This is a genomic window from Pseudomonas sp. MWU12-2020 (assembly GCF_023100605.1).
Classification (GTDB): domain Bacteria; phylum Pseudomonadota; class Gammaproteobacteria; order Pseudomonadales; family Pseudomonadaceae; genus Aquipseudomonas; species Aquipseudomonas fluorescens_H.
The window spans coordinates 230687-288357 of sequence record NZ_JALMEX010000006.1 but is presented as its reverse complement, the minus strand read 5'-3'; the positions used below and the strand labels follow the sequence as shown (position 1 = coordinate 288357).

General features: G+C 61.1%; 46 protein-coding genes and 1 tRNA gene (2 of these 47 running past the window's edge). 34 read left to right on the top strand and 13 right to left on the bottom strand.

What is annotated here, in order from left to right; all coding sequences use genetic code 11:
- From M0814_RS16490 to M0814_RS16420, 15 genes are all read left to right on the top strand, one after another.
- On the top strand, positions 1–231 hold the final stretch of the coding sequence (locus M0814_RS16490) for a helix-turn-helix domain-containing protein (protein WP_003225022.1). 585 nt of this gene lie to the left of the window's left edge; the window shows 231 of its 816 coding nt (coding positions 586–816); its start codon lies beyond the left edge, outside the window; its stop codon occupies positions 229–231.
- Between the two features lie 52 nt (positions 232–283).
- A complete protein-coding gene (locus M0814_RS16485; protein WP_103483489.1) occupies positions 284–1690 on the top strand; it encodes an FAD-dependent oxidoreductase in 1407 nt (468 codons plus the stop codon).
- Positions 1691–1721: 31 nt separating this feature from the next.
- Positions 1722–2066 carry a cupin domain-containing protein gene (locus M0814_RS16480; RefSeq protein WP_103483488.1) on the top strand — a complete coding sequence of 115 codons (345 nt, stop codon included), beginning with the start codon at positions 1722–1724 and terminating at the stop codon, positions 2064–2066.
- A 55-nt stretch (positions 2067–2121) separates the two neighbouring features.
- On the top strand, positions 2122–3207 hold the full coding sequence (locus M0814_RS16475; RefSeq protein ID WP_103483487.1) for a polyamine ABC transporter substrate-binding protein: 1086 nt from the start codon (positions 2122–2124) through the stop codon (positions 3205–3207).
- Positions 3208–3388: 181 nt separating this feature from the next.
- Entirely contained in the window at positions 3389–3847 is a 459-nt protein-coding gene (locus tag M0814_RS16470; protein ID WP_103483486.1) for a hypothetical protein, read from the top strand.
- A 414-nt stretch (positions 3848–4261) separates the two neighbouring features.
- Positions 4262–5725, top strand: a complete 1464-nt coding sequence (locus M0814_RS16465; RefSeq protein ID WP_103483485.1) for a serralysin family metalloprotease — start codon at positions 4262–4264, stop codon at positions 5723–5725.
- Between the two features lie 93 nt (positions 5726–5818).
- Positions 5819–6247 carry an AprI/Inh family metalloprotease inhibitor gene (locus tag M0814_RS16460; RefSeq protein ID WP_158547274.1) on the top strand — a complete coding sequence of 143 codons (429 nt, stop codon included), beginning with the start codon at positions 5819–5821 and terminating at the stop codon, positions 6245–6247.
- 204 nt (positions 6248–6451) lie between these two features.
- On the top strand, positions 6452–8227 hold the full coding sequence (locus M0814_RS16455) for a type I secretion system permease/ATPase (RefSeq protein WP_003225008.1): 1776 nt from the start codon (positions 6452–6454) through the stop codon (positions 8225–8227).
- Entirely contained in the window at positions 8224–9573 is a 1350-nt protein-coding gene (locus M0814_RS16450; protein ID WP_003225006.1) for an HlyD family type I secretion periplasmic adaptor subunit, read from the top strand. The genes M0814_RS16455 and M0814_RS16450 overlap by 4 nt, the downstream gene beginning before the upstream one ends.
- Positions 9574–9575: 2 nt before the next feature.
- A complete protein-coding gene (locus M0814_RS16445) occupies positions 9576–10940 on the top strand; it encodes a TolC family outer membrane protein (protein ID WP_103483484.1) in 1365 nt (454 codons plus the stop codon).
- A 168-nt stretch (positions 10941–11108) separates the two neighbouring features.
- Complete coding sequence (locus M0814_RS16440; RefSeq protein WP_103483483.1) at positions 11109–14060, top strand: autotransporter serine protease; 2952 nt, start codon at positions 11109–11111, stop codon at positions 14058–14060.
- Positions 14061–14284: 224 nt separating this feature from the next.
- A complete protein-coding gene (locus M0814_RS16435) occupies positions 14285–17371 on the top strand; it encodes an autotransporter serine protease (protein ID WP_103483482.1) in 3087 nt (1028 codons plus the stop codon).
- A gap of 57 nt (positions 17372–17428) precedes the next feature.
- Positions 17429–19117 carry a polyurethanase gene (locus tag M0814_RS16430; protein WP_103483481.1) on the top strand — a complete coding sequence of 563 codons (1689 nt, stop codon included), beginning with the start codon at positions 17429–17431 and terminating at the stop codon, positions 19115–19117.
- Between the two features lie 203 nt (positions 19118–19320).
- The gene (locus M0814_RS16425; RefSeq protein WP_103483480.1) at positions 19321–21174 is read left to right on the top strand and encodes a polyurethanase; all 1854 of its coding nucleotides are present in this window, start codon (positions 19321–19323) and stop codon (positions 21172–21174) included.
- Between the two features lie 239 nt (positions 21175–21413).
- Positions 21414–21788, top strand: coding sequence for a hypothetical protein (locus M0814_RS16420; RefSeq protein WP_103483479.1), 375 nt, complete (start codon positions 21414–21416; stop codon positions 21786–21788).
- Positions 21789–21923: 135 nt separating this feature from the next.
- Here the strand turns inward: M0814_RS16420 and M0814_RS16415 are convergent, their stop codons facing one another.
- Complete coding sequence (locus M0814_RS16415) at positions 21924–22148, bottom strand: YgdI/YgdR family lipoprotein (protein WP_103483478.1); 225 nt, start codon at positions 22146–22148, stop codon at positions 21924–21926.
- Between the two features lie 205 nt (positions 22149–22353).
- On the opposite strand from M0814_RS16415, the gene M0814_RS16410 reads away from it, so the two are divergent.
- From M0814_RS16410 to M0814_RS16395, 4 genes are all read left to right on the top strand, one after another.
- Positions 22354–24006, top strand: a complete 1653-nt coding sequence (locus M0814_RS16410; protein WP_103483477.1) for a VRR-NUC domain-containing protein — start codon at positions 22354–22356, stop codon at positions 24004–24006.
- A complete protein-coding gene (locus tag M0814_RS16405; RefSeq protein WP_247868502.1) occupies positions 24003–26354 on the top strand; it encodes an ATP-dependent DNA helicase in 2352 nt (783 codons plus the stop codon). The genes M0814_RS16410 and M0814_RS16405 overlap by 4 nt, the downstream gene beginning before the upstream one ends.
- 5 nt (positions 26355–26359) lie before the next feature.
- Complete coding sequence (locus M0814_RS16400) at positions 26360–28282, top strand: PAS domain-containing sensor histidine kinase (protein ID WP_103483563.1); 1923 nt, start codon at positions 26360–26362, stop codon at positions 28280–28282.
- Positions 28283–28348: 66 nt separating this feature from the next.
- Positions 28349–28885, top strand: a complete 537-nt coding sequence (locus M0814_RS16395; RefSeq protein WP_103483476.1) for a hypothetical protein — start codon at positions 28349–28351, stop codon at positions 28883–28885.
- 54 nt (positions 28886–28939) lie between these two features.
- On the opposite strand, the gene M0814_RS16390 is transcribed toward M0814_RS16395, so the two are convergent.
- From M0814_RS16390 to M0814_RS16375, 4 genes are all read right to left on the bottom strand, one after another.
- Positions 28940–29236 (bottom strand): hypothetical protein, encoded by a 297-nt coding sequence (locus tag M0814_RS16390; RefSeq protein ID WP_103483562.1) that lies wholly within the window; start codon positions 29234–29236, stop codon positions 28940–28942.
- A 187-nt stretch (positions 29237–29423) separates the two neighbouring features.
- Positions 29424–30767: a cation:proton antiporter gene (locus M0814_RS16385; protein ID WP_103483475.1), complete on the bottom strand. Its 1344-nt coding sequence runs from the start codon at positions 30765–30767 to the stop codon at positions 29424–29426.
- A 5-nt stretch (positions 30768–30772) separates the two neighbouring features.
- Positions 30773–31630, bottom strand: coding sequence for a glucose 1-dehydrogenase (locus tag M0814_RS16380; protein ID WP_103483474.1), 858 nt, complete (start codon positions 31628–31630; stop codon positions 30773–30775).
- Positions 31631–31845: 215 nt separating this feature from the next.
- Positions 31846–33000, bottom strand: a complete 1155-nt coding sequence (locus tag M0814_RS16375) for a PatB family C-S lyase (RefSeq protein WP_103483473.1) — start codon at positions 32998–33000, stop codon at positions 31846–31848.
- Between the two features lie 325 nt (positions 33001–33325).
- Here M0814_RS16375 and fdnG point away from each other — a divergent pair, with 325 nt between their 5' ends.
- The 7 genes from fdnG (at position 33326) to M0814_RS16340 (ending at position 42538) form a co-directional block, all read left to right on the top strand.
- On the top strand, positions 33326–36391 hold the full coding sequence (gene fdnG, locus M0814_RS16370; RefSeq protein ID WP_146774699.1) for a formate dehydrogenase-N subunit alpha: 3066 nt from the start codon (positions 33326–33328) through the stop codon (positions 36389–36391).
- Positions 36392–37327, top strand: coding sequence for a formate dehydrogenase subunit beta (fdxH, locus tag M0814_RS16365; protein WP_003224976.1), 936 nt, complete (start codon positions 36392–36394; stop codon positions 37325–37327).
- The gene (locus M0814_RS16360; RefSeq protein ID WP_103483471.1) at positions 37324–37989 is read left to right on the top strand and encodes a formate dehydrogenase subunit gamma; all 666 of its coding nucleotides are present in this window, start codon (positions 37324–37326) and stop codon (positions 37987–37989) included. The genes fdxH and M0814_RS16360 overlap by 4 nt, the downstream gene beginning before the upstream one ends.
- Positions 37990–37992: 3 nt before the next feature.
- A complete protein-coding gene (gene fdhE / locus M0814_RS16355; protein ID WP_103483470.1) occupies positions 37993–38919 on the top strand; it encodes a formate dehydrogenase accessory protein FdhE in 927 nt (308 codons plus the stop codon).
- Positions 38920–39109: 190 nt separating this feature from the next.
- The gene (selA, locus tag M0814_RS16350) at positions 39110–40522 is read left to right on the top strand and encodes an L-seryl-tRNA(Sec) selenium transferase (protein WP_103483469.1); all 1413 of its coding nucleotides are present in this window, start codon (positions 39110–39112) and stop codon (positions 40520–40522) included.
- The gene (gene selB / locus M0814_RS16345) at positions 40519–42435 is read left to right on the top strand and encodes a selenocysteine-specific translation elongation factor (protein WP_103483468.1); all 1917 of its coding nucleotides are present in this window, start codon (positions 40519–40521) and stop codon (positions 42433–42435) included. The genes selA and selB overlap by 4 nt, the downstream gene beginning before the upstream one ends.
- A gap of 7 nt (positions 42436–42442) precedes the next feature.
- A tRNA-Sec gene (locus M0814_RS16340) sits at positions 42443–42538 on the top strand.
- 54 nt (positions 42539–42592) lie between these two features.
- On the opposite strand, the gene M0814_RS16335 is transcribed toward M0814_RS16340, so the two are convergent.
- From M0814_RS16335 to M0814_RS16315, 5 genes are all read right to left on the bottom strand, one after another.
- Complete coding sequence (locus M0814_RS16335) at positions 42593–43114, bottom strand: hypothetical protein (protein ID WP_103483467.1); 522 nt, start codon at positions 43112–43114, stop codon at positions 42593–42595.
- Positions 43111–43515, bottom strand: a complete 405-nt coding sequence (locus M0814_RS16330) for a hypothetical protein (RefSeq protein ID WP_247868501.1) — start codon at positions 43513–43515, stop codon at positions 43111–43113. The genes M0814_RS16335 and M0814_RS16330 overlap by 4 nt, the downstream gene beginning before the upstream one ends.
- Positions 43512–44267 carry a hypothetical protein gene (locus M0814_RS16325; protein ID WP_247868500.1) on the bottom strand — a complete coding sequence of 252 codons (756 nt, stop codon included), beginning with the start codon at positions 44265–44267 and terminating at the stop codon, positions 43512–43514. The genes M0814_RS16330 and M0814_RS16325 overlap by 4 nt, the downstream gene beginning before the upstream one ends.
- Positions 44268–44545: 278 nt before the next feature.
- Entirely contained in the window at positions 44546–44902 is a 357-nt protein-coding gene (locus M0814_RS16320; RefSeq protein WP_103483465.1) for a DUF6124 family protein, read from the bottom strand.
- A 438-nt stretch (positions 44903–45340) separates the two neighbouring features.
- On the bottom strand, positions 45341–46723 hold the full coding sequence (locus tag M0814_RS16315) for an aspartate aminotransferase family protein (RefSeq protein ID WP_103483464.1): 1383 nt from the start codon (positions 46721–46723) through the stop codon (positions 45341–45343).
- A gap of 159 nt (positions 46724–46882) precedes the next feature.
- On the opposite strand from M0814_RS16315, the gene M0814_RS16310 reads away from it, so the two are divergent.
- Both M0814_RS16310 and M0814_RS16305 read left to right on the top strand, forming a co-directional pair.
- Complete coding sequence (locus tag M0814_RS16310) at positions 46883–47491, top strand: TetR/AcrR family transcriptional regulator (protein ID WP_103483463.1); 609 nt, start codon at positions 46883–46885, stop codon at positions 47489–47491.
- Positions 47492–47684: 193 nt separating this feature from the next.
- Positions 47685–48014, top strand: coding sequence for an FKBP-type peptidyl-prolyl cis-trans isomerase (locus M0814_RS16305; protein WP_103483462.1), 330 nt, complete (start codon positions 47685–47687; stop codon positions 48012–48014).
- Between the two features lie 289 nt (positions 48015–48303).
- Here M0814_RS16305 and M0814_RS16300 read toward each other — a convergent pair whose 3' ends face one another.
- Together M0814_RS16300 and M0814_RS16295 are read right to left on the bottom strand one after the other, a co-directional pair.
- Positions 48304–48972 carry a DUF3313 domain-containing protein gene (locus M0814_RS16300; RefSeq protein ID WP_103483461.1) on the bottom strand — a complete coding sequence of 223 codons (669 nt, stop codon included), beginning with the start codon at positions 48970–48972 and terminating at the stop codon, positions 48304–48306.
- The gene (locus M0814_RS16295) at positions 48969–49286 is read right to left on the bottom strand and encodes a hypothetical protein (RefSeq protein ID WP_103483561.1); all 318 of its coding nucleotides are present in this window, start codon (positions 49284–49286) and stop codon (positions 48969–48971) included. Before M0814_RS16295 ends, M0814_RS16300 begins: the two co-directional genes overlap by 4 nt.
- Before the next feature lie 164 nt (positions 49287–49450).
- Here M0814_RS16295 and M0814_RS16290 point away from each other — a divergent pair, with 164 nt between their 5' ends.
- The 3 genes from M0814_RS16290 to M0814_RS16280 all read left to right on the top strand — a co-directional run bounded on the left by M0814_RS16290 (position 49451) and on the right by M0814_RS16280 (position 52733).
- Entirely contained in the window at positions 49451–50161 is a 711-nt protein-coding gene (locus M0814_RS16290) for a response regulator (RefSeq protein WP_003224953.1), read from the top strand.
- Positions 50158–51486 (top strand): ATP-binding protein, encoded by a 1329-nt coding sequence (locus M0814_RS16285; protein ID WP_103483460.1) that lies wholly within the window; start codon positions 50158–50160, stop codon positions 51484–51486. The genes M0814_RS16290 and M0814_RS16285 overlap by 4 nt, the downstream gene beginning before the upstream one ends.
- A gap of 62 nt (positions 51487–51548) precedes the next feature.
- Positions 51549–52733 carry a DUF2252 family protein gene (locus M0814_RS16280; protein WP_103483459.1) on the top strand — a complete coding sequence of 395 codons (1185 nt, stop codon included), beginning with the start codon at positions 51549–51551 and terminating at the stop codon, positions 52731–52733.
- A 17-nt stretch (positions 52734–52750) separates the two neighbouring features.
- On the opposite strand, the gene M0814_RS16275 is transcribed toward M0814_RS16280, so the two are convergent.
- Positions 52751–53863 (bottom strand): helix-turn-helix domain-containing protein, encoded by a 1113-nt coding sequence (locus tag M0814_RS16275; protein WP_247868499.1) that lies wholly within the window; start codon positions 53861–53863, stop codon positions 52751–52753.
- 32 nt (positions 53864–53895) lie between these two features.
- On the opposite strand from M0814_RS16275, the gene M0814_RS16270 reads away from it, so the two are divergent.
- From M0814_RS16270 to M0814_RS16260, 3 genes are all read left to right on the top strand, one after another.
- Complete coding sequence (locus M0814_RS16270) at positions 53896–54876, top strand: ABC transporter substrate-binding protein (RefSeq protein WP_103483458.1); 981 nt, start codon at positions 53896–53898, stop codon at positions 54874–54876.
- A 72-nt stretch (positions 54877–54948) separates the two neighbouring features.
- Complete coding sequence (locus tag M0814_RS16265) at positions 54949–56067, top strand: aryl-sulfate sulfotransferase (protein WP_103483457.1); 1119 nt, start codon at positions 54949–54951, stop codon at positions 56065–56067.
- Between the two features lie 160 nt (positions 56068–56227).
- A protein-coding gene (locus tag M0814_RS16260) for a TonB-dependent receptor (protein ID WP_247868509.1) crosses the window boundary here: on the top strand, positions 56228–57671 show its 5' portion. It continues 797 nt past the right edge of the window; only the first 1444 of its 2241 coding nucleotides appear in the window; it begins with the start codon at positions 56228–56230; its stop codon lies off the right edge, out of view.

The window sequence follows — 57671 nt, the reverse complement described above, 5'->3', positions numbered from 1 at the left end:
CAGGTGTTGGGCCAGAGCTTCTATCGCTACGTCAACCAGGCACGCTTGCAGCACTTGCTCAAGTCACTGGATCAGGCCACGCCGCCGCTGCGTATCGACGAGCTGGCGTTTGCGGCCGGTTTCAACTCGCTGTCAGCGTTCTACAGCTGTTTCCGCCAGCACACCGGCCAATCCCCCAAGGCTTACGCCAAACAAATTTCTTTGCGGGCACGCGCGCAAGACATTCGCTGAAGGCACGCACTAGGATCGGCGCCATCGAAGGTTTTCAGTGGCGGAGTCTTGCATGCCGGCGTGGCGCACTATCAGTTTGTGGATGGATCAACTCGACGAGCCGCTAACCGCGCGGCCAGCGCTAGAGCGGGATCTGGATGTCGACGTGGCAATCATCGGTGCCGGTTATACCGGGCTGTGGACCGCGTACTACCTGAAAAAACTCGCTCCGGGTCTGGATATCGCCATCGTCGAGGCGCAAACCGCCGGTTTCGGGGCGTCCGGGCGCAATGGCGGCTGGCTGATGGGCAACCTGCTGGGCGAGGATCGACTGCTTGCCGGGCTCTCTCCACAACAACGCCGCGCTTCGTTCGATCTACTGCACAGCATCCCCGATGAAGTGGAAGTTGTGCTCGAACGTGAGGGCATCGACTGCGATTACCGCAAGGGCGGAGTGCTGTACTGCGCCGCACGCTATCCGGAGCAGGAAACCAGCCTGCGTGAATACCTCGACAAACTGCATGCTCAGGGCCTGACCGACAACGATTATCGCTGGTTGAGCCCCGAGCAACTGGCGCAACAGATTCGCGTGGCAAAACCCTACGGCGGCATCTATGCGCCGCATGTGGCGACCATTCACCCGGCGAAACTGGTGCGCGGTCTGGCGCGCACCGTGCAGAACATGGGCGTGAAGATCTACGAAAACAGCCCGGTCACGCACTGGCAGTCCGGCAGTTTGCGCACGGCCAAGGCCAGTGTGCGCAGTCGCTGGATCGTGCCAGCCGTCGAAGGTTATTCGGTGACGTTGCCGCCGCTGGGCCGCTATCAGTTGCCGGTGCAAAGCCTGATTGTCGCCACCGAACCGTTGTCGGCAGCGACCTGGGATGAAATCGGCCTCAACCGTGGCCAGGCCTTCAGCGAGTTCAGCCGCCAGGTCACCTACGGTCAGCGCAGTGCTGATAACCGCCTGATCTTCGGCGCGCGCGGCGGTTACCAGTTCGCCGGCAAGCTGCGGCATAACTTCGATCTGACCCGCGATGAAGTCGAGCTGCGCCGCTATCTGTTCGGCGAATTGTTCCCGCAACTGAAAAACGTACAGATCACCCACGCCTGGGGCGGCAACCTCGGCATGTCGCGGCATTTCAAGCCGCACATGCTCTGCGATCGCGCCAATGGCATCGCGCTGTCCGGCGGTTATGGCGGGGAGGGTGTCGGTGCCAGCAACCTCGGCGGCCGAACGTTGGCCGATCTGATTCTCGAGCGTGACACCGAACTGGTGCATCAGCCGTGGGTGCTGCCGGATGGCGGGATACATGCGCTGCGCGCCTGGGAACCGGAGCCGTGCCGCTGGCTGGGCTACAACGCGATCATCAAAAGTTTTGTCCACGAAGACCAGACCCTGGCCAACCCGGCCACTGCACCGTGGCGGCGCAAGCTTGCCAGCCAGGTCGCGGGTTTCATGGAAGGTTTCATGCACTAACCGCCGTTTTCTTCAAAAGACAGGTCCCCCCATGAGCATTACGCAGTTCAAGAACACCGCCACTCTGCAACTGGACGAGTCCAACCCGGTCGCCGTGCCTCTCGGTGAGCCGGTCGCCATTGCCTCGACCACCAGCGTCGAACGCGACGACGGCGTCGAAACCGGCGTCTGGGAATGCACCCCGGGGCGCTGGCGTCGGCAGATCACCGCGCAGGAATTCTGCCATTTCATTTCTGGCCGCTGCACGTTCACCCCGGACGACGGCGGCGCAACCCTGCACATACAAGGTGGCGACGCACTGATGTTGCCGGCCAACACGCTCGGCGTCTGGGACATCCAGGAGACCTTGCGCAAGACCTACGTGCTGATTTTCTGATTGCTTGATCCTTTGATTGCCTGCCAACAAAAATAGCCACTACAGGAATCACCTCATGATCCAGAAAACCCTCGCTCTGGCGCCGCTGCTGCTGGCCGCCTCCATCAGCCATGCCGCCGAAACGGTCAAGGTTTACAACTGGTCCGATTACATCGCGCCGGACACCACGAAAAGCTTTCAGAAAGACACCGGCATCGGCGTCACCTATGACGTCTACGACAGCAACGAAACCCTCGACGGCAAGTTGATGACCGGCAAATCCGGTTATGACGTGGTGTTCCCGTCCAACCACTTCATGGCCCGGCAGATCCAGGGCGGGGCGCTGAAGAAGCTCGACAAGAGCCAGTTGCCGAACTGGAAGAACCTCAACCCGGTATTGCTCAAGGCCTTGCAGGTCAACGATCCGAACAACGAGCACGGCTTTCCGTACCTGTGGGGCAGCACTGGCATCGGCTACAACATCGCCAAGGTCAAAGCGGTGCTGGGTGACAACGCGCCAGTGGACTCCTGGGATCTGATCTTCAAGCCCGAGTACATGGAAAAACTGCAGAAGTGCGGTGTGGCGATCCTCGATAACGGCCCGGAACTGCTGCCGGCGGCGCTCAACTATCTGGGTTTGCCGCCGCACAGCAAGAACCCCGAGGACTACAAGAAAGCTGAAGCGCTGCTGATGAAAGTGCGGCCGTATGTCAGCTACTTCCATTCCTCGAAATACACCAGTGACCTGGCCAACGGTGACATCTGCGTGGCGGTCGGCTTCTCCGGCGACATCCTGCAAGCGGAAAACCGCGCCAAGGAAGCGAAGAACGGCATCGACATCGGTTACGCGATTCCCAAGGAAGGCGCGGCGATCTGGTTCGACATGGTCGCCATGCCGGCCGATGCGCCGGACGAGAAGGCCGGTTACGCGTTCATGAACTACCTGCTGCGCCCGGACGTGATGGCCGGCATCAGCAATTACGTGCACTACGCCAACGGCAACGAGCAGGCTGACAGTCTGATCGACCCCGCTATCAAGAGCGACACCAAGGTCTATCCGAGCCCGGAGATGATGGGCAAGCTGTTTGCGCTGGAGGCGATGCCGCTGAACATCGACCGGATTCGTACGCGGGTGTGGAACAAGATTCGAACGGGTAGCTGAGGCGGTCCCTGGGAGGGGCATCGTCAATACTCACGATGCCCTTCCAGACAGGACTTATACAAAAGGGCGATAAGAATTCGTGGCTTATGCCTGTCATATCTGACAGGTTTCAACTCGGTGCTTTTGCTGTTCAATGGCTGGCAGAAGGGTCTTCGATCCTTTGCGCACCCAGGAGACAGTCATGTCCAGCGACCAGCAATTTCTTGAAGCGTTTCACATTGGCGAAAAAGGTGAGGCAGCAGGTGTAATCAAGGGCAAGGTGAAAAACCTTTACACCGAGGTCCCCTTTGATTTTTTATCCAACTGGATCTGGCGCGATGAGCTAAACGAAACGCTGCGGTTTCACGGCACCATGCCTGATCCACTGGTGCCTGGCAGGAGTTGGCTGGTAGGACTCCGTTTGAGCAGCAAATCAGAGCCCAGTGGTGAGTTCCAGTTTGGAGACCCCAGGATCGTTTATCTCAATCTGATAACTTTCACCGATAGCGGGTCAAAGCTCGAATTCCCGGCTGCCTCGGGAGGGGTCATTCTGCAGCACCACCCCGACAATCACATTAACGGCAAGCTGGAATTCCGCACGGAGAAGCGCGGCTTCGATAGTTTCGACGTTGACGTAACCTTTGCCATCGGCCGGTTCTGATGTTCTGTTTGATCCAGAACCGGTTTCATATACGCCCGGTGAAATCCAGCGCCTTGATTCATACGAATCAGTTGAAGACGGTATCTGATATCAATGTAATAGCGCTCTCGCCGGGCTGCACCAAATTGAGACGTACCTAACAAAAAACAACTTACCGTTATTTAATATTTAAATAGAAAATCGTCAGACAATTAGGCGAAACCAAACACCGTAGAACATTCTTTCGATCCCGCACTCATTGTTTACAGGCACTTGCTCGAACAGTTCAATTTGATCTCAAAAAAACGCTAGACGACAGATTTCAAATTGTGTCAGGTTTCTTACGCCTTCATTGGGCGAGTGATAGGACGATCTCGCCAGGGATTGTCGCTATCTGACAAAAACTGTTCCATTGCTAAACAAGGAAGTGTGTTTATGTCGAAAGTAAAAGCTAACGCTATTGATATCACCGCAGATACATTCGTACCTGTCGGCGCAGCGCAGTCTCTGGCTGCATCCAGCTCCGCCTGGAACCAGATCAATAGCTTCAGCCATCAGTACGATCGTGGCGGCAACCTCACGGTCAATGGCAAACCCTCCTTCTCGGTGGATCAAGCCGCTACTCAACTGTTGCGAGACGGTGCTTCCTGGCACGATCTCGACAACAGCGGCAAGATCGAACTGACTTACACCTTTCTGACCGCCAAAACCGCCAACTTCAGCGGCTTGGGCGTCACCGGTTTCAGTCAGTTCAGTGCCCTGCAAAAAGCTCAGGCCGTGCTCGCCATGCAATCCTGGGCTGACGTCGCCAATGTCACGTTTACCGAGGCTGCCAAAGGTGGCGACGGTCACATGACCTTCGGTAACTACAGCGGTGGTCAGGAAGGTGCGGCGGCGTTTGCTTTCCTGCCAGGCACCGAGCCTGGTTATGACGGTCAATCCTGGTACCTGACCGGCAGTGGCTACGACGTCAACAAAACCCCGGGGGTGAACAATTACGGGCGTCAGACCCTGACGCACGAAATCGGTCACACATTGGGGCTGTCTCACCCTGGCGACTATAACGCCGGCGAAGGCAACCCGACCTACAAGGATGCGTCCTACGGTCAGGACACCCGTGGTTACAGCCTCATGAGTTACTGGAGCGAAAGCAACACCGCCCAGAACTTCAGCAAGGGCGGTGTGGAAGCCTATGCCTCCGGCCCGCTGATGGATGACATTGCGGCGATCCAGAAGCTGTACGGCGCCAATATGAGCACCCGTGCCGGTGACACCACCTATGGCTTCAACTCCAACGCCGGTCGCGATTTCCTCAGCGCCTCGTCGTCGAGCGACAAGCTGGTGTTCTCGGTGTGGGACGCGGGCGGCAAGGACACCTTCGACTTCTCGGGTTTCACCCAGAACCAGAAGATCAACCTCAATGAAGCCTCGTTCTCCGACGTTGGCGGCATGGTGGGTAACGTGTCCATCGCCAAGGGCGTGACCATCGAAAACGCCATCGGCGGTTCGGGCAACGACCTGCTGATCGGTAACAGTGCGTCCAACGAGCTGAAGGGCGGTGCCGGCAACGACATCATCTACGGCGCCGGTGGTGCGGACAAACTGTGGGGCGGCGCCGGTTCGGACACCTTTGTGTTCGCAGCCAGCTCCGACTCCAAACCGGGTGCGATCGATCAGATCCTCGATTTCGTCAGCGGTCTGGACAAAATCGACCTGAGCGCTATCACCGGCGGTTCCGGCCTGCACTTCGTCAACAGCTTCACCGGTGCAGCCGGCGACGCGATCCTGACTTCGTCGGGCGGCAACAGCCTGTTGTCGGTGGACTTCTCCGGGCACGGCGTGGCGGACTTCCAGGTCAGCACCGTTGGCCAGGCAGCGACCAGCGACATCGTGGCGTGATGTGAAACGGGAAAGCGGCGCTCGATGCGCCGCTTTCTTTACTTGCATCGTCCTGGCCGCTGGGCAAGGCTACGTGCCGGAGCGAATATTCTCATGATCTATAAAGCTTTTACCTACAAGGCAATGGCGTGGCTTTCGGCGGCGTTCATCATGATTTCTGGAGAAACAACCATGGCAAGCAGCCTCAGACTCGAAGATCCATTGGTTTTTGCCGGGCAATGGCAGGCTGTATTGACTGCGCCTGATGACGCCCCGCAGGCGCAGGCATTACAGGACAAACCGTCGAACACCTGCCTGATCGATCTTGAACCGAACCAGACGCTGGGCAAGGGCGCCGAATGCCTGGGGGCATGGCTTGAGCAAGCGCCGATCGGCTGGTTTCCTGATCCGGACGGCCTGTCGATTACCGGCAAGGAAGGTTCAAGAATCCAGTTCTTCAGCCGACAACGTGATGGGCTTTATCTGAGCACTTTGAAGTCGGGGCTGGTGATTACGCTCACGCGCCATACGCCGCAGCCGTGAACAGCGCCACCGACTGAGCAGTTGCATATAAGGTTGTGCGTTGCAGTTATAAGCAACAGCTCAATATAACGAATGGCCGTTTAAATGACGGAAGTTGTTATTGAAGTGTCAGTGAAAGTTGCAAGAACTAGTCCGGCATGTGCGCGGATAATTAATGGAAGCGCCTCGTCAAAGAATGGCGGGGAATAATTTCAGGAATAATCAATGAAGATGGCGAAGGCCCCAGCCACCGCTCCCTTATTCAAGGCTTTGGGTGACTATAAAGGCATTCTGATCAGCGTCGGGTGCTTTACTGCACTGATTAACGTGCTGATGCTGGTGCCCTCGATTTATATGCTGCAGGTCTACGACCGCGTACTGTCTTCGCAGAACGAAACCACCCTGGCGATGCTGTCCTTGATGGTCGTTGGATTCTTTGCGTTCATCGGCATGCTGGAGGTAGTGCGCAGTTTCATCGTGATCCGTATCGGCAGCCAACTGGAGCGCCGCTTCAACCTGCGTGTCTATCAGGCGGCGTTCGAACGCAACCTGTTCAAGGGTGAGGGAAATGCCGGGCAATCGCTGGGCGACTTGACCCACATTCGCCAATTCGTCACCGGGCCGGCGCTGTTTGCGTTTTTCGACGCTCCGTGGTTCCCGGTCTATCTGTTCGTCATCTACCTGTTCAACGTCTGGCTGGGCGTGCTCGCTACCGCTGGGGCGCTGCTGCTGATCGCGCTGGCGTGCCTCAATGAATACATGACCAAGAAGCCGCTGGGCGAAGCCGCCGGTTACTCGCAGAAGTCCAGCCAACTGGCGACCAGCCACCTGCATAACGCCGAAACCATTCAGGCCATGGGCATGCTTGGCGCGTTGCGCAAGCGCTGGTTTGGTGTGCATTCGCGCTTCCTTGGCCTGCAGAATCAGGCCAGCGACACTGGCGCGGTAATCAGCTCGATCAGTAAAACCCTGCGTCTGTGCCTGCAATCGCTGGTGCTCGGCCTGGGTGCGTTGCTGGTGATCAAGGGCGACATGACCGCCGGGATGATGATCGCCGGTTCGATCCTGATGGGCCGGGTGCTGAGCCCGATCGACCAGTTGATCGCCGTGTGGAAACAGTGGAGCGGGGCGAAGCTGGCCTACCGTCGTCTGGACTCGTTGCTGCAGGCGTTTCCGCCGAGTGACGACGCCATGGCGTTGCCGGCGCCGAAAGGCCAGATTGCCTTTGAGCAAGTCAGTGCCGGCCCTCCGGGGCAGCGCGCGGCGACCCTGCAGATGGTCAACTTCAGCATCGGCGCGGGCGAAGTGCTGGGCGTGCTCGGCGCCTCTGGTTCCGGCAAGTCGACCCTGGCCCGGGTGCTGGTCGGCGTGTGGCCGACCCTTGGCGGGACTGTGCGTCTGGACGGTGCGGACATCCATCGCTGGAACCGCGATGAACTCGGCCCATACATCGGCTACCTGCCACAGGACATCGAACTGTTCAGCGGCAGCATCGCCGAGAACATCGCCCGTTTCAGCGAAGCCAACCCGGAAAAAGTCGTGGCCGCCGCGCAACAGGCCGGTGTCCACGAGATGATTCTGCGTATGCCCCAAGGCTACGACACCCAACTGGGGGAGGACGGCAGCGGCCTGTCCGGCGGCCAGAAGCAGCGCGTCGCTCTGGCTCGGGCCATGTATGGCGATCCGAGTCTGGTGGTGCTCGATGAGCCGAACTCCAACCTCGACACCGTCGGTGAAGCCGCGCTGGCCAGCGCCATCGCCCAGCTCAAGGCCAAGGGCACCACCGTGGTGCTGGTCACGCACCGTTCTTCGGTATTGGCCCAGGCCGACAAGTTGCTGGTGCTCAACGATGGTCGTTTGCAGGCGTTCGGCAACAGTCAGGATGTCCTCAAGGCGCTGTCCGGCGCCCAGGAACAACAACGGGAAAAATCTGCGCAGGCACCGGGCGGGCTCAGCATGAGCCGGCAGTACCAGCCCACCACAAGGAATTCGGGTGTATGAGCAGCGCCAGCATGAACACTGAAAACGAAGCCTCCATGGAACACGCGTACGTCACCGAGCGCCCGGAGCGCGATGCGAAATTCTTCGCGCGCATGGGCTGGATTCTGGCCATCGTCGGCGCCGGCAGTTTCTTCACCTGGGCCGCACTGGCGCCGCTGGATCAAGGCATTCCGGTGCAGGGCACCGTGGTGGTGTCGGGCAAGCGCAAGGCTGTGCAGTCGATGAGCAGCGGCGTGGTCAGCCGGATTCTGGTACGTGAAGGCGAAATCGTGAAGCAGGGGCAACCGTTGTTCCGCCTCGATCAGACCCAGGTCGCCGCCGACGTGCAGTCGCTGCAGGCGCAATACCGCATGGCGTGGGCCAGCCTCGCGCGCTGGCAGGCCGAACGCGACAACCTCAAAGAAATCACCTTTCCCGCCGAGCTGAGCAACGACCCGGACCCGCGTCTGGCACTGGTGCTGGAAGGTCAGCGTCAACTGTTCAGCAGCCGTCGCGAAGCGTTCTACCGCGAGCAGGCCGGTCTGCGCGCCAGTATCGAAGGCGCCACCGCGCAACTGGCGGGCATGCGACGCGCGCGCACCGACCTCAATGCCCAGGCCGATTCGCTGCAACAGCAACTGAGCAACTTGCAACCGCTGGCGGACAACGGCTACATCCCGCGCAACCGTTTGATGGAGTACCAGCGGCAGCTGTCGCAAGTGCAGCAGCAACTGGCGGAAAACACCGGTGAAAGCGGCCGGGTCGAGCAGGGCATCCTCGAGTCGCGCCTGAAACTGCAACAGCATGGCGAGGAATACCAGAAGGAAGTGCGCACGCAACTGGCCGACGCGCAGCTGAAAAGCGTGACCCTGTCCGAGCAACTGACTTCTGCCGGTTTCGACCTGCAACACAGCGAGATCCTTGCCACCGCCGATGGAGTGGCGGTCAACCTCGGCGTGCACACCGAAGGTGCCGTGGTGCGTCAGGGCGAAACCCTGCTGGAGATCGTCCCGCAAGGCACCACCCTGGAAGTCGAAGGGCACTTGCCGATCAACCTGATCGACAAGGTCGGCACGCATCTGCCGGTCGATATCCTCTTCACCGCGTTCAACCAGAGCAAGACCCCGCGTGTGCCGGGTGAGGTCAGTCTGATTTCCGCCGACCAGATGGTCGACGAGAAAACCGGCGTGCCGTACTACGTGTTGCGCAGCAGCGTCAGTGATCAGGCCATGGAGAAGCTTCACGGTCTGGTGATCAAGCCCGGTATGCCGGCGGAAATGTTCGTGCGCACTGGCGAACGCTCACTGCTCAACTACCTGTTCAAACCGCTGCTCGATCGGGCCGGCTCCGCGTTGACCGAAGAATAAGGATGTTCGGCTGTATGAATAAGCTTTCGATGTTGGGAGCAGCGTTCGCGCTGCTCGCAGGAAACAGCGCGCTGGCGGCCATGGGGCCATTCGAGATCTACGAGCAGGCATTGCGTAACGACCCGGTGTTCCTCGGCGCGATCAAGGAGCGCGACGCGGGCCTGGAAAACCGCATCATCGGCCGCGCCGGGCTATTGCCGAGACTGGGTTACAACTACAACCGTGGTCATAACACCTCCAAGGCCACGCAACTGACCAATCGCGGCAGCCTCACCGAAGACCGCAACTACAACAGCTACGGCTCGACCCTGACCTTGCAGCAACCGTTGCTCGACTACGAAGCCTATGCGGCATATCGCAAAGGCGTGGCCCAGTCGCTGTTCGCCGACGAGGCGTTTCGCGGCAAGAGTCAGGAGCTGTTGGTGCGGGTGCTGGATAACTACACCAAAGCCTTGTTCGCCCAGGATCAGATCGACATCGCCCAGGCCAAGAAGAAAGCCTACGAGCAGCAGTTCCAGCAGAACGAGCACATGTTCAAACAGGGTGAGGGCACGCGCACCGACATTCTGGAAGCCGAGTCGCGCTATGAACTGGCGACCGCCGAAGAGATCGAGGCGCGCAACGAGCAGGACGCGGCGCTGCGTGAGCTGGGTGCGCTGGTCGGCGTGCCGACGGTGGACATCAGCGAGCTGGCGCCACTGGATCAGAATTTCCAGACCTTCGCCCTGATGCCGGCCAACTACGACACCTGGCACGAACTGGCGATCAGCAATAACCCGAACCTGGCGTCGCAGCGTCAGGCGGTTGAAGTGGCCAAGTACGAAGTGGAGCGCAACCGCGCCGGGCACATGCCCAAAGTCAGTGCCTATGCTTCGATCCGCCAGACTGAATCGGACAGCGGCAACACCTATAACCAGCGCTATGACACCAATACCATCGGTTTTGAAGTCAACGTGCCTCTGTATGCCGGTGGCGGGGTGTCGGCTTCGACCCGTCAGGCCAGCCGCACCATGGAGCAGGCGGAATACGAACTCGACGGCAAGACTCGCGAGACGTTGATCGAATTGCGCCGCCAGTTCAGCGCCTGCCTGTCGGGTGTCAACAAGCTGCGCGCGTACCAGAAGGCCTTGGCCTCGGCTGAAGCGCTGGTGGTGTCGACCAAGCAAAGCATTCTCGGCGGTGAGCGGACCAATCTCGATGCGTTGAATGCCGAACAACAACTATTTACCACCCGCCGCGATCTGGCTCAGGCACGCTACGACTACTTGATGGCCTGGACCAAGCTGCATTACTACGCGGGGACCTTGAACGAACAGGATCTGGCGCGGGTGGATGAGGCCTTCGGACAAGGCCCGAAAACCCAGTAACACGGAAAGTCCTGTAGGAGCTTAAAGCAGAGCAAAAGATCGCAGCCTGCGGCAGCTCCTACATAGAACACAGCAATCCCTGTAGGAGCTGCCGCAGGCTGCGATCTTTTGATCTGGCTTTTAACAGCCTGCGGCGCCTGCATAAAACAATAAAAGTGAGTGGTGAACATGGACGTACGCATCAAGCCGGCAGCGGTCGGCACTCTGTTGCTCGCAGTTTCCATTGCGCAAGCCAACGCGCAGTACCTTGAAACCGGCAAGCCCGGCGATCCCGCCAGTTGGCGCAGCGCCGAATTCCAGCGCGACTGGGGCCTGGCGCGGATGCAGGCGGATCAGGCCTACGCCGCCGGCATCACCGGTAAAGGCGTGAAGATCGGCGCTCTCGACTCCGGCTTCGATGCCGCCCATCCCGAGTTCGCCAGCGACCGCTATCACCCGGTGCTGGCCTCCGGCAGTTACGTCGATGGTTCGCTGTTCAACGTCAACGGCACCCTCAACCCCAACAACGATTCCCACGGCACTCACGTGGTCGGCACCATGGGCGCGAGTCGTGATGGCACCGGCATGCACGGGGTGGCGTACAACGCACAAATCTACGTCGGCAACACCAACAACAACGACAGCTTTCTGTTCGGCCCGAAACCCGATCCGCGCTATTTCAAAGCGGCCTACGACGCCCTGGCCGCTGCCGGCGTGCGCGCGATCAACAACAGTTGGGGCAGTCAGCCGCCGGATGTCAGCTATCGCACCCTGGCCGATCTGCATGCCGCTTATGCTCAACACTGGAATCAGGGCACCTGGCTCGATGCAGCGGCGGACGTCTCGCGCCGTGGCGTGGTCAACGTGTTCAGCGCCGGCAACAGCGGCTATCCGAACGCCAGCGTGCGTTCGGCGTTGCCGTACTTTCAGCCGGATCTCGAAGGCCACTGGCTGGCGGTCTCGGGGCTGGATCAGAGTAATCAGCAGAAGTACAACCAGTGCGGCATCGCCAAATACTGGTGCATCACCACACCGGGGGCGAAGATCGACAGCACCATTCCGGGTGGCGATTATGCGATCAAGTCCGGCACCTCGATGGCCGCGCCGCACGCCACCGGGGCACTGGCGCTGGTGATGGAACGCTATCCGTACATGAACAATCAGCAGGCGCTCGAAGTGCTGCTGACCACCGCCACGCAACTCGACGGCTCGGTCACCGATGCACCCACCGAGCGGGTCGGCTGGGGCGTGGCCAACCTGAATCGGGCGATGCGCGGGCCGGGGCAGTTGCTTGGCGCGTTCGATGCCAACCTGGCGGCCGGGCAAAGCGATGTCTGGAGTAATGACATCTCCGACAAGGCACTGATTCAGCGTCAGCGCGAAGACCTCGCCGAACACAGCGCCTGGCAGCAAACCCTGCAGGACAAGGGCTGGCAGAACGGCATTGCGGCCGGCGCCAGTCAGCAGGATCAGACCGACTACGCGGTCGGTATGGCGCGTGATGCCGCAGCAGCGACGCGTGTCTATCAGGGCAGCCTGATCAAGTCCGGGGCAGGGCGCTTGCTGTTGACCGGCGAAAACACTTTCCGTGGCCCGACCACGGTCAATGGCGGTTTGTTGAGCGTCAACGGTTCGCTGGCCTCGGCGGTGACGGTCAACGACAGCGGCACCCTGGGCGGCTCCGGGCGGATCGGCGCGTTGCTCGCCAACAGCGGCGGCCGTGTGGCGCCGGGCAACTCCATCGGCACCTTGAACGTGGCCGGTGACGTGACCTTCGCCGCGGGCTCGACCTACGCGGTGGAGCTGTCACCGACCAGCAGCGACCGCATCGTCGCCGGCGGCGTCGCGAGCATCAGCGGCGCGACCGTCAGCCTGTCGCTGGAAAACAGCCCGACTCTGCTCAGCACCACTGAAACTCGCAGCCTGCTCGGCCACTCGTACGACATTCTGCAAGCGGCTGGCGGCATTCAGGGCCGGTTCGGCGCGGTGCTGCCGGACTACCTGTTCATCGGCGGCAACCTCGACTATGCGGCCAACGCGATTCAGCTCGACATCCAGCGCAACGCAACCTCGTTCGCCAGCGTCGGGCAAACCCCGAATCAGCGCGCCGTAGCGGCTGCTGTCGAAGGTTTGGGCGCTGGCAATTCGGTGTACGAAAGCCTGTTGCTCTCAGCGTCTGCCGCCTCGGCGCAGCAAGCTTTCCAGCAACTGAGTGGGGAGATCTACCCGGCAATTGGTTCGATGCTGATCAATGACAGCCGCCAGTTGCGCGACGCGGTGGGCGAACGTCTGCAGGATGCCAGCGCCTCACAAAGCAATGGCTGGATCAAGGCACTCGGTGCCTGGGGTTCGACCGACTCCGCTAACGACACGGCGCGCTACAGCACTTCGATCGGTGGCTTGCTCGCCGGTGTTGACGGTGCGCTGGACGAGCAGACCCGCATCGGTCTGGTCACCGGTTACAGCGACAGCTCGCTGAACATGGGGTCGGACACGCACTCGTCGGCCAAGGTCGACAGCTATCACCTCGGCGCTTACGCCGGTCATGAAATCGGCGCCTGGCGCCTGAGCACCGGCGCGGCCTACAGCTGGCATCGCGCCGAGGTGAAGCGCGATCTGCAATACGGCGACGTCAGCGCCAAACAAAAAGCCAAGGTCGATGCGACCACCACTCAGGTCTTCGGTGAAGCGGCTTATCGGCTGAACCTGCAACCGCTGGCACTGGAGCCGTTCGCCAACCTCGCTTACGTGCATCTGGACACTGACGGCTTCACCGAAAAGGGTGACGCGGCGGCGCTGAAAAGCTCTGGCGACCTGCGTGATGCGGTGCTCAGTACGCTCGGTGTGCGCGCGGTCAAGCGCTTCAACCTGTCGAATCAGCAGGCGCTGGACCTGAGCGGGCATCTTGGCTGGCAGCACAGCCTCAGCGACATCGAATCTGAACAACATCTGCGCTTTGCCAGCGGCAGCACGCCGTACTCGGTCGAGAGTTCGCCACTGGTGCGTGATGCGGCGCTGGTCGGTGTGCAAGCCAGCCTGGCCTTGAGCAAGGACGTGCGAGTGAACCTTGATTACAACGGGCAACTGGCCAATCGCGAGAAGAGCCATGGGGTTGGGTTGAGCCTGAATTGGCAGTTCTGACGGACGGTGTACGCGTCTCCCTGTAGGAGCACATACCTGTGGCGAGGGAGCTTGCTCCCGCTCGGCTGCGCAGCAGTCGCAAATTCGCCAAACCGGGTTCGACTGGAAACATGCAGGGGGCCGCTTCGCGCCCCAGCGGGAGCAAGCTCCCTCGCCACAAAAAGCAGCATTCATGAGATTGAAGTACACGGATTTTTCGCAACAACACTAAGGAAGGTCGCTGGATGAATAACAACAAAACCCCCGCGCAAACGGGCGGTCGCTTCGCCATGAAAACGCTCAATTGCGCCGTGATTTGTGCGCTGACCACTTGGGGCAGCGCACACGCGGCGCCTTATGTGGAAAGCGGCCGCACTGGCGATCCCGCCAGTTGGCGCAGTGCCGAATTCAAGGCTGACTGGGGCCTGGGCGCCATCGGTGCGGATTACGCCTACGCCGCCGGTTACACCGGTAAAGGCGTGAAACTGGGGATCTTTGACCAGCCGGTGTACGCCGCGCACCCGGAGTTTTCCGGCGCTAACAAAGTCATCACCCTGGTCACCAGCGGGATCCGCGAATACACCGACCCGTACATCCCGGTCAAAGCCGGGGACGCGTTTCGCTATGACGGTTCGCCCTCGGTCGGTTCCAACGGCAAGCTCGGCGCCCACGGCACCCACGTCGGCGGTATTGCCGCCGGCAGCCGCGACGGCGGGCCGATGCACGGGGTGGCGTTCGGTGCGCAGATCATCAGCGCCGACAACGGTGACCCGGGCCCGGAAGACGGTATCGTCCGTGGCAACGACGGCGCGGTGTACAAGGCCGGTTGGGATGCGCTGATCGCCAGCGGCGCGCGGATCATCAACAACAGCTGGGGCATCGGCATCACCGACCGTTTCGACCTCGGCGGCCGCAACCCGGCGTATCCGCACTTCACCGTCAACGACGCGCAATTGCAGTTCAACGAAATCCGCACACTGCTCGGCACCAAGCCCGGCGGTGCCTACGACGGCGCCATCGCCGCCGCCCGCAGCGGTATCGTGACGATCTTCGCTGCCGGTAACGATTACAACCTGAACAACCCGGACGCCATCGCCGGCCTCGGTTACTTCGTGCCAGACATCGCGCCGAACTGGATCACCGTCGCCGCGTTGCAGAAGAACCCGGACCTGGCCAGCGCCAACCCTTACATCATGAGCACGTTCTCTTCGCGTTGCGGCTACACCGCGAGCTTCTGCGTCTCGGCGCCGGGCACGCAGATCTACAGCTCGATCATCAGCGGCACCAACGCCGACAACCTGACCACTGGCTATGCCAACTACAACGGCACCTCGATGGCCGCGCCGCACGTGGCCGGCTCGATGGCGGTGCTGATGGAGCGCTTCCCGTACATGACTGGCGATCAGGTCGCCACGGTGTTGCGTACCACCACGACCGACCTCGGTGCACCGGGCATCGACGCCTTGTACGGCTGGGGCATGATCAACCTGCGCAAGGGCATTGATGGCCCGGCGATGTTCGTCACCGAGAAAGACATCCCGGAAGAGTTCCGCATCCAGGGTGCCTACGGTACCGGGCAGTTCGTCGCGGACTTGCCGGGCATTGGCGCGATCATCGACAAGGGCAAACCGACCGAGCGCCTGTGCACCGACATCACTTGCGGCCTCGACACCTGGCGCAACGACATTTCCGGTCACGGCGGCCTGACCAAACAGGGCATCGGCACCCTGGTGATGACCGGCAATAACACCTACAGCGGCCCGACCCTGGTCAATCAGGGGCGTCTGGCGATCAACGGCTCGCTGGCTTCGGCGGTCACGGTCAACGACAGCGGCATCCTCGGGGGGAACGGCCGCATCGGCGCACTGACCGCGAAAAGCGGCGGTACCGTCGCGCCGGGCAACTCGATCGGCACGCTGAACGTCGCCGGTGACGTGACCTTTGAACCGGGTTCGACCTACGCGGTAGAAGTATCGCCGACCAGCAGCGACAAGATCGTTGCCGGCGGCAAAGCGGTGATTGATGGCGCCACGGTCAGTCTGTCGCTGGAAAACAGCCCGACCTTGCTGACCACCACTGAAGTGCAGAGTCTGCTCGGCACTCAGTTCAACATCCTGCAAGCGGCCGGTGGCATTCAGGGGCAGTTCGGGCAAGTGCTGCCGAACTACGCGTTCCTCGGCGGCACCCTGGCGTACTCGGCGAGCGGCGTACAACTGGAGGTGGGGCGCAATGGCGCGTCGTTCGCCAGTGTCGGTCTGACGCCGAACCAGCGTGCGGTCGGCGTGGCTGCCGAGCGTCTGGGCGCGGGCAATGCGCTGTTCGAAACCCTGCTGTTGTCGCCGAACGCGGCGTCGGCGCAACAAGCGTTCCAGCAACTGTCCGGCGAGATCCATCCAGCCATCGGCACGCTGCTGATCAACGACAGCCGCTACCTGCGTGAAGCCGTGGGCGAGCGTTTGCGTGAGCGTGATCTGTTCAATGCCAATGCGCCGACCGACGATCGCAGCAACGCCTGGGTCAAGGTCCTGGGTTCGTGGGGCAAGAGCGACGGTGGGCATGAAAATGCCGACTCTAACAGCTCCATCAGCGGGCTGCTGGCTGGCGTCGACGGCTTGATTGCTGAAGATACGCGTCTGGGTTTCGTTACCGGTTATAGCGACAGCTCGTTGGGTATGGGCGGCGGCACGCATTCGTCGGCCTCGGTCGACAGCTACCACCTGGGTGCGTACCTGGGGCATCAGATCGATGCGCTGCGTCTGACCGCCGGTGCGGCCTACAGCTGGCATCGCGTGGATGTGAAACGTGACCTGCAATTCGGTGACGTCAGCGGTAAACAGAAAACCAAGCACGATGCGGCGACTACCCAAGTGTTCACCGAAGCGGCTTATGATCTGCGCCTGCAACCGATGAATCTGGAGCCGTTCGCCAATCTGTCGTACGTGCACTTGAACACCGACAGCTTCACCGAGAAGGGGGATGCGGCGGCGCTCAAGGGTAGTGAAGACAACCGCGATGTGGTGCTGTCGACCCTTGGCGTACGCGCCAAACGCACCTTCGCGCTGTCGGACAAACATCAGCTGGAACTGGGTGCGACCCTGGGCTGGCAGCACAACCTGAGCAGTGTCGATGCTGACAGCCACCTGGCATTTGCCAATGGCAACAGCGCGTTCACCGTGCAGAGTGTGTCGATGGATCGTGATGCGGCCGTGGTCGGTGTACGCGCCGGGCTGGCGCTCAATCGCGATGTCCGGGTTAATCTGGACTATAACGGACTGATCGGTAACAACGAGAAGGATCACGGAGTGGGTCTGACGCTCGACTGGCAGTTCTAAAGGCAATGCCGGCAGTTCCTTGGGGGCTGCCGGTTTTGAAGGAAGAGAGAGCACAACATGGGACTGTTCGATTACAAGAATGCCGATGGCAAAGCGTTGTACAGCGACGCTATCGCGCTGACGCTGTATGCCTACACTCCGACCGGGCAAGCATTGCCGGGCACGGCCTGGAAACCGCTCAGTGCGACAGCGCTGGGCTATCAGGGCAAGGTCGGGGCGCAGGGTACGTTCTTCGGCGAGAAGGACGGCTTCACCAGCGCCGAAGCCGAAGTGCTTGGCAAATACGACGCAACAGGCAAGCTGACCGGTATCGGTGTGGCCTTTCGTGGCACCGGCGGGCTTGGTTTCAGTGACACCTTCGGCGACTTGAAAAACAACCTGCTGGCCGCCATCGGGCCAGCGGATTACGCGAGCAACTACGCGAAAAATGCCTTCGATAATCTGCTCAAGGCTGTCGCCGCGTTCGCGGTATCACACGGCATTGCCGCCAAAGATGTACTGATCAGCGGTCACAGCCTTGGCGGGCTCGGGGTCAACAGCGTGGCCGAGTTGAGCGCCAGCAACTGGGGCGGGTTCTTCAAGGACGCCAACTACATTGCGTTCGCGTCGCCAACCCAGAGCAGCACCGGCAACAACGTGCTGAACATCGGTTACGAAAACGATCCGGTGTTCCGTGTGCTCGATGGCACCACCTTCAGCAGCAGCTCAATGGGCAAGCACGACAAGCCGCATGAGTCGACCACCGACAACATCGTCAACTTCAATGACCATTACGCGTCCACCGCGCAGAACCTGGTGCCGTTCAGCATTGCCAATCCGCTGAGCTGGTCGGCCCACGGCTCGTTGGGCTATGCCGATGGCTTGAATCGGGTGATCGACTCGAAGTTCTATAACCTGACGCACAAGGACTCGACCATCATCGTCTCCAACCTTGAGGAAGCGTCCCGGGGCAAGACCTGGGTCGAGGATCTGGGGCGCAGTGGCGAGCCACACACCGGCAGCACTTTCATCATTGGCACGCAGAGCAACGACTGGCTCAAGGGCGGGGCGGGTAACGACTTCCTCGAAGGCTTGGGCGGCGATGACCGTTTCCGTGATGACGGTGGTTTCAACATCCTGCTCGGCGGTCAGGGCCACAACACCTTCGAGCTGCAGAAACCGCTGCAGAACTTCAGCTTTGCCAACGACGGCGACGGCACGCTGTACGTACGCGACGCCTACGGCGGCATCAGCATGACCCGCGACATCGGCGCGCTGGTGAGCAAGGAATCGGGTTCGTGGTGGGGCAGCAAGGAGATCACCTGGGGCGTCACGGCCAAGGGTTTGACCAATGGCAACGAACTGACCCAGTACACCCATTCGCTCAACGGCGATGCGTACGGCAATGCACTGCACGCCAGTGCCGAGGGTGACTGGCTGTTCGGGCTGGGCGGCGATGACAAGCTGATCAGCGACAAAGGCCACGTGACCTTCGTCGGCGGCGCCGGCAATGACGTGATGACGGCGGTGGGTGGCAACAACACCTTCCTGTTCAGCGGCGCGTTCGGATTCGACGCGATCAATGGCTACCAGGGCAGCGACAAACTGGTGTTCATGGGCGTCGAAGGCGCGGGGCAGGGCTACGACTACAAGCAGCATGCTGCACAGTCGGGGGCTGATACGGTGCTGAAGATTGGCGAATATGCCGTGACCCTGGTCGGGGTTGGGGTGGCTAACCTGTCGGACTCGTCTTTCGTGTTTGCCTAGCTCCAAAGTGGGAGCGGGCTTGCTCGCGAAGGGGCCGTGTCAGTCAACATTGCTGTAACTGATACGCCGCTTTCGCGAGCAAGCCCGCTCCCACAAGGGAAGATCTGCAACAAGTAGTACTGAAATGCTCCGGGGCGTGCCCGCGAGGGGCGCCCTGGCTGTGAGCTATCTCTGACAATTCCAACAAAAGAGAGGCAATAGCAATGGGTGTGTATGACTACAAGAACTTCGGCACAGCCGATTCCAAGGCGCTGTTCAGCGATGCCATGGCGATCACGCTGTATTCCTACCACAACCTCGATAACGGCTTTGCCGCCGGTTATCAGCACAACGGCTTCGGTCTCGGCCTGCCCGCCACGTTGGTGACCGCACTGCTCGGCGGTACTGATTCGCAAGGGGTGATTCCCGGTATTCCGTGGAATCCCGACTCGGAAAAACTCGCCCTCGACGCGGTGAAAAAGGCTGGCTGGACACCGATCACTGCCTCGCAACTGGGTTACGACGGCAAGACCGACGCGCGCGGAACCTTCTTCGGCGAGAAGGCCGGTTACACCACCGCCCAGGTGGAAATCCTCGGCAAGTACGACGCCCAGGGCCATCTCACGGAAATCGGTATCGCCTTTCGCGGCACCAGCGGCCCGCGGGAAAACCTGATCCTCGACTCCATCGGCGATGTGATCAACGATCTGCTGGCAGCCTTCGGTCCCAAGGACTACGCCAAGAATTACGTCGGCGAAGCGTTCGGCAATCTACTGAATGACGTGGTGGCGTTCGCCAAGGCCAACGGCCTCAGCGGCAAGGACGTGCTGGTCAGCGGCCACAGCCTCGGCGGGCTGGCGGTCAACAGCATGGCCGACCTCAGCGGCGGCAAGTGGGGCGGGTTCTTCGCCGATTCCAACTATATTGCCTACGCCTCGCCGACCCAGAGCGGCACCGACAAGGTGCTCAACGTCGGTTACGAAAACGATCCGGTGTTCCGCGCCCTCGACGGCTCGACCTTTACCGGCGCCTCGGTCGGCGTGCACGACGCGCCCAAGGAATCGGCCACCGACAACATCGTCAGCTTCAACGATCACTACGCCTCGACCGCGTGGAATCTGCTGCCGTTCTCCATCCTCAACATCCCGACCTGGATCTCGCATCTGCCGACTGCTTACGGCGACGGCATGAACCGGATCATCGAGTCAAAGTTCTACGATCTGACCAGCAAGGACTCGACGATCATCGTCGCCAACCTGTCGGACCCGGCGCGGGCCAACACCTGGGTGCAGGATCTCAACCGCAACGCCGAAACCCACAAGGGCAGCACGTTCATCATCGGCAGCGACAGTAACGACCTGATCCAGGGCGGCAGCGGCAACGACTACCTCGAAGGTCGCGCCGGCAACGACACCTTCCGTGACAGTGGCGGCTACAACGTCATTCTCGGCGGCGCCGGCAACAACACCCTCGACTTGCAGCAGTCGGTGAACAAGTTCGACTTCGCCAACGACGGCGCCGGCAACCTGTACATCCGCGATGCCAAGGGCGGGATCAGCATCACCCGCGACATTGGCAGCATCGTCACCAAGGAGCCGGGCTTCCTCTGGGGCCTGTTCAAGGACGACGTGACCCACAGCGTGACGGCCAGCGGCCTGAAGGTCGGCAACAACGTCACGCAGTACGCGTCCAGCGTCAAAGGCACCAGCGGCGCCGATACGCTCAAGGCCCAAGCCAGTGGTGATTGGTTGTTCGGTCTGGACGGCAACGACCACTTGATCGGCGGTGCCGGCAACGACGTGTTTGTCGGTGGCGCCGGCAATGACCTGATGGAGTCGGGGGGCGGGGCGGATACGTTCCTGTTCAATGGCGCGTTTGGTCAGGATCGGGTGGTGGGTTTTACGTCCAACGACAAACTGGTGTTCCTTGGCGTGCAGGGTGTGTTGCCTAACGACGACTTCCGCGCGCATGCCTCGATGGTGGGGCAGGACACGGTGCTGAAGTTTGGCGCTGACTCGGTGACGCTGGTTGGAGTGGCGCTGAATAGCCTCAGTGCCGATGGAATTGTGATCGCCTGAGGTTGATAGGGCGCCGGTAAGGGCCTCTTCGCGAGCAGGCTCGCTCCCACACTGGACCTGTGTCGTTCACATAGCCCCTGTGGGAGCGAGCCTGCTCGCGAAGGATTTTACTCGGTATCAAAAGTGACTCGATGGCCACACCCTGACTCAAAAGCTCTGCAAACAGCAAAAGCGGCCTGAAGCCAGCACGTGCCCACACGTTCTATAGCTAGCCGCCATCGAGTACAGGAGATTCACACGTGAGAAGGTTCAAGGGGTATGTCGGGATTGTCGGACTGGCGCTGTTATCGGCCAATGCCTGGGCCGATCTGCCGCCAACCTCGATTCTGAGCCGTTACGGGATCAGTACCGATCAACTGCCGAAACCGGAAAAGACCGAAGTGGTCGAGCCGGTGGAAGAGAAAAGCCTGTTTCAGATTCAGCCCGAACAGCCGTTCGTGACGTTCCGGCCGGGTGACGGCAAACAAGCGCAAGCCACTGGCAACCTGAGCATTGACCGCATGACCCAGCTGGATCTGGAACGCTGCCGGCGTCTGCAAGCCGAGCTGGCGCGGCGCGGTGAGCAGCATTTCAGTTGCGATCACAGCCTTGTGGGCCTGCCTGCTTTCGAATAACCCACACGCATAACACTTCCCCTGTAGGAGCTGCCGCAGGCTCGGGCCGCGATCGGACGATCTTTTGACTTTGATCTTGAAAAACAAAGTCAAAAGATCGCAGCCTGCGGCAGCTCCTACACCTACAGCGGGGTGTCAGTCTTCCTTGCGCACCGTCGCGACCTCGTCGCCGCGGACTCTCACCTTGGTCCCGGAAATATCCTCGAATTCATAGAACCCATCCTTGTTCTTGGTTTTCGGCATGTCCTTGGTCAAATACTGGGTGCCGTTCTGCAAGGTGACCACTGTCGGCGTCGAGCAGCCGCTCAATGCCAGCAGGGCCGCTACCGCCAGGGGAATACCCAGAGTCTTGATCTTCATACCCACCTCAAATACCTCATTCCATATCAATTGACCGACTTCGGTCTCTAACGCGGTTGGTGCCATCCAACCGGGAAAAGTTCGATGGCACCCTGAAAAAATCCCGATTGCCGCTGCCACTGATCTTTTTCCGTTTGCACGCGACGGGGCAGAGCTGGTATCTGTACGCATAACCAGTATTCGCTCGCCATGGCCCTGAATTCCCGTGACTGCCAACCCGCTCGACGATCCGTTCTATTACCTCAACAACTTCCGGCAAGTGCTTGATTGGCTTGAGCTGCGCTATGCCGATGTGATGAGCGAATCCGAGCACGGCTTTATCCGCGACTTCAAGGCTTTGCCACGCGCCTCACAGGGTTTGCTGGTGCGCATGGTAATGCGCAAGGGCGTGCATTTCCGCCTCGGCAAACTCAACTACCCGGAAATCGGGGACATCAGCGACGCCGCGCAGCCGTTGCTGAGTCACGGCTGGCTCGACGATCAGGCTCTGTTGAGCGTGGCCGAAGTGTTCGAGGTGTTGCTCAAGGCCGAACTCCTGCAAGCGTTCGGTGCTTTTATCGAACAACCCAAGGGGCGCAAGGACGACTGGCTGCCGGCGCTGGCCGAGCAGTTCAGCGCATCGCGCAGCCTGTCCGACTGGGCGCCGACACTCGGCGAGCGCTTGCTCAGCCTGACCATCATGGACCTGTGCGACCGCCTGCGCCTGATGTTCTTCGGCAACCTGTACCAGGACTGGTCGGAATTCGTCCTCGCCGACCTCGGCATCTTTACCTACGAAAAAGTCGAGTTCTGCGCCGATTCCCGTGGCCTGCGCAGCCGTGAAGACGTTGACGCCTGCCTGTTCCTGCATCAGTGCCAGCAACGCTTCGAGGCCGGTGAACCGTTGGAAACCATTGTCGAGCAGGTCAGCGCATTGCAGTTCGCCAACCCGTGGCTGCAACGGCGACGCGGCAAGGTGCTGTTCCAGATCGGCCAGTATTGCGAGCGCATCACGGAGTTCGCCCTGGCGCTGAGCATTTACCGCGATTGCGCCTACCCCGGCGCCCGCCAGCGAATGATTCGGGTGCTGGAGCGCTGCGGCGAATACGCACTGGCGCTGGAGCTTGCCACTCTCGCCGAACAGGCGCCGGAAAGCGCCGCCGAACAGCAGAGCCTGCAGCGGATGCTGCCCCGGCTGCGACGCAAACTCGGCGGGCCACCGCTCAAGCGCGCAACGCCGCGCCCGGTCGAGCGCCTCGATCTGCAATTGCCGCGCACTGATCCGGGATTGTCGGTGGAGTTTTATGTGCAGGCGCATCTGCACGAAGACAGCGGCCCGGTGCATTACGTCGAGAACAGCCTGATCAACTCGCTGTTCGGCCTGCTGTGCTGGCCGGCGATTTTTGCGCCGCTGCCGGGGGCGTTCTTTCATCCGTTTCAGCGCGGGCCGGTGGATCTGCTCAACGAAGACTTCCAGCAACGCCGCGCCGAACTGTTCCAGGCCTGCCTCGACCAACTCGACGATGGCCGTTATGCGGCGACCATTCGTGAGCGCTTCGTCGCCAAATGGGGTGTGCAGTCGCCGTTCGTGTTCTGGGGCGCCTTGAATGAGCAACTGCTGGAGCAGGCGCTGGCGTGCTTGCCGGCCGAGCATCTCAAGCACTGGTTCAATCGCCTGCTGCTCGACATCAAGGCCAATCGCGCCGGTATGCCCGATCTGATCCAGTTCTGGCCGCAGCACAAGACCTACCGGATGATCGAAGTCAAAGGCCCCGGTGACCGCCTGCAGGACAATCAATTGCGCTGGCTGGAGTTCTGCCACCAACACCAGATGCCGGTCGCCGTGTGCTACGTGCAATGGGCGGAGCAGAGCGCTTGAGCTACAGCATTGCCGTCCGCGCGCTGTGTGAGTTCACCGCCAAGACCGGCGACCTCGACCTGCGGTTTACCCCTTCGCCGACTGCGCTCGAAGGCATGCTCGGACACCGCACAGTGGCCTCGCGGCGCAGCGACAAGTACCAGAGCGAGGTGGCGCTGGAAGGCGAGTTTCTGCAATTGAAAGTCAGGGGCAGGGCGGACGGCTACGATCCGGCGCAGAACTGTCTGGAAGAAGTCAAAACCTATCGCGGTGACCTGAGCAAGCAGCCGGCCAACCATCGCCAGCTGCATTGGGCGCAGGCAAAAGTCTACGGCTGGCTGATGTGCCGCAAGCTCGAGCTTGAGCAGATCAATCTGGCGCTGGTGTATTTCGACATCGTCAGCGAGAAGGAAACCTGTCTGGTCGAGGCCTTCACTGCGCCAGTCTTGCAAGACTTTTTCGAACAACAATGCCGGTTGTTCCTGAATTGGGCCGAGCAGGAAATGGCCCATCGCGAGGCGCGCAATCGGGCCGCGCAGCAATTGAGCTTTCCCCACGCCGACTTTCGCCCCGGCCAGCGGCATCTGGCCGAATCGGTGTTCAAAGCCGTCAGCACCGGCCGTTGCCTGATGGCGCAGGCGCCCACCGGGATCGGTAAAACCCTCGGCACGCTGTTCCCGATGCTCAAGGCTTTGGCGCCGCAGCAACTGGACAAGGTGTTGTTCCTGACCGCCAAGACCCCGGGGCGCAAACTGGCGCTGGATGCCAGTCAGGTGTTGTTCGATCAGTCTGAACGCTTGCCGTTGCGGGTGCTGGAGATGGTCGCCCGCGACAAGGCCTGCGAACACCCGGACAAAGCCTGTCATGGTGAATCCTGCCCGTTGGCCCAGGGTTTCTATGATCGCCTGCCCGCCGCCCGTGAAGCGGCCAGCCGGATCAATCTGCTGGATCAGGCGGCGATGCGCGAAGTGGCTCGCCAGCACACGGTTTGCCCGTACTACCTGAGCCAGGAAATGGCCCGTTGGGCCGACGTGGTGGTGGCGGACTACAACTATTACTTCGATTTCAGTGCGTTGCTGTTCGGTCTGGCCCAGCTCAATCAGTGGAAAGTCGCGGTGCTGGTGGATGAAGCGCACAACCTGGTCGAGCGTGGACGTTCGATGTACAGCGCCAGTCTCGATCAGGCCGCGCTGGCCAGTGTGCGCAAGACGGCCCCCGAGGTCCTGAAAAAATCCCTGCAACGAGTCAACCGTGAATGGAACGCGCTGCATCAGCCGCAACTGGCGCCGTATCAGGCCTACGACAAGGCTCCGGAAAAACTGCTGCAAGCGGTGTCCCTGTGCAGCGCGGCCATTGGCGATTACCTCAACGACCATCCGCAGGGACTCGACAGCGCGCTGCAAACCTTCTACTTCGACATGCTGCAGTTCGGCCGGGTAGCGGAGTTGTTCGACGAGCATTACCTGTTCGACATCAGCAAGCGCGACCTCGAGCGCAAACGGCCGCTGTCGCAGCTGTGCCTGCGCAACGTGGTGCCGGCAGCGTTCATCGGTCCGCGCCTGAAAGCGGCGCGCAGCAGCGTGCTGTTTTCCGCAACGCTGAGCCCGCGGCGCTATTACGCCGACCTGCTTGGTACGCCCGCCGACACGGTATGCATCGACGTCGAATCGCCGTTCAGCGCCGATCAACTGCAGGTGCAGATCGTCAGCCGCATTTCCACGCGCTTCAATCATCGGCAGGCGTCGCTGGAACCGATCGTCGAGCTGATCGCCCGCCAGTTCAGCGAGCGCCCGGGCAATTACCTGGCGTTCTTCAGCAGCTTCGATTACCTGCAACAGGTGCTGACCCTGCTCGCCGAACGTCATCCGCAGATCAATCTGTGGCAGCAATCGCGGGGTATGGCCGAAGGGCAGCGTCAGGCCTTTCTTGATCAGTTCACCGCCGACAGTCAGGGCATCGGCTTCGCCGTGTTGGGCGGTGCGTTCGGCGAGGGCATCGACCTGCCAGGAGCACGGCTGATCGGTGCGTTCATTGCGACCTTGGGACTGGCCCAGCTCAACCCGGTCAACGAGCAGTTGAAACGGCGCATGGCGGCGATTTTCGGTGCCGGTTACGACTACACCTATCTGTATCCGGGTGTGCAGAAAGTGGTGCAGGCTGCCGGGCGAGTGATCCGCACGCGGCAGGATCGCGGCGTGGTGATGCTGATCGATGACCGCTACGCCGAACCGCGCATTCAGCAACTGTTGCCGCGCTGGTGGGCGCTCGGCGCAGACCCGGCCTCAGATCAAACCGTGAAAGGAAGCGCTTTTGCACCTTCCCATGGCGCTGGATTGCCGCATACTTGCGCTAATGAAAACCAGCGGTGAACCTGATGAGTGACAACCCGAGCAAAACTGCCGCGATCGAGGAGATGCGTTTCCGTCTGCTGATCGATGCGGTGGTCGATTATGCGATTTACATGATCGACCCGGACGGCATCATCACCAGCTGGAACTCCGGTGCCAAACGCTTCAAGGGCTATGAGAAGCAAGAGATTCTCGGCGAGCATTTCTCACGCTTCTATACCGAGCAGGATCGCGCTGCCGGCTTGCCACAACGGGCGCTGGACACGGCAATTCGTGAAGGACGCTTCGAAGGCGAGGGCTGGCGGGTGCGCAAGGACGGCACGCACTTCTGGTCACACGTGGTGATCGATCCGATCATCGCTCCGGACGGCACGCTGCTGGGCTTTGCCAAAATCACCCGCGACCTGACCGATCACAAAATGGCCGAAGAAACCCTCAAGCAGAGCGAGCAGCAGTTTCGCCTGCTGGTACAGGGCGTCAGCGATTATGCGATCTACATGCTCAGCCCTGACGGCCGGGTCTCCAACTGGAATCAGGGCGCACAGCGGATCAAGGGCTATTTGCCGGACGAAATCATCGGCCAGCATTTTTCGATCTTCTACACCCCCGAAGACCGCGAGAACGGGGAGCCGCAACGGGCGCTGGAGATTGCGGCCCGTGAGGGTCGCTTCGAAAAACGCGGCTGGCGGGTTCGCAAGGACGGCAGCCGGTTTCTTGCCCATGTGGTGGTCGATGCCATTCGCGGCGAAACCGGCACGCTGCTCGGGTTTGCCAAGATCACCCGCGATGTGACCGAAGCCCATGAGTCGCAACTGGCCCTGGAGAAAACCCGCGAAGCACTGTTTCAGGCGCAGAAGATGCAGGCCATCGGTCAGCTCAGCGGCGGCATCGCCCATGACTTCAACAATTTGCTGACGGTGATTCTCGGCAATCTGGAGATTCTTCAGAAGCGCATCGGTGAAGACCCGAAAAACAGTCGTCTGCTGGAAAACGCCACTCAAGGCGCGCTGCGTGGCGTGTCGCTGACCCAGCGCATGCTGGCCTTTGCCCGACGGCAGGAACTCAAGACCGAACCGGTCGATATTCCGCAACTGGTGCAAGGCATCACCGGGCTGCTGCGCAGTTCGATTGGACCGGGGATTCGTATCGAAACGCGGTTTCCCGAGGATCTGCAACTGGTGCTGGCGGACAGCAACCAACTGGAACTGGCGCTGCTCAATCTGGCGACCAACGCCCGCGACGCGATGGGGGACGGGGGCAGCCTGACCATTACTGCGCAGCCGGAAGTGGTGCTTGAGCAAAGCCATTCGTCAATGGCCGCGGGGCGCTATGTGTGCCTGAGCGTGATCGACACGGGTGAAGGCATGGACGAAACCACGCTGGGTTCGGCCAGAGATCCGTTTTTCACCACCAAGGGCGTGGGCAAGGGCACCGGATTGGGCTTGTCGATGGTGCATGGCTTTATCGAACAACTCGGCGGACGCTTCATCCTCAAGAGTGAAAAGGGCCGTGGCACCACCGCTGAACTATGGATACCGGTGGCGGTAGCCAGCGTGACGGCAAAAACCTTTTATCCGGCGGTCGAAGCGGTTCTGGTGCCACGCCTCAGCGTGCTGGTGGTGGACGACGACTCGCTGGTATTGACCAGCACCACACTGCTGCTCGAAGACCTCGGCCATCGTGTGGTCAACGCGACATCCGGGGCCAAGGCGCTGAAGTTGTTCGAGCAGGGTGAAGTCATCGATCTGATGATCACTGACATGGCCATGCCGCAGATGAGCGGCGCACAACTGGCGCATGCAGTGCGTCTGCTCAAGCCGGATCTGCCGATCATTCTGGCCACCGGCTACGCCGAACGTCTTGAAGGCTTCGCCGCGCAACTGCCACGTCTGCCCAAGCCTTTTACTCAGTTGAACCTGGTGGAAATCATCGCGCAGTCGATGAAGTGAATCCGTCTGAACTTGTCCGTGGCGAGGGCCTTCTAAAAGGTTTACCCGCCATGGAGTGCGCGTCCCTTGCCTCGCATACTGACCCAGCCCACCGCAGAAGAGCACCTGACCGAACACGACGCCAAGATGTTCGGCTCACCCAAGGAACGGCTGGATTTCTATCGCAAGGAAATCCAGTACGAAACCAGCATCCTCGCCAACCGCACTGACGCCTATCTGGCGGCGCAGTCGTTTCTGGTGATTGCCTTTGCCTCGTGCATGGCCAACCTCAACCCCGAGTGGGGCAAGCTGTTTACGCTGGTGGTGCCGCCGTTCCTCGCACTGCTCGGGCTGCTCAGTTCGCTCAATGCCTGGCCGGGGATTCGTGCCGCGTACGACATCATCGATCACTGGCACTACAAGCAGAGCGAGTTGTTGCGCAGCGAGCCGATCATGGGCATGGCGTACGACGAGTCGCCGCTGTTCAGTGAAATGGAATCCAGCCATAAGGGCTATCGCAAGTCGCTGTTGTTTTCGGTGCGCACGCCATGGATCTTCGCCACGTTCTGGATACTGCTGGGTACTTACGCGGTGTTTATTCAGGTGACCAACCCCGGCGGCTGAACGCCGCCCAAAGAAAAAGCCCGGACTTCGCAGCCGGGCTTTTTCCTGTGCGCTTTATTCGACGGTTTCAAGCTTACGACGCAACTCCTGCGAGTGATGCGGCGACATCGGAATCGGCGGGAAGTCCTCGTTGAGGACGCACAAGTGATCGATGGCTTCGGCGAACTTCGCATCGGCTTTGCGGCGCATGGCTCGATAGTGCTCAAACTGTTCGAGGTCCAGATTGTCCGCCTCCAGAAGCTCGTAAGCGGCGCGGTTGAGGGCGTGGGCGTCTTCGAACAGTTGACGATTGCGTTCCAGGGCCAAAGCCCTGCAAGCCTTGATTTGTGCCGGAGTCGAGCATTCTTTCATGACCGTGACCTTGTTATCCAAAGATTCCTATTCATGGGCTGCAAGCCGCAGGGGAACCGAACCTGCCGGACCCCGCCGAGTGCTTACAGCGAGGGGTTATGGTTGTGACTGCCGGAATCTGCAGAGGGATCCATTTATTTTCAGAAAAAACTTCGATGGATTGCCCAAGATATTGCCGCCGGAAAAATCAGTTTTTTCGTTTTTGCCGTTGCTCATAGCGCGCCAGCAGCGGCTGAGTGCTGATGCCATGCAGCAAAATGCTCAGTGCCACCACGGACAGGGTGATGTTGGTACACAACGTCGCGACCGAAGGACTCAGGCCGTGGTTCAAGGCATAAAACAGATAGAACAGGCTGCCGATCCCGCGGATGCCGAACCAGCCGATCAACAGACGCTGACCACCGTCGAGCAAGGTGCCCCATGGCATCAACGCCACGCAGGCCGGACGCACCACGCAGAACAGCACCGCGCCAATGATCAACGCCCGCCAGTCCCAATGCGGCACCAGCACCACGCCGAGCAGGGTCACCAGAAACACTTCCATGGCCCGTTCCACCAGGCTGCCGAACGAGAGCATGTCGCCCATCATGATCCCGGCAGCAACCTGACTGCTTTCCAGGCGTTCGGTATCACCGTGTACCGCGTGCTGCGGTTCGATGTTCTGATGGCCCACCACCGGTTGCACCAGATGTTCGGCGGGCGGTTGGCTGGCGCCGGTGGATTTGACTTCTTCCTGACGCAGGCCAAGGCCGGCAGCGAACACCGACAGAAAGCCGTAACCGCCGATGGCATCTGCGCCGACGTAGGCCAGGGCAATCAGCGACAGCGCCAGATAATCATTCGGGCTCAGGGTGCTGTCGTCGTTACGGATGCGCAGTGACAGGGTCAACCGACCGATGCCGCGGCCCATCCAGTAACCGGTGAGCAAGCCGACCGGCACCGCCCAGAGCAAACCGTGCAGCACCCAATCGGTCAGCGCGCCGGGATGAGCATCGGCCTGCACCAGCAGCAGGCCGAGAATCACGAACGGGAACGCGATGCCGTCGTTCAGTCCGGCTTCACCGGAAAGACCAAAGCGCACGCTGTCGACATCCCGTGCGTCGTTGACCTGCACCAGCGCGGCCAGCACCGGGTCGGTCGGTGCGAGAATCGCGCCGATCAGCAGTGACGGCCCCCAAGGCAGTTGCAGGCCCCAATGCAGCAATACGCTGACCCCGGCGATGGTCAACACCATCACCGGGCCGGCCAGCCCGAAAGCAATCCGCCAGCGCTTGTCGCGCAGTGGCAGACGCAGCTTGAGCCCGCAGACAAACAGCGAAAACAGCACCGCCACTTCCGTGAGGTGCTCCATCCACACCGAGGCGTTTTCCAGTGACAGTTTCAGCAGGTCCAGACCGCTCGGGCCAATGCCAATCCCCAGCAACAGGCACACGGCCGAGGTGGTGACCGGCATCCAGCGCAGGTAGGACGAGGTCAGCGCAAGGGTCAGCAAGACGGCGCCCAGCACCGCGACCCAAATGACAAAGCTCATGAGGCTTACAACATCGGCTTGCCGCCGGTGACGCCGTAGCGCTGACCGGTGATGTAACTGGCTTCATCAGAGGCCAGCAGCACATAGATCGGTGCCACTTCCACCGGTTGTCCGGGGCGACCGAGCGGGGTTTCGCTGCCGAAATTCTGTACTTCTTCATCGGGCATGGTCGAGACGATCAGCGGCGTCCAGATCGGCCCGGGGGCCACGCAGTTCACGCGGATTTCTTTCGGCCCGAGGATCTGCGCCAGCCCGCCGGTGAAGTTGGCAATCGCGCCTTTGGTGGTGGCATAGGCGAGCAGGGTCGGTTTGGGCATGTCCGAGTTGATCGAGCTGGTGTTGATGATCGAGGCGCCGGGGCGCATGTGTTTGATCGCCGCCTGACACAGGCGGAAAATCGCCGTGATGTTGACGTCGAAGGTCATCACCCATTCGTCATCGGGGATTTCTTCGAAGCTTTCGTGGGTCATCTGGAACGCGGCGTTGTTGACCAGAATGTCGATGCGCCCGAAGCGTTCGACCGTCTTGTCCACCAGTTCCTGGCAATGGGCCTTGTGCGCGAGGTCGCCGGACAGCAGCAGGCATTGGCGGCCTGCCTGTTCAACCCAGCGTGCGGTCTCTTTGGCGTCGTCGTGTTCATTCAGATAAGCCACGACCACGTCCGCACCTTCACGGGCGAAGGCAATCGCCACCGCGCGACCGATGCCGCTGTCGGCACCGGTGATCAGCGCGATCTTGCCGGACAGTCGCCCTGAACCGACGTAGCTTTGTTCGCCGCAATCGGGGTAGGGCTGCATTTTGCTTTGCGCACCGGGGACGGCTTGGGCTTGTGCGGGGAAGGGCGGTTTTGGGTAGTCGGTCATCACAAATCTCCGAGGTCTCAGGGCAGGTATGGGCGGTTGACCCGGACGGTTTGCCGTGAGTTCGATCGGATTTGCGCTGCATTTTTTGCGATGGCAATGCAAAACCCTGTGGGAGCGGGCTTGCTCGCGAATGCGGTGTTTCAGCCGACATCAAGGTTGACTGAACCAACGCTTTCGCGAGCAAGCTCGCTCCCACAGGGGGCTCTACTGTGGATTCAGGTATTGCGGTTGTTCAGGGCGCGCTCCATGCGGCTGATGCCTTCTGCAAGCAACGACCGTGGGCAGCCGAAGTTCAGGCGCACGAACTGTTGGTGTTGATCACCGAAATCCACCCCGGCGCTCAGACCGACTTTGGCCTGTTCAAGGAAGAACTGCTGCGGATTGCCCAGCTCCAGCGCCGAGCAATCGAGCCACGCCAGATACGTCCCTTGCGGCACATTGATCGTCACGCCCGGCAAGCGGCTGCGCACCGCGTCCACCAGCCAGTCGCGGTTGGCCTGCAGATAGGTTTTCAGTTCGGCCAGCCACGGCGCGCCTTCGCTGTAGGCGACGCGGGTGGCTTCCATGCCCAACGGGTTGACGCTATCGACCATGCCACAACGTGCATGGTTGACGCGCTCGCGCAGAGCGGCGTCCTGGATGATCATGAACGAGGTCTTGAGGCCGGCAATGTTGTAGGCCTTGCTCGCCGACATCAGGGTGATGGTGCGCTTGGCGATTTCCGGGCTGAGGGAGGCGGTCGGAACATGTACGCGGCCGTCGAAGCACAGCTCGGCGTGGATCTCGTCGGAGATGATCCAGGCGTCCTGTGCCGCACAGATATCCGCTACGGCTTGCAGCTCTTCACGACCAAACACTTTGCCGATCGGATTGTGCGGGTTGCTCAGGAGCAGGGCGCCGCCACCGTTCAGCGATTCGCGCAGGTTCTCCAGCGGCGTGGCGTAAGTGCCATCGGCCTGGGCGACAAATTCCAGCTCGACCTTGTTCAGGCCCCAATGCCCCGGCGCATGCCGCAGCGGCGGGTAGTTCGGCACTTGCACCACGACATTCTGCTGCGGCTGCACCAGGGCTTTCAAAGCCATGTTGAAACCGGATTCAACCCCGGGCAGGAAAATCAGTTCCTGTGGTTTGACCTTCCAGGCGAACTTGTTCCACAGGTCGGCGACGATGGCTTCACGCAGATTGCCCTGCGCCACGCTGTAGCCCATCAACGGGTGCAACAGACGCTGCTGCAACGCCTCGATGATCACCGGAGGCGCGGCGAAATCCATATCAGCGACCCACATCGGCAACACATCGGCCGGGTAGCGGCTCCACTTGGTGCTGCCGGTGTTGTGGCGGTCGAATACCTGATCAAAATCGAAAGTCATGCGCGGTCTCGTGAAGGCGGGATGGGTCCTGGGCGCCATGATAAACCCATGACACTGGGGGGATACACAAAACCTGTGGGAGCGAGCCTGCTCGCGAAGGCGGTGTGTCAGTCAATATTTGTCTCAACTGACAGGGCCTCTTCGCGAGCAGGCTCGCTCCCACAGGTTTTTCAGGGCATGACCGATTGTCGCCGACGGTCGGTTTTCACACAGAACGTGTGGTCATTGTCTACAGTGAAAAAACCGGCAGTCACTCTGCCGTAACCGTGTTTGTCCAGAAAAAGCCCGGCTCAAGTACCGGGTTCCACCTGATCAGGAGTGCACGATGGATCTCAGCCGTCGTCAATTCTTCAAGGTCGCCGGTATCGGCCTTGCAGGCTCTAGCCTGGGCGCGTTGGGCATGGCCCCGACGCTGGCCTTCGCCGAGCAGGTGCGTCACTTCAAGCTTGCCCACACCCATGAAACCCGCAACACCTGCCCGTATTGCTCGGTCGGTTGCGGGTTGATCATGTACAGCCAGGGCGATGCCGCGAAGAATGTCGCGCAAAACATCATCCACATCGAGGGCGACGCCGACCACCCGGTCAACCGCGGCACTCTGTGTCCAAAAGGCGCAGGCCTGCTGGACTTCATTCACAGCCCGGGCCGCTTGCTGTATCCGCAAACGCGCAAGCCCGGCAGCAGCGAATGGACCCGGATCAGCTGGGATGAAGCGCTGGATCGCATCGCCGACCTGATGAAGGCCGACCGCGACGCCAACTTCATCGAGAAGAACGACAGCGGGCAAACGGTCAATCGCTGGCTGACCACCGGATTCCTCGCAGCGTCCGCAGCGTCCAACGAGGCGGGCTACATCACCCAGAAGGTGATTCGCAGTCTCGGCATGCTGGGGTTCGATAACCAGGCGCGTGTCTGACACGGCCCGACGGTGGCAAGTCTTGCCCCGACGTACGGCCGTGGTGCCATGACCAATACCTGGACCGATATCGCCAACGCGAATCTGATCCTGGTGATGGGTGGCAACGCAGCAGAAGCGCATCCGTGCGGCTTCAAATGGGTGACCGAGGCCAAGGCGCATAACGCTGCCCGGCTGATCGTGGTCGACCCGCGTTTTACCCGGACCGCTTCGGTGGCCGACTATTACGCGCCGATCCGCACCGGTACCGACATCGCCTTCATGGGCGGGTTGATCAATTACCTGCTGACCCAGGACAAGATCCAGCACGAATACGTGCGCAACTACACCGACGTGTCGTTCATCGTCAAAGCCGGCTATGGCTTTGAAGACGGCATCTTCAGCGGCTATGACGCAGCCAAGCGCAGCTACACCGACAAATCCGGCTGGGGTTACGAGCTGGGTGAGGATGGCTTCGTCAAGGTCGACCCGACGCTGCAGGATCCGCAGTGCGTCTATCAATTGATGAAGCAGCATTACAGCCGCTACAACATTGATCTGGCGAGCCAGATCTGCGGCATGCCGGTCGATGCGATGCAGAAAATCTGGGATGAGATTGCCACGTGCTCAACGCCCGGCAAGACCATGACCATTCTCTATGCGCTCGGCTGGACGCAGCATTCGATCGGCGCACAGATCATCCGCAGCGCGGCGATGGTGCAACTGCTGCTGGGCAACGTCGGCATGCCCGGCGGTGGCGTCAATGCCTTGCGCGGGCACTCGAACATTCAGGGCCTGACCGACCTCGGGTTGCTGTCCAACTCGTTGCCGGGTTATCTGACCCTGGGCAGCGATGGCGAGCAGGACTACAACGCCTTTATCAAAAAACGTACGCAAATGCCGTTGCGTCCGGGGCAACTGTCCTACTGGCAGAACTACAGCAAATTCCACGTCAGCCTGATGAAGTCCTGGTACGGCGCCAACGCCACGCTGGAGAACAACTGGAATTACGACTATCTGCCGAAACTCGACATCCCCAACTACGACGTTCTGAAGATGTTCGACCTGATGAGTCAGGGCAAGGTCAACGGCTACATGTGCCAAGGCTTCAACCCGATCGCCGCGTTGCCCGACAAGAACCGGGTGATGGGCGCGCTGGCCAAGCTCAAGTGGCTGGTGGTGATGGATCCGCTGGCCACCGAGACCTCGGAGTTCTGGCACAACGTCGGGCCGTACAACGACGTGAAAAGCGCCGAGATCCAGACCGAAGTGATTCGCCTGCCGACCACTTGTTTTGCCGAGGAGGACGGTTCGCTGGTCAACAGCAGCCGCTGGCTGCAATGGCACTGGAAAGGCGCCGACGGCCCCGGCGAAGCGCAGACCGACATTCGCATCATGAGCGAACTGTTCCTGCGCCTGCGCAAGCGTTATCAGGCCGAGGGCGGCAAGTTCGCCGATCCGCTGCTGAAACTGTCATGGCCGTACAAGATCCCGGACGAGCCTTCGCCGGAGGAACTGGCCAAGGAAATCAACGGCAGCGCCATGGCCGACTTCACCGACGCCAGCGGTGCGACGGTCAAGGCCGGCTCGCAACTGGCCGCGTTCGCTCAGCTCAAGGATGACGGCAGCACCGCGTCCGGCTGCTGGATCTTCGCCGGCAGCTGGACCGAGGCCGGTAACCAGATGGCCCGGCGCGACAATGCCGACCCGTATGGCATGCACCAGCATCTGGGCTGGGCCTGGGCGTGGCCGGCCAACCGGAGGATTCTCTATAACCGCGCTTCGGCGGATGTCTCGGGCAAACCGTGGGACCCGAAAAAGCGCCTCGTATGGTGGAACGGCAAGGCCTGGGGTGGCACCGATGTGCCGGATTACAAGGCCGATGTGCCGCCGGAAGCCGGGATGAACCCGTTCATCATGAACCCCGAGGGCGTCGCACGGTTTTTCGCCGTCGACAAGATGAACGAGGGGCCATTCCCCGAGCACTACGAGCCGTTCGAAACGCCGATCGGCATCAACCCGCTGCACCCGCAAAACAAGAAAGCCACCAGCAACCCGGCGGCGCGGATCTTCGATTCGGTCTGGGAAAGCCTCGGCGAAGCCAAGGACTTCCCGTACGCCGGCACCAGCTACCGGCTGACCGAGCACTTCCACTTCTGGAGCAAGCATTGCAAGTTGAATGCGATTGCCCAGCCCGAGCAGTTCGTCGAAATCGGCGAAGTGCTGGCGAAGGAGAAGGGCATCGCCGCCGGAGATCGGGTGCGGGTCAGCTGCAAGCGCGGGTTCATCGAGGCGGTGGCGGTGGTGACCAAACGCATCCGGCCGCTGCAGGTCAACGGCCAGGTGGTGCATCAGATCGGCATCCCGCTGCACTGGGGATTCACCGGTCAGACGCGTCACGGTTACCTGACCAACACCCTGGTGCCGTTCCTCGGCGATGGCAACACCCAGACCCCGGAATCCAAGTCATTCCTGGTCAACGTGGAGAAACTGTAAATGGCCAGCCAAGACATCATTGCCCGCTCGGCCACCACCACGGTGCCGCCCTCGGTGAGAAATCAGCAGGAAGTCGCCAAGCTGATCGACACCACCAAATGCATCGGTTGCAAGGCCTGCCAGGTCGCCTGCTCGGAATGGAACGAGCTGCGCGACGAAGTCGGCCACAACCACGGCACCTACGACAACCCGCAGGACCTGAGCGCAGAAACCTGGACGTTGATGCGTTTCACCGAACACGAAACCGACGCCGGCAACCTGGAGTGGCTGATCCGCAAGGACGGCTGCATGCATTGCGCCGAACCGGGGTGCCTCGCGGCATGCCCAAGTCCCGGGGCGATCATCAAGCACGCCAACGGCATCGTCGATTTCGATCAGGATCACTGCATCGGTTGCGGTTACTGCATCACCGGTTGCCCGTTCAATATTCCGCGGATTTCGCAGAAGGATCACAAGGCCTACAAATGCACCTTGTGTTCCGACCGCGTTGCGGTAGGGCTGGAACCGGCGTGCGTGAAAACCTGTCCGACCGGGGCCATCGTCTTCGGCAGCAAGGAAGACATGAAGGAACACGCCGCCGAACGCATCGTCGACCTGAAAAGCCGTGGCTTCGACAACGCCGGTCTGTACGACCCGGAAGGCGTCGGCGGCACTCATGTGATGTACGTGTTGCACCACGCCGACACACCGAAGATCTACGCCGGGTTGCCGGATGCGCCGGCCATCAGTCCGCTGGTGGGCCTGTGGAAAGGCATCAGCAAACCGCTCGGCCTGCTGGCGATGGGCGCGGCGGTGCTGGCCGGGTTCTTCCACTACGTGCGCATCGGGCCGAATCGCACCGAAGAGGATGACCATCCGACGCCGCCCGATACCTCGGTGCATGTTGTCGATCCGGCGGTGCACACCTTCGATCCACGCGGGGAGGACCGGCCATGAGCAACAAGACGATCCTGCGCTACACCGCCAACCAGCGCACCAATCACTGGCTGGTGGCGATTCTGTTCTTCATGGCCGGGCTGTCCGGGCTGGCGTTGTTTCATCCGTCGATGTTCTGGCTGACCAACCTGTTCGGCGGCGGGCCGTGGACGCGGATTCTGCACCCGTTCATGGGTGTGCTGATGTTCGTGTTGTTCCTCGGCCTGGTGTTCCGCTTCTGGCGCGCGAACTTCTTCATCGACAACGACTGGAAGTGGATGCGCCGCATCGATCGGGTGCTGGTCAACGACGAAGAAAGCGTCCCGCCGGTGGGCAAGTACAACGCCGGGCAGAAGATGCTGTTCTGGACTTTACTGCTGTGCATGCTCGGTTTGCTGTTCACCGGGCTGGTGATCTGGCGTGCGTATTTCAGTGCGTACTTCGGCATCACCGTGATCCGCTGGGCCATGCTCCTGCATGCGCTGGCCGGGTTTGTGCTGATCCTCAGCATCATCGTGCACATCTACGCCGGGCTATGGATCAAGGGTTCGGTGGACGCAATGTTGCATGGCTGGGTCAGTCGCGCCTGGGCGAAGAAGCACCACGAACTCTGGTATCGCGACATCACCCGCGATGAACGCAATCCGGACGTGCCGGAGCGACCGATCACCAAAAAGGGCTGACTTTTGGCAACCATTCTTGAACCCGGGGAAATCGAAGCGGCGGCCAGTTCGCCGCCGTTTCTGTACCTGCCACCGTACAACCTGTTTACTTTGCGCGCCCAGCGTCTGGAGCAACTGGCCGAAGGGCATCCGCTGGCTGATTATCTGCAGCTGATTGCCGGATTGTGCCGGGCTCAGCAGCAGGTGATGGACGAGCCGCCCTTGACGGTACCAATCGACGCGCAACGCCTTGAAGTCTGTCAGCGCCACGGCTTGCCGCCATTTGCCGCCGATACGCTGGTGCGCGAGGACGGCTGGCAGGCGTATCTGGATGCTTTGCTGCAACGCTATGTGCCATCGGAACAGCCGGCGGTGCTCGACGCGTTGGCCACGCTGCGGGAGGCCAGTGCCGGCCAGTTGCGTGCGTGGGCGGTGGCGCTGGTCAGCGGCCAGTATTCAATGGTGCCGGCGGCGCTGGTGCCGTTTCTCGGCGCCGGGCTGCAAGCGGCGTGGAGCCACTGGCTGCTCAGCGCAGCGAACCTGCAACTGAAACCCGGCGACAGCCTCAGCCAGTGCCCGGGCTGCGGTTCGCCGGCGATGGCCGGGGTGATCCGCCATCGCGGCAAACACAATGGTCTGCGCTATCTGGTGTGTTCGCTGTGCGCCTGCGAATGGCACGTGGTGCGGGTCAAGTGCGTGTATTGCGAGTCGAGCAAAGGCCTCGATTACCTGAGCCTGGAGGACGATCGCCACGCCGCCAATCAGGCGCCGATTCGCGCGGAGGTCTGTCCGGGCTGCAACAGCTACCTGAAATTGCTGTACCTAGAAAACGATGCCGAAGGCGAAGCGCTGTCGGCTGACCTCACCAGCCTGCTGCTCGACATGCGTCTGGCGCAGGACGGTATTCAGCGTCTGGCACCGAATCTGATGCTGGCGCCGGGAGACGAATGACCAGAGCGTCTACACTCCTGAAAAACTTGTGAGAGGGGCTTGCTCCCGAAGGGGCCGTGTCAGTCAGATCATTTGTGGCTGACTCACCGCATTCGCGAGCAAGCCCGCTCCCACAATTGGGGGCCGGTGTGCTGTATTTAGACGCGTTGCGTCAGGTCATGCCGGAGAGTCTTGTTTTCGGGAGTGGCTGATGTCTTCGAGTGTTGCCCTGCGGTTGCCTTCCATTGATGGTTTGTTGCGTCACCCGGCCTGTCTGCCGCTGGCCGAGCGTTATGGTCGTGAGGCGTTGTTGAGCGGCTTGCGGCAGTTGCTTGATGAGCTGCGGCTCAGCGTGTTGCAAGGTCAACTGTCTGCCATTGAAATCAGCCCCGAAGTGCTCGCCGGCCGCGTCGGCGAGCGCCTGACCCAGCAACAGCGCAGTAACGTTCGGCGGGTGTTCAACCTGACCGGCACGGTGCTGCACACCAACCTCGGCCGTGCCTTGCTGCCCGAAGAGGCCATCGAAGCGGTGCAAATGGCCGCACGTTACCCGCTCAATCTGGAATTCGATCTGGCCAGCGGCAAGCGCGGTGATCGCGATGATCTGATCGAAGGCCTGATCCGCGAACTGACCGGCGCCGAAGCCGTCACCGTGGTCAACAACAATGCCGCAGCAGTGCTGCTGACCCTCAACAGCCTCGGCGCACGCAAGGAAGGCATCATTTCCCGTGGCGAGCTGATCGAGATCGGCGGCGCGTTCCGCATCCCCGACATCATGGCCCGCGCCGGCGTGCGCCTGCATGAAGTCGGCACCACCAACCGCACCCACGCCCGCGACTACGAAGCAGCGATCAGCCCGCGCAGCGGCTTGATCATGCGCGTGCATGCGAGCAACTACAGCATCGAAGGCTTTACCGCTCGCGTACCCACCGCCGAGCTGGCCGAGCTGGCTCATCGGCATGGCTTGCCGCTGCTGGAGGATCTGGGCAGCGGCAGTCTGCTGGACTTGACCCGTTGGGGGCTGCCAGCGGAACCCACGGTGCGCCAGGCGTTGCTGGATGGTGCGGACATCGTCACCTTCAGCGGCGACAAATTGCTCGGCGGGCCGCAGGCCGGGTTGATTGTCGGGCGCAAAGACCTGATCGCGAAGATCAAGAAAAATCCGTTGAAGCGTGCTTTGCGGGTCGACAAGCTGACCCTGGCCGCTCTGGAGGCGGTGCTGGGTTTGTATCGCGACCCGGATCGCCTCGCCGAACGTCTGCCGAGCCTGCGGCTGTTGACTCGCCCGCAAGCCGAGATCCTCGCACAAGCCTCTCGCTTACAACCGACGATGGCCGAGGCCTTGGGCGAACCCTGGCAGGTCAGCGCCGTTCAGTCCTTGGGCATGATCGGCAGCGGCAGCCAACCGGTAGCGCGGTTGCCAAGTGCGGCGTTGTGCCTGCGCCCACACGTGTCGAAACGCTTGCGCGGGCGTTGTCTGCTCAATCTGGAAGCGGCGTTGCGCGCCTTGCCGATCCCGGTGCTCGGGCGCATTGACGACGATGCGCTGTGGCTCGATCTACGGCAACTCGACGACGAAGCGGCGTGGCTGGCGCAGTTGCCGCAGTTGCAGGTCGAGTCGTGATCGTCGGCACCGCCGGGCACATCGACCACGGCAAAACCTCGTTGCTGCAAGCCCTGACCGGACAAACCGGCGACCGCCGGCCGCAGGAGCGCGAGCGCGGAATGACCATTGACCTCGGCTATCTCTACGCGGAGCTGGAACCCGGTGCCGGGCTGACCGGGTTCATCGATGTGCCGGGCCACGAGAAATTCACCCACAACATGCTCGCCGGGGCGCAGGGCATCGATCTGGTGTTGCTGGTGGTGGCGGCGGACGATGGGGTGATGCCGCAGACCCGTGAGCATCTGGCAATTGTTCAGTTGCTGGGCGTTCCCCGGGCGCTGGTGGCGATTACCAAATGCGATCGGGTTGAAGCGGGCAGGGTGGAGGAGGTGCAGCGGCAGATTCTCGATCTGCTCGAAGCCGGGCCATTCGCCGATGCGCCGACGATGGCGGTGTCGAGCGTGACCGGGCAGGGCGTCGATGAACTGCGCCAGACCTTGCTGCAGACCCAGGGTGATGTGCATCAGCGCAGCCGCGAAGGTGGTTTTCGCCTGGCCATCGATCGCGCCTTCAGCGTGGCCGGGGCCGGGATTGTGGTGACTGGCACGGCGTTGTCGGGGACGGTTTCCGTCGGGGACAAACTGACCCTCGGGCCATCCGGTAAAGCGCTGCGAGTGCGTGGCTTGCATGCGCAAAACACAGTCGCTGAACAAGCCTTCGCCGGGCAACGTGTGGCATTGAATATCAGCGGCGAGCGACTGACATTGGAACAGATCCATCGCGGCCAATGGCTTTTGGCGGACTGGCTGTACGCACCGACGCAACGCGTGGACATCGACTTTCAACTGTTGCCCGGCGAGCGTACCTTCGAACATTTCCACCCGGTCCACGTGCATCTCGGCACCCAGGACGTCATCGCCCGCGTCGCGTTACTCGAAGGCACGCGCCTGCTACCTGGCGAGCGCATGTTCGCGCAACTGCTGATCAACACGCCGGTGCACGCGGTGAAGGGGGATCGCGTGATCCTGCGCGACCAGAGCGCGCAACGCACCCTCGGCGGAGGTCAGGTACTCGACCCGTTCGCCCCGGCCCGCCAGCGCCGCAGCCCGGAACGGCTGGCGCAACTGCAAGCGCTGGCCCGCAGCGACACTCTTGAGCAGGCGCTGCCGGTGTTGCTCAACCACAGTGCTGGCGGCCTCGATCCGCAACGGCTGGAGCGTCAGTTCAATCGCTCGCGTGAGGGCTGGTCGCTACCGGCCAACGTGCGCCTGATCGACACCCGCCAAGGTCCGGTGCTGTTCAATTTGCAGCGCTGGGGACAACTGAAATTCACCGTGCTGGAGCAACTGGCGAAGTTTCATGAGCTGGAGCCCGACCAGATGGGCCCGGACCGCGACCGCTTGCGGCGCTTCAGTGGTCTGGCGCTGGAGCGTTCGACTTTTGTCAGCCTGCTGGAAGAACTGCGTGCTGCCGGGTCGATCAACGCCAGCGGGCCTTGGCTGCATCTGCCCGATCATCAGGTACGGTTGAATGCTGAAGACGAGACCCTGTGGCAGCAGATGCAGCCGCTGTTCGAGCAGGCCGGATTTGATCCGCCGTGGGTGCGCGACATTGCCAAAACGCTTGGTACGGAGGATGCCGTGGTGCGTCTGCTGCTGCGCAAACTGGCGCGGTTGGGGTTGATGCACCAGGTGGTGCGCGACCTGTTTCTGTCTGACAGGCAACGGCGGCGCATGGCCGACATTCTGTTGCAACTGGAGCAGGAAAATCCGTCGATCCAGGTGACAACGTTCCGTGATGCGCTAGGCTTGGGACGCAAACGCTGTATTCAGTACCTGGAATACTTCGACCGCCTCGGCCTGACCCGGCGCATCGGCGAATCGCGAGTGATCCGCCACGACAACGCGCTGGCCAGTGCCGACGCACCCTGAGTTCAAAGGAAGGCAATCGCGCCCGGTGGCGCGGCCGGGCTTCAAACCCGGTTGGGGACGGCATCCGTTCCCGGGCAGGTTCGACTCCGGCTGCCTTCCGCCAATTACTCTCGTGCTCGCCGCCGTGATGCTCGCTGTGGCGGCGCAAAGCCAACGGTCAAGGCTGATAGGGAATCAGCTTGTCCTTCTCCAACTCTTCCAGAAACTGATCCAGCATCTGCTGCTTGTTCTTGTTGTCCGGGATCGGCACGTACCAAGCCAACACGCTCCAGCCTTCGCGGGAATAGTTATAGGTCTTGAGCAGTTTTCCGTCCTTGAAGACCGAGCCGCGCAAGTTGTTCTGGTAGTGATAAGGCACAGGGAGGGTGAACAGGGTCAGGACATTGAACATGGCCAGATAATGGGTTTCGCCCGACCACGGCTGGGTAATCAGCAGGCTGTAGCCGTTGCGGGTGTAACCGCCGTCGAGCATGGAAAACGCGCCGGAGTTTTTCAGTGCAGAAATGGTTTCGCCCTGGCGATATTCTTCGTGCCGGGTATTGGCCTGACCCAGGCTCAACGTCACCGGCACATAGGCTTGCGTGGCGTGATAATCGAGGGGCGGCAGGGTGTTGGCGCAACCGCCGAGTGCCATTAGCGCACTGAGCAGGGCGCCGGTCTTGATCCAGGGCAGCTTCATTGGGCACTCCCAACGACAGGGATCAACCGGTCATGTTGAACGTCCTGGGCGAAGGCCCGGGCAATACGGCTGAGGTTCTGTCCTTCCAACTCGCCACCCTGATCGAGCAACCAGGTGTATTTCCGGGTGTTATTGCGATAGGTGTACTGCTTGAGGCACTTGTCGCCTTGATACACCGAGAACTCGGCCTGCGTGTCGTATTCCTTCGAAAGCGGCAGCATGAACAATGTGGCACAACTCAACAACACCACCGGGAACGGCGGGAACTCGCGTTGCATGTTCAATTTGACTTGGACGTTGTACGCATCGTTTTGGCCGGACCCGGTTTCGACGTTACGAAATACGCCAGTTTCGCGCAGATGATTGCGCAACGACGAAGACTGCAGAGGGTCGTCGATCATGACGTGGATCGGTGCCAGATAATCCTGTCCGTCGGCCAGTGTGCGCTCTGGCAAGGTGTTGGTGGCGGTACAACCGGCCAGCAGAGCGACGGTGGCAAGCGTGGTGACGCGGCAACACCCGGCGGGGTATCGGCAAAAATATAGGGTTCGGCGCTTTTCAGATCGAGCTTCAGTGATTGCAGAGGTGGTAGTCCGGGAACCTGGCGCTGGGCGATCACGGCGTCGCGGGTGCGCTGATCGCGCCAGAGGAAGGTGCAGCCGATGCCGTTAAGGCAGAGCGAGCGGTATTCACCCATGTAATAGGCTTTTCCGGCTTCAAGACGCAGCGGGAGGTTGAATTTCTCGCGCGCTTCCATCGAACTGTAAACGGTGCCAAGCCCCGGCGTGTATCGCGCAGAGAAGAACTGGAAATCGTAGAACTCGTAGTCGCCCGGTTTCAAAGCAAGGACGAAGACACTCGCGGCACCGCTGCCGTCCTGAATATCCTGCGGCGTTGAATAGGCACCGGCCATTTTCCAGATACCGGCAGCGCCGTACTGGGAACCACGTTTGCGAATAAACAGGCGTTGGTTATCCGCCGGAGACAGTTTGAGCGAGCGCGGCCCGATGGACCCGATCAAATAAGCCACAGGTTCGTTGGCCTTGGCCTGCAATGGTTCGCTGACCCACGACGCGCTTTGGGTGATACAACCACTGAGCAGCGAGGCCAGCAGGCCGGCGGCCACTATTTTGAAGACATGAAACATGAACATCCCTGAATCTGCGTGATTGATGACGTTCAGTTGCGAAGGCCAATCAAAGCCTTCCTGGCCAAACGTTTTTGCGGGGCGCGCAGACTAAGTGATGTAGTGGCATTTGGCTAGCCAATAACGCAGGTCGGCTTCCGTCCGCGCATCACGCAATGTTCAAAATGTCACTCGATCCCCTGGTTGGAACCAGCCTGCTGGTGATGGCCGGTGTGTCATTAACCTCAAAGTCGGCTGATCGGCCGCTTTCGCGAGCAGGCTCGCTCCCACAGGGGATCGGGGTTTCAGGCGGGCGGGTCGAGGTTGTCGAGGGCGCGGTTGACGGTCAGTTCGCCGAGCATCACGACTTGCTGAATGCCCAGCAGGGTGTTGCGGTAGGGGGCATCCAGCAAACCGGCGAAATCACTGAGCATGACGCTGGCCGAGGCCAGCGATTCACTGGCGTGTACCAGCAGGGTTTCGTTGTCGGCGGCGGGATTGACGTGGAACAGGTTGCTGGATTGGCGGGTGATATCTGGTGTGGGCGGTTTGAGGTAATGGTCGAGGGCGCGGTCGGCGGCTTCGTGGAGTTTTTTCGAGTCGATGGATTCGTACGGCGAGATCGGGTCTGACATCGGCGGGTTGGGCGTTACCTTGAACATGGTGAAGCTCCTATTAGCAATGGAGCCGCCATAACCCGTCGCTAAACAGGTAAGGGTGGCGGCTGTACGCGGGTTAGCGAACCGGAAATAGGCACCCGGTAGACCCGGAGGTCTCCCGCATACAGCCACCATAGCGAAATCACAGACACGGAATCTGTAATGAAGCTTGAAATGCTGAGTGCGCCTATTTGAACCCGAGTCGCTAAACCCGATCGCTGAATGAGTCAGCGACCCGGAAACGATAGAGACCCGCTCCAAAGCGCACAAGCCGGCGGATTCTGGCGTAGCCGTAGGCAACGACGCAAGGATGTGTAGGCTGCGAGAGTGTCTGCAAGTGTTGCTTAAACAAGGCTGTTTAGCGCAGCACAAATCCCCTGTGGGAGCGGCGGTGCGACGACTCCCACAATGGGCAATGGGTTTCGGGTTTCGGGTTTCGGGTTACAGCACGCCATACTCGCGGGCTGTGCGATCTACCGCGATCCGCGTCTTGTCGACCAGTTCATCCAGTTCCGCCCGCGTGGCGATCAGCGCCGGAGCCATGATCATCCGCCCCAGCGTTGAGCGAATGATCAAGCCTTCCTCGAACCCGATGGTGCGGCAGCGCCAGGCGATGTCGTTCTCGTTAGCAAAGCGCTTGCGGGTGGCTTTGTCTTCGGCGAACTGCAATGCCGCCACCAGCCCGACACCCTGAACCTCACCCACCAGCGGATGGTTGCCGAACACCTCGCGCAGGCAGTTTTGCAGGTACGGGCCGGTGTCGTTTTTCACCTGAGTGACCACGCCTTCATCGCGCAAGGCCTTGAGGTTGGCAATCGCCACCGCAGCCGCCACCGGGTGGCCGGAGTAGGTCAGACCGTGGGCGAACACACCGCCTTTTTCCACCAGCGCCTCGGCCATGCGCCGCGACAGGATCAGCCCGCCCATGGGGATGTAGCCGGAGGTCAGGCCTTTGGCGATGGACAGGGTGTCCGGTTCAAAACCGAAGGCCTGGTGCGCGAACCATTCGCCGGTGCGGCCGAAACCGCCGATGACTTCGTCGGCGCACAGCAGCACATCGTACTTACGACAGATGCGCTGAATTTCCGGCCAATAGGTGGCGGGCGGAATAATCATGCCGCCAGCGCCCTGGAACGGTTCGGCGACAAACGCAGCGACTTTGTCGGCGCCCAGTTCGAGGATCTTGTCTTCCAGTTGCCGCGCCGCTTGCAGGCCGAACTCCTCCGGGCTGAGGTTGCCTGCGTGGGCGAACCAGTACGGTTCGTCGATGTGCGCGACGTCGGGGATGGTGCCGCCCATTTCGTGCATGAATTTCATGCCGCCCAGCGCCGTCGCGGCCAGGGTCGAGCCGTGGTAGCCGTTCCAGCGGCCGATCATGATTTTCTTCTCCGGCTGGCCCATCACCTGCCAGAACTTGCGCACGGTGCGGATCAGCACTTCGTTGGCTTCGGAACCGGAGTTGGTATAGATCGCGTGGCTGTAGTGCTGGGGCAGCAGGCTGAACAGCAGCTCGGAGAGCTCGATCACCTGCGGGTGAGTGGTGTGGAAGAACATGTTGTAGTAGGGCAGTTGTTGCAGCTGCGCGGTGGCAGCGGCGGCCAGATCCTTGCGCCCGTAACCGAGGTTGGTGCACCACAGGCCGGACATGCCGTCCAGATAACGATTGCCGTCGTTGTCCCACAGCGCCAGGCGATCGCCGCTGACCATCACCCGCGGGCCTTCCTCGTTGAGGGCCTTCTGGTCGACGAACGCGTGAATATGGTGGGCGGCGTCAGCGGCCTGGTAATCGCGGGTGCTGCGGGTCGGATCGAATTCGGCGGACATGGCGGTTCTCCAGAGAAACGGGGCAAGTGGGTGCGCGTTCATTCCAGCGGTGCACGGCCAATATTTGTCACTTAAAAATATTTTTGTAAAGAAAATATTTGTCGATGAAAAAAGAAATCCGTAGGCTGACGCCCATCAGCAACACAGGACACCAGCACCATGAGCGGGCTCAGAGAACGGCAAAAGGAACAGCGCAGGGAAGTCATCGCGCAGGCAGCGCTGGAGCTGTTCATCAGCAACGGCTTCGGCGCCACCACGCTGGAGCAGATCGCCAATCAGGCCGGGGTTTCCGCGCCGACGGTGGTCAACTATTTCGGCGGCAAACAGGAGATTTTGCTGGCGCTGCTCAAGCAACCGGACGAGCAGGCGATGCGCGATGCCCGGGCCAATCTGGACGACGACAGCGATCCACTGGAGGCGTTGTGCGAGTTCGAAAGGTTGATGACCGACTATCAACTGCAAGCAATGCCGGCTTCGTTGTGGCGTGAATTGGCGCCGTTTCTGCTCACGGGCGAGTTGGCAGAGGCGATGAGTCCGTGGAACGCCGTAGTCATTGAAGAAACCAAGGCTTTGCTGGAGCATTTTCAGCGGTTGGGTAAGGTGCGCGAGTCAGTTGATATCGATGTGGCGGCCACGCTCTTCAATCAGTACGCGAATATGGCGTTCATTCGCCTTGCGACCGACGAGTCGGCTGACCGGGAGGCTCATGCCGGGCATATGCGAAGTGTGTTGAAGCTGATATGCGGGGGGATTTGCGTTCAAGGATGACGAGCCTTTGGATTTTTCCGGCAAGCTAATCAAACGTAAAGAAACCAAAGGGACTGTACAAACTCTTATCTATCGCCAAATGAACTAAATACCTGTCATTTATGACAGTTAAAAAACATCCTCAGATCCTTGAATATGCAGATCTGTAGCAGTACTGATGCAACACATCTGCTTTCATTCAAGGAGATACAAAATGGGTGTTATCGTGGAAAAAATCAAACCCGGTAATGGCGTTACTTTCCCGAAGAATGGGCAAACGGTCTTGGTTCATTACACCGGTTGTCTTACAACTGGTAAGAAGTTCGATTCAAGCAGGGACCGAAATCAGCCCTTTAAATTCAAAATTGGTTTGGGACAGGTCATTAAAGGCTTGGACGAGGGTATTGCTCAAATGAGTGTAGGTGAAATCAGCAAGCTGACAATCACTTCTGATTATGCCTACGGGCCGCGAGAGGCGGGGGGCGGCGTTATTCCGCCTAATGCGACCCTTATCTTCGAAGTAGAGCTTCTTGCCCTGGAGTAGCGACAACCTATTTACAAAGTCATGATGCCCCCGCTTGAACTACCCAAATAAACCAGGCATTGCCAAATCTGTCTTGCGATGAACGACGATGCCTGGCTTGTCAAATCACTTCCTCGCCAGAGCACGCATATGACTCAACGCGGGTGGCTCATAACCGTCAAGGCACACCGTCCCCTACGATATACAGCGCGCTGAAGGGATAGCTCCCCACAGCGTCTGCCCATTCTTGTTGCTCAGCCCAGTTACCAGCCGCCACGTCTCGCTCATCAGATCTACAGAGGATATGTGTTTACTGGCGGATGGCCATGTACGATTGCCGCAGATCACTGGCCCAACCATCCAACACGCCTTTGACGTCATCGGCAGTCAGCACCTGCTTGTCGTTTTCCAATGGCATTCCGGTGCCTTTGCCCACGACTTCGGCGACCACTTCGCCGGTCGAGCCGTCTTCGAAGGAGATTTCCGTGGTGATTTCGCTGTCCTGGTCACGAATGCCGGTGGCGGTGCTCACACCCGCAGCGACCAGCGTCACCGGTAGCCATTCATAAAAGCGCAGGCCCTGGGTGCTGGCGGCCACCCGGGTGATCGCCGGTCTGACGGTCAGCGTATTCGGGCCTGGCCTGGATACCAGTTGTGCCACCTTGCCCAGTTCGAGCCGCAGGGCCGCGTCGTAGTAATCGGTCACACCGGAAAGCGTGCTGAGCGGAATCCGTTGAGTCGGCTCGGTCTTGGGGTAAATCTGGCTGGGCGCCAGGTACACCTGAGTGTAACGCCCCCGGGCCAATGCCGGGCTGACCCAGCTCAGAACAGGCTGCCCTGAAGGCGACTGGCGTTCGCTCAGCACGCTGTAGTCACGCAGAAAACCGCGAGGCTTCTCGGGTTCGACCTTTTTATTGCTGCAGGCCGACATGCTCAAGGACGCGGTGCAGAGCAAGGTCATCAGGCAATGACTTCTCATCGGGCCAATCCTTGCCCGGCCGACGGGGTATTGTCCGAACACTCGATGTGCAGTTTGCCGTGGGTCATGATCCAGTGGATCAGGTCGGCGGTCGGAATCGAATGCACGTACTCCACCCATTGCGAATCGCCGGGGCCGTACTGCTCGAAATAGCGGCGCAGGACAACCCGGCTCTGGTCGTTGGCCAGCCCCAGGCAGAACTCCTGAAACAGCAGCGGCGTATCGTGTTCAGGCGCGGTGGTGCGCTGGCTGAGAATCAACGGATAGCGGGCGTCGTGGCCCTCGGCGGTATAACGGTTGTGCAATGCGCTCATTGAATGCCCCCGGTTGTCGATGGCGTGCAGGGTGCCCGAGGGGTTTTGCCGCAGCATGTCCGCTTGATGTCCGGGGCGAAGGAATGTTGCTCGATTGAAATATATGACCCGCCCGCCAGAATAGTTTTAGATGCGTTCTTTTTTGGCCTGAGGATCCTGTGCCCGTGAGCAGACTGCTGATCGTCGACGATGACGTGGAAATTCTCGCCCTGCTGAAGAAGTTCTTCGTCCAGCACGCCTACGAGGTCGATGTCGCCGCCGACGGCGCAGCGATGTGGGCGGCGATTGCGCAGCAGCGCCCGGACACGATCATTCTCGACCTGATGCTGCCCGGCGAAGGTGGCCTGAGTCTGTGCCAGAAAGTGCGCGCGCAGATGGGCATTCCGATCATCATGCTGACCGCCATGGGCGAGTTGAGCGACCGGATTGTCGGCCTCGAACTGGGCGCCGATGACTACGTCACCAAACCGTTCGCCCCGCGTGAATTGCTGGCTCGCCTGCGCGCCGTGCAGCGTCGCGCCGGTGAGCAGGTCAGCCCCGCAAGCGAGCCGTCACGGCCGGTGATCGCCTTCGCCGGTTGGCATCTGGACATCACCTGTCGCGAGCTGCGCTCCCCGGAAAACGTGATGATTCCGCTGTCCGGTGGCGAGTTCGATCTGCTGGTGGTTTTTCTCGAACACCCGCAGCGCATCCTCACCCGCGAGCAACTGATCGACTTGTCTCGCGGTCAGGGCCACGACGCCTTTGATCGCAGCATCGACGTGCAGGTCAGCCGGCTGCGGCGCAAGATCGAACCGGACAGCAAGCGCCCGGATCTGATTCGCACGGTGCGCAACGGCGGTTATATGTTCACCGCCAAGGTCAGCCGTTCATGATCCGCCGGCTCTTGCGGCGCGACCCGCTGAGTCGGCGGATCGCCCTGACCATCGTTGCCGCCATGCTCGCTTCGCTGGCACTCAATTTTCTGTTCGTGGAGGTTGCCGGGACCTGGGCGCGACCACCGATTGAACGCACCGGGTTGCTGGAGCAGATTGCCGCAACCGTCAAAGTGATCGAGGCAGCCCCGGCGCCTTTGCGCGCGCAACTGGCGCAAGCGGCCAGCGGCCCGACGCAGGGTGTGCGGTGGAGTGCGCAACGCGCCGACCTCGGATTGCCCACAGGTGGTACGCCGCTCATCGCCGACAAGACGTCCGGGTTGCATCAGTTGTTGGGCGATGAGCGAGACATTCGGGTGTTCAATCCCGCTGACTGGCCGAGCGGCAGTCCGATGGCCCGGTATGCGGCGCTGATTCAACTGCCGGATGCCAGCTGGCTGCTGTTCTCCTCGCCCGAGCGCTCCTGGGGCCTGGACATCGGCACGCGCATCGCAATCATCATCGCTTTGGGCCTGATCGCCACCGTGCTGGTGGCCTGGCTTGCCACGCAGCAACTGGCCAAGCCGCTGCAGCGTTTCGCCAGCGCCGCCCGCCGCTTTGGCGGTGATCTGCGCGCGCCGCCGATCAACGTCGAAGGCCCGGACGAGATCCGCCAGGCAATCATCGCGTTCAACACCATGCAGGCGCAGATTCAGCACTACATCAGCGAGCGCACGCACATGCTGGCGTCGATTTCCCACGATTTGCGCGCACCGTTGACCCGCATGCGCCTGCGCAGCGAGTTCATGGAGGATCTCGATCATCAGGGCAAACTGATCCGCGACATCGAAGAAATGCAGTCGATGATCAACGCGGCACTGGCGTTCTTTCGTGAAGACACCCAGCCGGAGCAAGCCACCGCGTTCGACCTCTCGGAATTGCTGCAGACCATCATCGACGACTACCGCGACCAGAACATCGCGATCGATTTCAACGGCCCGGCACATCTGGTCTACGAGGGCCGGCCGCTGGGGATCAAGCGGGTGATCGTCAATCTGCTGGAAAACGCCGAGAAGTACGCGCAGCAGCCGGCTATCGCTCTGAGCAGCGACGGCTACAGCGTCTGCATCGACGTCAGCGACGATGGGCCGGGAATTCCCGAAGCATCGTTGCAGCGGGTGTTCGATCCGTTTTTCCGCCTGGAAACTTCGCGCAACCGTGAAACCGGTGGTGTCGGGCTCGGGTTGTCGGCGGCGCGGGCGATTGTGCGCGAGCAGGGCGGCGAACTGACGTTGAGCAATCGCAGCAGCGGTGGCTTGCGAGCTCGAGTTGAATTGCCTTTGTAATATGTTGAAACATTTGGCCATGACGAGCGGTCAACAGGACACATTCACTGCAAGAAGCGTCCATGAAAACCCCACGGCCCTCCGCTCGTCTTGAACCGCTGTCGCAACTGCGCAATTTGAAAATGGCTCGCTCCGCCCACGCTTACGTTCGCGGCAGCACGGTGCAGTTTTACCAGTGGCTGCACAGCCAGCCCGGGCGCAGCCTGCCGCAGGGCCCGGCGGTGTGGATCTGCGGCGATTGTCACGCCGGAAATCTGGGGCCGACGGGGGATTTGAAGGGACGCATCGACATCCACATCCGCGACCTTGATCAAACGGTGATCGGCAACCCGGCGCATGATCTGGTACGCCTGGCGCTGTCACTCGCCACTGCCGCCCGAGGCTCGGATCTGCCCGGCGTGGCCACCGCGCGCATGCTCGAAGAGATGATGCGCGGCTACGAGCAGGCGTTCGAAGACGATGTCGACAAAGAGCCGCCAAGACCCGCACAGGTCAAGGCCGGGATGCGCAGCGCCGTGCAGCGCACGTGGAAGCATCTGGCGCAGGAACGCATCGAGAACACCAAGCCGACCATTCCGCTGGGCAAGCATTTCTGGTCGCTGTCACGCGAAGAGCGCAGCGCGCTGAAGACCCTTAGCGCCACCCCGGACCTGCACACGCTGGTGACGTCATTAAAGGGCCGCTCCAAGGATGACAGCGTGAAAATGCTCGATTCGGCCTATTGGGTCAAAGGCTGCAGCTCGCTGGGGCTCAAGCGTTATGCGGTGTTGCTGGGTGTGGGCGAGGGCGACGATCAGGAATATTGCCTGCTGGATATCAAGGAGGCAGTTGCCGCCGCCGCACCTCGTGTAGCCCGCGCCGCGATGCCTCGCGACAACGGCAAACGCGTAGTCGAAGGTGCGCGTTTTCTCTCGCCAGGCCTGGGCAACCGGATGATCGCCACCCGGGTGCTCGACCATGGCTTCTTCATCCGCGAACTGCTGCCACAAGACATGAAACTGGAACTCGACCAGTTGAGCCAGACCGACGCGATGCTCGCGGCCGGGTATCTGGCCCGAGTTGTGGGGCTGGCCCATGCCCGGCAGATGGACATGAGCACACGGGCTTCGTGGATGCGCGAGCTGCAAGCGTGTCGCTCGAAGACCCTGGATGCGCCGTCGTGGTTGTGGACCAGTGTCGTTCAGTTGGTCGGCAATCATGAAAAAGGCTATCTGGAGCATTGCCGGCGTTATGCGTTGCAGCACTGACCAGACCCACTGAAAACCTAACGGGCCAGCCCTTCCAGGGTGATTGTCACGGTGTTCGTTTGCCGAGGCCCGGCCAGCGGGGCATTGGTCTGACTGCGATAAGCGTTCGGGCTGCAGCCCAAATGCTTCTGAAAGGCTCGGCGCATGCGTTCTTCCCGACCAAAGCCAACGGTTTCGGCGATTCGCTTGATCGGCTCGCGGGTGGTCTTGAGCAACCAGGTCGCCGCCTCCAGGCGCAGGTTCTCCACGGCTTGCGCCGGTGTCTCGCCGGTCGCGGCGACATAGGCGCGAGCAAAGTGCCGCGGGCTCATGCCGAACTGCTCGGCCAGCCGCTCCACGCGCAAATCACCGTTCAGATTCGCCGCAATCCAGCCATGCAAACGTGCCAGACGTACATCCGGATCGGTGCGCAGCGCCTTGGACTGGGCGTTGAGTGAAGCACTGAGTTGCGGTTGCTCGGCGCTGCGCCACAAAAACACCGTGAAGTAGCGCGCCAGCGCCAACGCCGCGTGGGCGCCCAGATCCTGTTCGACCAGGCCGAGCGCCAGGTCGATACCCGCCGTGGCACCACCGCAGGTCCAGAGGTTGCCGTCATGCAGGTAAAGCGCATCGGTCTGGCATTGCACTGACGGATAACGCGCCTGCAACTCGTCAGCGAACTTCCAGTGGGTCACGACCTTGCGACCATCCAGCAGTCCCGCGGCGGCGAGGGCAAAGCTGCCGGTACCGATCGAGCAGAGCCGGCGGATGTCTGGTGCGCGACGGCGCAACCAGTCGCAGGCTTGCTGGTCGGCTTCCAGCGCGGCCATGCCCGGGCCGCCCGCGACGATCAACGTGTCGATCAACGCAGCCATCTGGTCGATCTGCTCAAGTGAACAGGTCGTCACGGTAATGCCCGAGATCGACATGACCTGCCCACCCTGCGGTGAAGCGACCAGCAACCGATAGGGCGGATTTGCCGTGAAGTCTCCGGCCAGCACTCGCGGTATCGCGGCAAACACCTCAAGCGGCCCCGCCGCATTGAGCAACAGCAGATCATCGAACGCCAATACCACGACGGTGCGCGGGATGTCCGACATGGCAGCAAAGGAGGGGTGTTTGGCATGGAGCGGCACGGCGGGCCTCGACATACTGAAATCAATGCACAAGTGAGAGCGCGACAATGCCGATAAAAACTGCTGCTGCCAAGCATCCGCTTACCGCGCGCCTGAAAGCGCTGCTGTGCTGCGCCGCGTTGTTCCTGACCCCGGCAGTTTCTGCCATCGCCGGGCCGTTGAAGATGGGCGATCAGAGCGGTTTGATTCAGGCGTTGCTGCACGCGGCGGGCGAGGATCAGGATCTGGCCTACGGGTTGTCGTGGCATCCGTTTCTGGCCGGGACCACGCTGCTCGAAGCGCTGAGCGCCGGGGCGATCGACGTCGGTGTGGTGGGCAACGCGCCGCCAGTGTTTGCCCAGGCCGGCGGCTACGCGGTGAGGATCATCGGCGTGGCCAGCGGTGCGCAAAACAACAACGCGCTGCTGGTGCCCGAAGGCTCCGAGGTGCGCAGCGTGGCTGACCTCAGAGGCAAGCGAATCGCAGTCGCCAAAGGCACCAGCGGTCATTATCTGTTGTTGGCCGCGCTGCATCAGGCCGGTCTGACACCGCGTGAGGTGAGCATTGCCTATGTCAGCCCGGTGGACGCGCAGAACGCTTTTGCCGGCGGCAAACTCGATGCCTGGTCGGTGTGGTATCCCTTCGTCGGTCAGGCGACTTCGCGGGGAGCGCGAATTCTGCTCGATGGCAGCGCCTGGCCGGAAACCGGTCTGAACTTCACCGTTGCCAGCCAGCCTGCACTGGATGCTCCCGAGCGCGCAGGGCAGGTGAGTGATCTGCTGGCCAGGCTGGCCCGTGCTCAGAACTGGGCCACGGCCCATCCCGAAGACTGGGCCCGGGTGTTCGCGCAAACCACGCGGCTTCCCGTCGAGCTGGTGCGTGAAATGCTCGCTCATCAGAACCTGCGGTACGTGCGAATTGAGCCTTCAGTCATTGCCTCGCAGCAGCGTCTGGCGGACATGTTTGCCACCGAACGCCTGATCCCGCATCCGCTGCAGGTCGAGCAAATGTTCGACGACCGCTTCAACCCCGTGCTGCCCACGCCCTGAATCCCTTTTTTCATGCCCCGTTCACCGTGCTGCTGCGCTGGCGGCCGGGGCTTACACGTCTGGAGAAAAGCTATGCCTGCTGTGCAAACCACCACGCTCAAACGCCAGAAGACCGGTCTGATCGCTGTCGATCATGCCCGCAGTGCCGGCGGCTACACCTTGTTCGCCCCGCAAACGGCGGACGGCCAAGTGTTTTTGATCGACCTTGACGGCGAGATTGTTCATCGCTGGAAACTGCCTCAGCGCCCAGGGCGCGACGCAGTGATCCTGCGCAACGGCAACCTTGGCTACAACGGCAACCATCCGGATTCGCCGGACCTGTTCCCGGGCTGGTCGGTGTGGCATGGCGGTGCGTTCAGCGAAGTCACCCCCGAAGGTGAGGTGGTCTGGGAGCACACCGATCTGCTGCATCACCACGACGCGCAATGGCTGGACAACGGCCACCTGCTGTACACCACCGCCGAGCCCTTGAGTGCGGATCTGGCCCGGCGTGTGCTCGGCGGCATTCCCGGCAGCGAGGCGCCGGGCGGGGTGATCTATGCCGATGTGGTCAAGGAGGTTGATCGTCAGGGCAACGTGGTCTGGGAGTGGCGCAGTTGGGAGCACCTGCGCCCTGAAGATTACCCGCTGCACGAATGCTTCGAGCGGCATCACTGGCCGATGACCAACGCCGTGACGCCGGGGCGCGACGGCAAGGTGATTCTCAGCCTGCGCAGCGTTTCCTCAGTGATTGCCGTGCAACGTGGCAGCGGTGAAGTGCTGTGGCGTCTGGGGCACGATCTGGTCGCGCAACAGCATTGCCCGAGCGAACTGGAAAACGGCAATGTTCTGGTGTTCGACAACGGCATCTTCCGCCCCCACATCAGCATGCCGCACTCGCGCATTATTGAAATCAACCCGGCCACCCAACGCATCGAATGGCAATACGCCGACACGCCGGGCTACGCGTTCTTCACGCCGTTCATGGGCGGCGCGCAACGTCTGCACAACGGCAACACGCTGGTGACCGAGGCTAACTTCGGTCGGTTGTTCGAGGTCACCCAGGCCGGCGAAGTGGTGTGGGAATACGTCAATCCGCACTTCGCCAGCTATCCCGATGCGCCATCGCGACGCTACTTGCCGGGCGAGAACAACGCGATATTCCGTGCGCACCGTTATCAGCGTCAGGACCTTCCATGGCTGCGTGACTGAACACCCACTCAACCCACCGCAACGATCACGCTCACGCAAGCCACGCGCAGCGAAGTATCGACTCCTCTCGAAGAGCGGCTTGAGGCCGCTCCAGGAACCACCGATGAATCTTCTTTATTCGCGCACCTTTAACGCTGGCGCACTGAGCCTGTTCTCGCTGATGCCGTTTTTGCCGGCAACGGCCAATGACCTGCCGGCCAATTCCGATGTGCTGCAGACGGTCACGGTTGAGGCCCGACGCCGCAGCGAAGATGCCCAGCAAGTGCCCACGGCGATGAGCGTGCTCGGCGCACAAACCCTCGAGGAACAGCGCCTGTATCACTTGCAGGATTTGCAGCAGGCGATGCCCAGCGTCAATGTCGCGTTCATGCACGCGCGGCAATCGAGCCTGTCGATTCGCGGCTTGGGCAACAACCCGGCCAGCGACGGCCTGGAGGGCAGCGCCGGCATCTACCTGGACAACGTCTATCTCGGCCGTCCCGGCATGGCGGTGTTCGATTTGCTGGATGTCGAGCAGATCGAGTTACTGCGAGGCCCGCAGGGCACTTTGTTCGGCAAGAACACCACGGCCGGGGTGCTGAACATCACCACGCGCCGCCCATCGTTTACGCCGCAAGGCAGCCTCTCCACCTCGGTGGGTGAGGATGGCTACACGCAAAATCAGGCGAGTTTTTCCGGGCCGCTCAATGACACGTTGGCGGGGCGCCTTGCGGTTTATCGCACTCATGAAAACGGCTACGTGAACAACGAGTACGACGGGCACACGCTGGGCGGCGGCGTTCGTCAGGGCGCGCGCGGGCAGTTGCTGTTCCAGCCCAACGAGGACTTCAATCTGCGCTGGCTGGCTGATTATCACGAAGAGGATTCCAGCGCCGGCACACGTTCGTTGTTCAGCACCGGGCCGACCATCAATGGCGTCAACCGCTACGAACAGCGTGCAGCGGCGGTCGGGGCAACGCTGGTCAGCGGTCGCCGGGTCAATCTGGACGCCGATCAGAGCGTCAAGGTGTTTCAGGGCGGGACTTCGCTGGAGGCGAACTGGAATCTGCCTGATGGCTACACGCTGACGTCGATCAGCGCTTATCGGTGGTGGGATTTCACCCCGCGCAATGATGACGAACTCAACGTTGATGTGATGCACAACGTCGGGCAGTCCGCTCGCGATAAACAGTACTCGCAGGAGCTGCGACTGGCCTCCCCGGTGGGGGAACATTTCGACTATGTGCTCGGTGCTTACTACTTCCGCCAGGAAATGAACAACAGCGTTTTCACCGACTACGGCCCTCTGGCAGATACCTGGAACGGCACCCCGCAAGGTGCATTGAACAACGTCACCAGCGTTGGGCATGGCTATGTCGATACCGACAGCTTCGCCACATTTGCTCAGGGCACTTGGCATTTGACCCCTCGCCTGGATTTCACTTTGGGCCTGCGCGGCACGTATGAGCGCAAGCTGGCGGAGGTCACCCGCAACGCGCCTTTGGGTGGCAGTCCGGTCAGCGGCGCCGCAGCGGGCGCCCGGGCCGGAAGGGTCGGCGCTTACGATTCCGGTGACTTGAGCCTGTACAGTTTCAGCCCATCGGCACTGGCAAGCCTCGCCTGGC

Excerpts from the sequence above, each read along its gene's own strand:
- M0814_RS16265 (WP_103483457.1), top strand. The coding sequence starts at position 54,949 with ATGCCTGCTGTGCAAACCACCACGCTCAAACGCCAGAAGACCGGTCTG.
- M0814_RS16325 (WP_247868500.1), bottom strand. The coding sequence starts at position 44,267 with ATGTTCATGTTTCATGTCTTCAAAATAGTGGCCGCCGGCCTGCTGGCC.
- M0814_RS16450 (WP_003225006.1), top strand. The coding sequence starts at position 8,224 with ATGAGCAGCGCCAGCATGAACACTGAAAACGAAGCCTCCATGGAACAC.
- fdxH (WP_003224976.1), top strand. The coding sequence starts at position 36,392 with ATGGCCAGCCAAGACATCATTGCCCGCTCGGCCACCACCACGGTGCCG.
- M0814_RS16305 (WP_103483462.1), top strand. The coding sequence starts at position 47,685 with ATGGGTGTTATCGTGGAAAAAATCAAACCCGGTAATGGCGTTACTTTC.
- M0814_RS16375 (WP_103483473.1), bottom strand. The coding sequence starts at position 33,000 with ATGACTTTCGATTTTGATCAGGTATTCGACCGCCACAACACCGGCAGC.
- M0814_RS16440 (WP_103483483.1), top strand. The coding sequence starts at position 11,109 with ATGGACGTACGCATCAAGCCGGCAGCGGTCGGCACTCTGTTGCTCGCA.
- M0814_RS16380 (WP_103483474.1), bottom strand. The coding sequence starts at position 31,630 with ATGACCGACTACCCAAAACCGCCCTTCCCCGCACAAGCCCAAGCCGTC.
- M0814_RS16455 (WP_003225008.1), top strand. The coding sequence starts at position 6,452 with ATGAAGATGGCGAAGGCCCCAGCCACCGCTCCCTTATTCAAGGCTTTG.
- M0814_RS16430 (WP_103483481.1), top strand. The coding sequence starts at position 17,429 with ATGGGACTGTTCGATTACAAGAATGCCGATGGCAAAGCGTTGTACAGC.
- M0814_RS16475 (WP_103483487.1), top strand. The coding sequence starts at position 2,122 with ATGATCCAGAAAACCCTCGCTCTGGCGCCGCTGCTGCTGGCCGCCTCC.
- M0814_RS16460 (WP_158547274.1), top strand. The coding sequence starts at position 5,819 with ATGATCTATAAAGCTTTTACCTACAAGGCAATGGCGTGGCTTTCGGCG.
- M0814_RS16270 (WP_103483458.1), top strand. The coding sequence starts at position 53,896 with ATGCCGATAAAAACTGCTGCTGCCAAGCATCCGCTTACCGCGCGCCTG.
- M0814_RS16390 (WP_103483562.1), bottom strand. The coding sequence starts at position 29,236 with ATGAAAGAATGCTCGACTCCGGCACAAATCAAGGCTTGCAGGGCTTTG.
- M0814_RS16485 (WP_103483489.1), top strand. The coding sequence starts at position 284 with ATGCCGGCGTGGCGCACTATCAGTTTGTGGATGGATCAACTCGACGAG.
- M0814_RS16480 (WP_103483488.1), top strand. The coding sequence starts at position 1,722 with ATGAGCATTACGCAGTTCAAGAACACCGCCACTCTGCAACTGGACGAG.
- M0814_RS16425 (WP_103483480.1), top strand. The coding sequence starts at position 19,321 with ATGGGTGTGTATGACTACAAGAACTTCGGCACAGCCGATTCCAAGGCG.
- selA (WP_103483469.1), top strand. The coding sequence starts at position 39,110 with ATGTCTTCGAGTGTTGCCCTGCGGTTGCCTTCCATTGATGGTTTGTTG.
- M0814_RS16280 (WP_103483459.1), top strand. The coding sequence starts at position 51,549 with ATGAAAACCCCACGGCCCTCCGCTCGTCTTGAACCGCTGTCGCAACTG.
- M0814_RS16330 (WP_247868501.1), bottom strand. The coding sequence starts at position 43,515 with ATGATCGACGACCCTCTGCAGTCTTCGTCGTTGCGCAATCATCTGCGC.
- M0814_RS16320 (WP_103483465.1), bottom strand. The coding sequence starts at position 44,902 with ATGTTCAAGGTAACGCCCAACCCGCCGATGTCAGACCCGATCTCGCCG.
- M0814_RS16415 (WP_103483478.1), bottom strand. The coding sequence starts at position 22,148 with ATGAAGATCAAGACTCTGGGTATTCCCCTGGCGGTAGCGGCCCTGCTG.
- M0814_RS16400 (WP_103483563.1), top strand. The coding sequence starts at position 26,360 with ATGAGTGACAACCCGAGCAAAACTGCCGCGATCGAGGAGATGCGTTTC.
- M0814_RS16335 (WP_103483467.1), bottom strand. The coding sequence starts at position 43,114 with ATGAAGCTGCCCTGGATCAAGACCGGCGCCCTGCTCAGTGCGCTAATG.
- M0814_RS16275 (WP_247868499.1), bottom strand. The coding sequence starts at position 53,863 with ATGTCGAGGCCCGCCGTGCCGCTCCATGCCAAACACCCCTCCTTTGCT.
- M0814_RS16315 (WP_103483464.1), bottom strand. The coding sequence starts at position 46,723 with ATGTCCGCCGAATTCGATCCGACCCGCAGCACCCGCGATTACCAGGCC.
- M0814_RS16465 (WP_103483485.1), top strand. The coding sequence starts at position 4,262 with ATGTCGAAAGTAAAAGCTAACGCTATTGATATCACCGCAGATACATTC.
- M0814_RS16385 (WP_103483475.1), bottom strand. The coding sequence starts at position 30,767 with ATGAGCTTTGTCATTTGGGTCGCGGTGCTGGGCGCCGTCTTGCTGACC.
- M0814_RS16300 (WP_103483461.1), bottom strand. The coding sequence starts at position 48,972 with ATGAGAAGTCATTGCCTGATGACCTTGCTCTGCACCGCGTCCTTGAGC.
- M0814_RS16295 (WP_103483561.1), bottom strand. The coding sequence starts at position 49,286 with ATGAGCGCATTGCACAACCGTTATACCGCCGAGGGCCACGACGCCCGC.
- M0814_RS16360 (WP_103483471.1), top strand. The coding sequence starts at position 37,324 with ATGAGCAACAAGACGATCCTGCGCTACACCGCCAACCAGCGCACCAAT.
- M0814_RS16310 (WP_103483463.1), top strand. The coding sequence starts at position 46,883 with ATGAGCGGGCTCAGAGAACGGCAAAAGGAACAGCGCAGGGAAGTCATC.
- M0814_RS16470 (WP_103483486.1), top strand. The coding sequence starts at position 3,389 with ATGTCCAGCGACCAGCAATTTCTTGAAGCGTTTCACATTGGCGAAAAA.
- M0814_RS16435 (WP_103483482.1), top strand. The coding sequence starts at position 14,285 with ATGAATAACAACAAAACCCCCGCGCAAACGGGCGGTCGCTTCGCCATG.
- M0814_RS16445 (WP_103483484.1), top strand. The coding sequence starts at position 9,576 with ATGTTCGGCTGTATGAATAAGCTTTCGATGTTGGGAGCAGCGTTCGCG.
- M0814_RS16285 (WP_103483460.1), top strand. The coding sequence starts at position 50,158 with ATGATCCGCCGGCTCTTGCGGCGCGACCCGCTGAGTCGGCGGATCGCC.